We start from the raw sequence: 57,501 nt of genomic DNA, 5'->3' as shown, positions 1-57,501 counted from the left end.
CGCCATCCAGGAGGGCGACGCCCAGCTGATGGTCGCCGGCGGCTACGACTCCCTGACCACCTGGCTCGACCTGCTCGGCTTCAGCCTGCTGGGCGCCCTGACCGACCGCCACAACGACGACCCCGAGCACGCCTCACGGCCCTTCGACGCCGACCGCTCCGGCTTCGTGGTCGGCGAGGGCGCCGTCGCCGTGGTCCTGGAGGACCTGGACGCCGCCCGCGAGCGCGGCGCACCCGTCCTCGGCGAGGTCCTCGGCTACGGCTCCACCCTCAACGCCTGGCGCATCACCGACTCACCGCCCGACGGCTCCGGCGCGATCCAGGCCATGCAGGCCGCACTGGCCGAGTCCGGCGTGGGCACCGGCGGCATCGACTACGTCGTCGCGCACGGCACCAGCACCCACGGCAACGACCAGTCCGAGACCGTCGCCATCAAGAAGGTCTTCGCCGACGACGCCCACCGCCTGGTCGTCAGCGCCCCCAAGTCGATGGCCGGCCACCTCACCTCCGCCAGCCTGGGCCTGGGCGTACTGGCCGCGCTCGGCGCGATCCGCCACCGCCTGGTCCCGCCCACCGTCAACCTCGACCAGCCCGACCGCGGCCTCGACCTCGACTACGTACCGCACACCGCCCGCCCGATGCCGGTGGACGCGGCCCTCATCAACGCGTTCGCGTTCGGCGGCAGCAACACCAGCCTCGTCATCGGCGCCCCGCGGGAGGACACATGACCACCACCGCCCCCCGGACCGGCGCCGCCCCCGCGCGCACGGCCCCCGGGCAGACCACCGCCGACGACGCCGCTGCCGTGCGGGCCGCCGCCCTCACCCGGGCACAGGCGCGGGCCGCCGGCGCCCAGGCGGTGCCGGCCTTCGACCGGCTGCTGGAACTCGTGGAGGGCGAACGGGCCGTGGCCGTCCGCAACGTGCCCGCCACCCTGGCCTGCTTCACCGCCCACTTCCCCCGCCACCCCGTCCTGCCCGGCGTCCTGCTGCTGGAGAGCCTCACCGCACTGGCCCGCGCCGCCGCCGGCCCCGGCTCCTGGCACCTGGCCGCCGTGCGCGGGGTGCGCTTCAAGCACTTCGTCGGCCCCGGCGACCAGGTGCACCTCACCGTCGAGGTGAGCCGGCACAGCCCCCGGCAGACCGAATGCCGGGCCACCGCCCGGGTCGGGGACCGGGTGGTCGCCACCGTCCGCGCCCTGACCCTGGCCGGCGCCACCACGACCCGGGAGGGCACAGCATGAGCGAGCAGCGCCGCCGCGTGATGGTCACCGGCATCGGCCTGATGACCGCGATCGGCCAGAGCGCCGCCGAGACCTGGGACAGCCTGCTGGAGGGCCGCTGCGGCATCGGCCCGCTGCGCGCCTACGACCCGGCCCCGCTGCGCACCGGCATCGGCGCCGAGATCCACGGCTTCGACCCCGCCCAGTGGGCCGGCCGGCGCACCCTGCGCATGCTGTGCCGCGGCGACCAGCTGGCCCTGGCCGGCGCCACCCTCGCCCTGCGCGACGCGGGCCTGGACGGCGAGAGCGACCTGGGACAGCGCACCGGGCTCTTCCTCGGCAGCAACAAGGAAATGCCCCGCATGGACGAACTCATCACCCAGCTCCAGGCCGTCCGCGCCGACGACGGCACCCCCGACCTGCACCTGCTGGGCCGCACCGCCTCCTCGGTGGTCGCCCCGCTGTTCTTCGTCGAGGGACTGCAGCCCGCCGCCGCCTTCCACATCTCCGAGAAGTACGGCATCCGCGGCGCCAACGCCTACTTCGCCGGCACCGCCGACTCCGGCGCGATGGCCATCGGCCGCGCCATGCGCACCGTACGCCGCGGCGAGGCCGACGTCGTCCTCGCCGGCGGCTACGACGACGCCACCGGCTGGTGGGCGATGTCCAAGATGGACGGCCTCGGCGTCCTGAGCACCCGCACCGACCTCGGCCAGGAAGCCTTCCGCCCCTTCGACCGCGACCGCTCCGGCTCCGTGTTCGGCGAGGGCGCCGCCCTCCTCGTCCTGGAGGAACGCGGACACGCCCTGGCCCGCGGCGCCCACTGCTACGCCGAGGTCACCGGATTCGGCGCCGGCAACGACTGCGTCCGCCCGCCCAGCCCCCAGCCCCGCGCCCGCGGCCTGGCCCGCGCGATCGGCCGCGCCCTGCGCGACGCCGAACGCCCCTTCCCCGACGGCGGATACATCGCCGCACACGGCTGCGCCACCCTGCAGGGCGACGCCAGCGAGACCGTCGCCCTGCACGACGCCCTCGGCACCGCCGCCAAGTCCGCCCAGATCAGCAGCGTCAAACCGCAGACCGGCCACCTGGTCGGCGGCGCCGGCGCACTCAACGCGGCCGTCGCCGCGCTCGCCCTGGACAGCGGCACCGTGCCCGCCACCCTCAACCTGCACCGCCCCGCCCCCGAGTGCGACCTCGACTACGTCCCGCTCAGCCCCCGCCACACCCGCCCCGACAGCGCCCTCGCCCTGGCCCGCGGCCTGGAAGGGCAGGCCGTCGCCGTCGCCCTGGGACGGCCCTCGTGACCCGGCAACCCGACACCCCCGCCACACCCCGCACCGCACCGGCACCCGCCACACCCCACACCGCACCGGCACCCGGCACACCCCACACCACACGGACCCCCGCCGCACCCGCCTCACCCGCGGCCCCCGACACCACCGACACAGCCCGCACAGCCGGTGCGGCCGGTCCGTCCGCGACATCCGCCGTGCCTGCCCCGCCCGCCGTGCCTGTCGCACCCGCCGCGCCGGGCATGCCTGGCACGCCCGTGACACCCGCGATACCCGCAACAGCTGGAATGCCCGCACCACACGGCATCCCCGAAAGGAGTGCGGCCATGACCGACGTCTACGACCACGACACCCGGCCGGACGCCGCGGCCCGGCCCCGGACCGTGGTGGTCTGCGGCATCGGCGCCGTGACCGCCCAGGGCGAGGGCGCCACGGCGCTGTGGGAGGGCATCCGGGCCGGGCATTCCGCCATCGGCCCGGTACGCGGCATGCCGATGGACGGCTACGGCACGGCCATCGGCGGCGAGGTGCGCAACCCCTCCCGGCCCGCCTACGACTACCTCGCCTCCTTCGGCGGCCGCGAACGCGAACCGGCGATGGACTTCGCGCTGACCGCCGCCCAGGAGGCGATGGCCGGCGCCGGCCTCGCCTCGCTGCCCGCCGAACGCTGGGGCGTCGCCTTCGGCTCCTGCAACGGAGGCCTGCGCACCGCCGAGAAACTCGCCCGCCGCAGCCGCGAGGGCACCGCGCCCCCCGACGACGGCCGGCACTACCTGCTGGTGCCCCCGCAGGCCATCGCCGAGGCACTCAGCAGCGCCTTTTCCCTCAAGGGCCCCGCACTGAGCGTCAACACCGCCTGCGCCTCCGGCGCCCACGCCATCGCCCACGCCGCCGAGGCGATCTCCGCCGGCCGCGCGGACGCGATGCTCGCCGGCGGCAGCGACGCCTTCACCGAGACCGCCTTCGCCGGCTTCACCAGCCTGCAGTCCCTGTCCACCAAGCCCGCCGCCCCCTACTCCAAGGACCGCGACGGCCTCTCCCTCGGCGAGGGCGCCGGCATGCTGGTCCTCGCCGAGGAGTCCGTGGCACGCGCCGCCGGCGCCCCCATCCTCGCCGAGGTCCTGGGCTACGGCCTGTCCGCCGACGGCTACCACGCCACCGCCCCGCACCCCGAGGGCGAAGGCGCCGCCCGCGCCATCCGCGGCGCCCTGAAGGCCGCCGGCATCACCCCGCAGGACGTCGGCTACATCAACGGCCACGGCACCGGTACCCCCAAGAACGACTCCGCCGAGTCCAACGCCGTGCGCGCCGCGTTCGGCGAGGCCGCCGACAAGACCGCGCTCAGCAGCTCCAAGTCGATGATCGGCCACCTGCTCGGCGCGGCCGGCGCGGTCGAGGCCATCGTCACCGTCCAGGCCCTCGTCGAACAGACCGCCCCGCCGACCGCCAACTTCACCGGCACCGACCCCAAATGCGGACTCGACGCCGTCCCCGACACCGGCCGCGAACTGGCCATGAACGCCGCCCTGTCCAACAACTTCGCCTTCGCCGGCGCCAACGCCTGCGTCGCCTTCGGCTGGCCGTCGGGCCGCCGCTTCTCCGTACCGGCCCCGCCCGCCGCGGAGAAGGTCGTCATCACCGGCGGCGCCGCCATCACCGCCGCCGGCGAAGGCCCGGACGCCCTGTGGGAGGCCTGGCAGCGCGGCACACGGCTGGGCGGCGAAGAGGACGGACTGCACGTCGCCCGCGCCGACTTCGACCCCGCCGCCCACATCGGCGCCCGCGACCGCCGCCGCATGGACCGCCTCTCCCAGCTCGCCGTCGCCTCCTGCCGCGCCGCCCTCGCCCACGCGGGACTGGACGCCGACGAACACACCGGCGTCGTCCTGGGCACCGGGCTCGGCCCGATGCGCAGCATCGAGGACTTCCTGCTGCCCGTCCTGGACGGCTGCCCCGCCGAGGGCAGCCCGGCCGTCTTCCCCAACACCGTCTTCAACGCCGCCGCCGGCCAGGTCGCCATGCACGTCGGCGCCAAGGGCCCCACCTCCACCGTGACCACCGGCCACGCGGCCGGCGCCTCCGCCCTGACCGTCGCCCACGACCTGCTGCTGCAGCACCGCGCCGACGCCGTCCTGTGCCCCGCCGTCGAGGACCTCTCCCCGGGCGTCCTGACCGCCTACCGCGGCCTGCCGCTGTTCACCGACACCGGCTACACCCTCGCCGAGGCCGGCATCACCCTGGTCCTGGAACGCGAGTCCAGCGCCCGTGCCCGCGGCGCCCGCATCCTGGCCGAGTTCGCCGGCCACGGCACCGCCGGCGACGCGGCCGGCGTCGGACGCTGGGACGAGGACGGCGACGGCGTCGAACGCGCCATGCACGCGGCCCTCGGCCACGCCGGGGTCCACCCCCGCGACATCACCGCGATCTGGGCCAACGCCGCCGGCCTCACCCGCGCCGACGCCCCCGAGGCACGGGCCACCGGCCGGCTCGCCGCCGCGTCCGGCTGCCCCGTGCACACCCCCAAGCAGACCCTCGGTGAACCCGTCGGCGCGGGCGCCCAGCTCGCCGCCCTCCTCGCCGTCACCGGCTGGCAGCACCACACCACCGCCGGCCCGGTCCTCATCAACAGCTCCTCCCTCGGCGGCACCCACATCAGCCTCGTCCTGCGTCCCGCAACGGAGAACTGACCATGCCCCACACCCCCGCCCCGCCCCCCGCCGAACGCCACGTGTCCGTCCTGGCCACCGGCGCCCACCTGCCCGGCGAGGCCCTCGACAACGACGCCCTGGCCCGCGTCTGCGGACCGCTGCCCGACGACGTCCTGGACGGCATCCAGGTCCAGCGCCGGCACTGGATGACCGACCCCCGCACCGGCGCCCACACCACCAGCACCTCCGCCATGGCGACCGCCGCCGCCCGCCAGGCCCTCGACCGGGCCGGCGTCGGCGCCGACGAGATCGACCTCATCGTCGTCTCCACCGCCAGCCCCGACTACCTGCTGCCCGTCGCCGCCACCTACGTCCAGGAACAACTCGGCCTGGAACGCTGCGCCGTCATCGAGGTCAGGGCCGGCTGCGTCGGCGCCGTCCAAGCCCTCGACATCGCCCGCCGCCTGCTCGCCGACGGCACCTACGCCACCGCCCTGGTCATCGGCGCCGAAGCCGTCTCCCCGCTGCTGGCCCCCGTCTTCCTGGGCCGCGAACCCGAACGCGTACGGATGCGCGACCGCCTGACCGTCTACACCTTCGGCGACGGCGCCGGCGCCATGGTGCTGCGCGCCGGCGAGGAAGGCTCCGCCGCCGGCCGCCCGCGCCCCGTCTTCGCCACCCGCTCCCTGGGCGGCACCCGCAAACCCGGCATGCACATCATCGGCGGCGGCACCGACGCCCCCCTCGCCGAACAGCAGCGCCGCCCCCGCCTCATGGACATCCGCCTCGACATCCCCGGCACCGCCCGCTTCGGCCCCCGCGTCTTCGTCGAGGGCATCCACGACATGCTCCACCGCTCCCGCCTCACCCTCGACGACATCGACGCCTGCGTCCTGCCCGAGGGAAACGCCGAGTACTTCGCCAGCGAGTACGGCACCGCCGGACTGTCCGACGCCGACCGGACCACCCTGAGCAAGACCATCGTGGAGAACCTCACCGACGTCGGCGCCACCGGCTCCGCCGCCGTCCCGCTGGCCCTGGACGCCGGCTGGAGCCAGGGCCGCATCACCCCCGGCGACACCGTCCTGCTCCTCGCCATCGAGGCCAGCCGCTACGTGTACGCGGGCCTCACCCTCACCTGGGACGCCCCCTTCCCCGGCCGGTGACGGGCCCCGGCCCGCCCCCGCCCGCCCCGACCCGCCCCCCGCGGGCGCCGACACCACAAGGATGGAACGTGTCGATACAAGAGACGGTGCGCACCGCACAGAGCGTGGAGGAGCGCAACAAGAAGACCATCCGCCGGGTCTTCGACGCCTTCGTCAACCAGGGCGACTTCTCGGTCGTGGACGAGATCTACAGCCCCGACATGGTCGACCACCAGCCGCTGCCCGGAGCCCCCGAAGGACTCGAAGGAGTCCGCTACACCATCGCCGGCCTGCGCGAGGGCTTCCCCGACCTGCACGTGACCATCCAGGACATGAGCGCCCACGGCGACCACGTCGTCATCCACAACACCTGGCGCGGCACCCACCTCGGCGACTTCCTCGGCGCCGCCCCCACCGGACAGGTCATCGAGTTCAACGGCGTCGTGGTGTGGCGGCTGCTCGACAACGGCCTGATCGCCGAACGCTGGGGCATCGGCGTGGAGTCCAACATGCTCGCCGTGCTCGGCATGCGCCGGCTGGCCCCCGCCGCCCGCACCGCGGCCCGCGCCGCCGCCCGCCGCGCCGTCACCGGCGCCTGCACCCTGCTCACCCTGACCGGCGGCGCCGCCGAAGGCTGGCGCCGCCTGCAGACCGAGCTCGCCGGACCCCGGCTGCACGCCTACGAGACCTCCCGGCGCCGCGCCGGCATCCTCCAGGAGTCCTTCGACCTGCGCCCGCTCGACGGCCACGACGTCCTCGTCCACCAGATCGAAGCCCGCGACCCGCAGGCCGCCGCCCGCCGCCTGCTCACCTCCACCGACCCCTTCGACCAGTGGCTGCGCGAACAGGCCACCGAGATCCTCGGCACCGACCCCTGGTCCCGCCTCGCCGACAGCACCACCACCGGCACGGCCCACACCTGGACCTCCGTCACCACCGAGCTGACCACCGCCGACTGACCGCCGACGGGCGGCCCCAGCCGACCGACCGGCAACCGGCCGCCCCCCCGGCGGCCCGCCCCCGGCGGACGGGCCGCCGGAGCCCGAACCTCGGGGGCCGGTACGCCCGGACCGGTCCCCGCCCGGGCCGACCGGTGACGCGGTGGACGGGCCCGGGGGCCAGGGGAGTGATGCGGTGAACGGCCTCCGCCCGAGGGACACCTCTCCTCGAACGCCTCCGGACCGGGAGCTGAACCCGGTGAACGGGCCCCGGACCACGGGGGATCGACTCCTGCGCGAGGGCCCGCAGGGGTGAACAGGCCTCGGCTCGGCGGAGTCGGCTCCCTGTCCCGGCCGGGATGCCACGGCCAGGGCGGTCCGGGGCGCGCCCGGCAACCGGCGCGGCACCCGACCCGGTGCACCTGAACGGCCCCTGGCCCGGAGGCAGTCGGCGCCCCCGGCGCATGGAGACCGGCCCCCGGCGGGCGGTTTCCCGGATCGCGGAGCCGACGCCCGCAGGCGCCCCCCCGGGCTCAAGGGAACCGGTGCCGGTCAACGGCCCCCCGCCCGAGGGGAGTCGGCGCCCCGGCGCATAAAGACCGGCCCCCGGCGGGCGGTTTCCCGGATCGCGGAGCCGACGCCCGCAGGCGCCCCCGGGGCTCAAGGAAACCGGTGCCGGTCAACAGCCCCCCTGCCGGGGGCAGTCGGCGCCCCCGGCTCCAGGAGTCCCGGACCTGGTGAGCCGGCCGCAGGCCACCCGGCCCCAGTACTTCTCTAGCAAGGGCATCAATACTGTCACTGCTAATTCCCGGGTGGTGCCGGAACCGGCCGTACCCGGGACGGCACCCGCCCGCACGGCTCAGGAAGGAACCGATGATGCGGCAACGAACACTCGGCAGCCAGGGGCCGGCGGTCTCCGAACAGGGACTCGGCTGCATGGGCATGACCTTCGCCTACGGCCCCGCCGACGAGCAGGAGGCCCTGCGCACCGCGCACCGGGCACTGGAACTGGGCGTCACCCTCCTCGACACCGCCGACTTCTACGGCCCGCACAGCAACGAGGAGTTCGTCGCCCGGGTCATCGCCGGCCGCCGCGACGGCGTCGTCGTCTGTTCCAAGGTCGGCAACGAGGTCACCGAGGACGGCACCATCACCGGCCGCCTCAACAACCGCCCCGACTACATCCGTACCGCCGTCGAGGGCACCCTGCGCCGGCTGGGCACCGACCACCTCGACCTGTACTACCTGCACCGCGTCGACCCCGCCGTGCCCGTCGAGGAGTCCGTCGGCGCGCTGGCCGAACTGGTCCAGGCCGGCAAGGTCCGCCACCTCGGCGTGTGCGAGGCGTCCGCCGCCACCATCCGCCGCGCCCACGCCGTGCACCCGCTGGCCGCCGTACAGACCGAGTACTCCCTGTCCACCCGCGACGTCGAGGCCAACGGAGTCCTGGCCACCGTCCGCGAACTGGGCATCGGCTTCGTCGGCTACAGCCCGCTGGGCCGCGGCCTGCTCACCGGCCGCATCCGCAGCCTCGACGGGCTGGCCGAACACGACTTCCGCCGTATCGCGCCCCGCTTCCAGCAGGGCAACCTCGACCAGAACCTGCACGTCGTCGAACGGCTGCAGCACCTGGCCGCGTCCAAGGGCATCACCGCCGGGCAGCTCGCCCTGGCCTGGGTGCTCGCCCAGGGCGACGACGTCATCGCCATCCCCGGCACCAAGCGCGTCCCGTACCTGCAGGAGAACCTCGCCGCGAGCGACGTGACCCTGAGTGCGGACGACCTCAGGGCGCTCGACGAGATCGCCCCCCACGGCTCCACGGTGGGGGACCGCTATCCCGTCGGCGCCATGGCCACGCTCGACGGCTGAACCCCGACCGGCCGCGGACCTTCGAAGACGAGTGAGAGCGACAACCATGGCGAACATCACGATCATCGGCGGCGGACTGGCCGGCCTGACCGCGGCGATCTCCGCCGCCGAACAGGGCGCCCACGTCACCGTCCACGAGGCCCACTCCCACGCGGGCGGCCGCGCCCGCTCCGCCTCCGGCCCCTACGTCACCAACGACGGGCCGCACACCTTCTTCGACAACGGCGACGCCTGGCACTGGCTGCTGCAGCGCGGACTGGCCGGCCGCTACGTACGGCTGTCCTTCCACGAGTGGACCCGGATGCGCTTCCGCCACCAGGGCCGGCTGCGGATGACCCTGCCCGGCGGCTACATGCGGATGACCTGGATGCACCGCGGCATCGACGTCCCCGTCGACCGCTCCTTCCAGGACTGGGCGAGCGAACGCTTCGCCCAGCAGACCGTCGACGAAGCCCTCGGCTTCCTCGGCCCGATCCTCTTCGACGGCGACCCCGGACGCCTCTCCGCGGCCTTCGTGTGGGAACGCCTGCTGCGCGTGGGCACCCCCCGCTTCCCGCTGCCCAGCCGCTACTTCATGGGCGGCTGGGGCGCGCTGATCGCCCGCATGGAACGCGTCGCCCGCGCCCGCGGCGTCGTCATCGAGACCGGCTCCCGGCTGACCGAACTGCCCACCGGCGGACCGGTCATCGTCGCCACCTCCCTCGCCGCCGCCCGCAGCCTGCTCGGCGACGACTCCCTGCAGTGGCCCAGCGGCACCGCCGCCCTGCTCGACATGGCCGTCACCCACTCCAAGAAGGACGGCAACGTCTCCTTCGACATGGACGAGGGCGGCTTCACCTCCCAGTACTCCGACCACGACCCCTCCCTCGCCCCCGAGGGCCAGGCCCTGTTCCAGGGACAGATGCCGATCAGGCCCGGCGAGTCGAAGGCCGACGCGCTGGCCCGGCTGGAGAAACTCTTCGACCTGACCACCCCCGGCTGGCAGCAGCGCATCCTGTGGCGCCGCGAAGGCGTCTCCCGGGGCCGCACCGGCGCCCTCGACCTGCCCGGCCTCAGCTGGCGCGACCGGCCCGCCGTCGACCGCGGGGACGGGGTGTTCCTGGCCGGCGACAGCGTCGCCGCCCCCGGCATCCTCGCCGAGACCTCCATCAACAGCGCCCTGCGGGCCGCGGAACTCGCCCTCAGCGCCCGGCCGGCCGCGCACCACTCCGCGGTGCTCGGGCGATGAGTGAGCCTCGCGTCCCACCCCACCCCGTTAGGGAGCGCAGCACATGAGAATCACCCTGTCCGAGCGCGGCACCCCGGACTGGCAGACCGCCGCGGACCTGGCCCGGCTGGTCTTCGCCAAGCAGTACCGGGCCAGCATCACCCCCGACCCGGACGGCTTCCTCGCCTTCTTCGAGACCGCCGCCGACGGCCAGGAGGAAGTCCTCGCCTGCGCCGGCCTGTCCTTCCCCGAGGAAGAGACCATCCTGCTGGAGCGCTATCTCGACGCGCCCGTCGAAGACGTCATCACCCAGGCCGTCGGCGCCCCCGTCAAACGCTCCCAGGTCCTGCAGATCGGCTCCATCGCCTCCGTACGGGCCGCCGCCGGCGCCGAGATCATCAAAGCGATCCCGCTGATCATGGCCTGCCTGGGCCGCCCGTACGCCGTCATGACGATGACCGGCCGGCTCGCCGCGCTCATGCAGCGCCTCGGCTGCGTCTTCCACCCCCTCGCCGACGCCTCCCTGGAGCGGCTGCCCGCCGACGAACGCGCCTCCTGGGGCACCTACTACGACACCCGGCCCGTCGTCGGCTACGCCGAGGCCGCCGAACAGTCCACCCTGCTGCTGGCCGCCATCGGCCGCTACTGCTTCACCTCGGTCGACATGCGGCTGCTGAGCAACCGCCCGGCACAGCAGGGGGTGCTGACCCGTGCCGCCTGAGACCGCACCCCTGTCCCTGGCCCGCGGACTGCTGCGGCAGGCCGACAGCGACGCCGTCATGGTGCGCGTCCTGGCCGCCGACGGCGGCGAGGGCACCACCCACAGCTACCGCGACCTCCTGCGCACCGCCCTGGCCCTGGCCGCCGACCTCACCGGCCTGGCCCGCACCCTGGGCCGCCCCGCCCGGGTGGGACTGCTCGCCGAGAACTCCCCGGAATGGGTCGTCGCCGACCTCGCCGCCCTGTTCGCCGGCGCCGTGGAGATCCCCGTACCCACCGCCTTCACCGCCCAGCAGGCCGCCTCCCTCCTGGAGAGCGCCGACCTGTGCCTGACCGACACCGCGGGCAGCGCGGCCCTGGCCCGCTGGAGCACCGACACCCCCGACCCCGTCCTGCCCGCCGGCTGCCCCACCACCGCCCTCGACCTGCCCGCCCTGCTCGCCCGGCCCCCCGTCCCGCACCCGCCCGTCCCCGACCACGACGCGGTCGTCAAGGTCATCCACACCTCCGGCACCACCTCCGCCCCCAAAGGCGTACAGATCCGCCGGCACGGCCTGGACGCACTGCTCACCTCGCTGCGCACCCGCACCCGCCCGGCGATCTTCGAGCGGTACCTGTCCATCGTCCCCCTCAGCCTGCTCATCGAACAGGTCGCCGGCCTCTACATGCCCTTCCTGGCAGGCGGTTCGGTCTCCTTCCTGCCCCCCGGCACCGCCCTGGTCGGCACCGCCGCCGACGCCGCACCGCGCATGCTCACCCTGCTGCGAGCGGCCCGCCCCACCGCCCTGGTCGTCCCGCCCACCGTCGCCGGCCTCTTCCTCGCCGTGTGCGACCAGCAGCCCGCCGAGAGCGTCACCGAACGCCACCGGCGGATCTTCGGCCACGACGGCCCGGTCTTCATCGCCTGCGGCGGCGCCCCCGTCCCGCCCGAGATCCTCCAGCGCCTGCACGCCCACGGACTGACCGTCCACGAGGGCTACGGACTGAGCGAGAACTCCTCCGTGGTGTCCTGGAACTTCCCCGGCGAAGTCCGCTTCGGCACCGTCGGCCGCCCCCTGGACCACGTCCACGCCGAACTCGCCGACGACGGTGAACTCCTCATCCGCAGCACCTCCCTGTTCGCCGGCTACACCCGCGAGGACCCCTCCAGCGTCGTCGTCGACGACCAGGGCCGCCTGCACACCGGCGACCTCGCCGAGATCGACGACGACGGCTACCTGCGCATCACCGGACGCAAGAAGAACCTCGTCATCACCGCGGGCGGCCGCAACGTCGCCCCCGAATGGGTCGAGGCCCGCTACCGCGAACTCGGCTTCGTCCGCGAGGCCGCCGTCATCGCCGACGGCCTCGACGACGTGCACGGCCTGTTCGTCATCGACGCCGCCCTCGACCCCGACACCGCCCGCGGCCGCATCACCGAATTCGGCCGGCGCAGGCTCTCCGGCATCGAACGCGCCGCCGTCGTCCACCTCATGTCCGAGGACGACCCCGCCTACGCCACCTGCTTCACCGTCACCGGACGCCCCCGCCGCGACGTCATCCGCCACCACGTCCTCGGCCCGGCCCCCGCCACGGCCGCGGCGTCCCCGAGCAACCAGAACAAGGAGAAGGCATGAGTACGGCTGTGCAGACCACGCCCTACGGCACCGGCAGCGGCCTGCTGGTCCAGCCCGCGGGCCCCGGCGGCCTCGACGCCATCGACCCCAAGGAACTGCGCGACCTCCTCGCCCAGGCCGGGTTCCTGCTGCTGCGCGGTTTCGGCGCCGACATGGACGCCTTCACCGCCCTGGTCCAGAACACCTCCACCTCCACCACCCTCGACCCCGCCCGCGACTTCTACTCCGAGGTCGCCCAGAAGGTCGACGCGGGCTTCGACGAGGTCGGCCTGCACACCGAGAACGGCAACAGCCCCTTCCGCTCCCACCTCGCCTGGTTCTTCTGCGAGAAGGCCGCCTCCACCGGCTCCCAGACCACCGTCTGCGACGGCTACCGCGTCTGGGACGCCCTCAGCGAGCAGGCCCGCACCGCCTTCGCCGCCCAGGACATCGTCTACAGCCGCTACGTCGGCGAACCCCAGTGGCGGGCCATGGCCCACCACCTGCTGGGCCGCACCAAGCCCGCCGACCGGATCCAGGTGAGCGAACTCCTCGCCCTGGCCGGACAGCTGCCCGGCACCGAGATCACCCCCCAGGACGACGGCGGCGTGCGCTACTCCTTCCGCACCCCCGCCGCCGGCCCCACCGTCTTCGGCCCCCGCCCCTCCTTCGCCAACAGCATCCTGGGCCCCTCCTTCAACTACGAGAAGCCCACCATCACCTTCGCCGACACCACCGAACTGCCCGCCCCCCTGCTCGCCGAGGTCGAAGAGGTCACCGCCCGCCTCACCGAGAACCTCGACTGGCAGGACGGCGACGCCGCCGTCATCGACAACACCCGCGTCATGCACGGCCGGCGCGCCATCACCGACCCCGACCGCACCATCTACAACGCCCTCAGCTACATCGAGGCACCCGCCGCCTGACCGGGCCGCCCCCGCCCCGCACACCAGCCCCCAGGGGCGGCGCCGGGGCGGGGCGGGAGACAGACCCGTCCGAGAGGGAGCCATGACCACCGACCACCCCGCCGCCCGCACCCAGGACCGCACCCCCGACACCGACACCGACGCCGCCGCGGCCGACCCGCGCCGCTGGCGCCTGCTCGTCTTCGTCGCCCTCGCCCAGTTCATGGTCCTGCTGGACACCACCGTGGTGAACCTCGCCCTGCCCGCCGTCCAGAGCGACCTCGGCGCCGGCCCCACCGCCATCGAATGGGTCCTGACCTCCTACATCCTGTGCTTCGGCGGCCTCATGCTGCTCGGCGGCCGCACCGCCGACCGCTGGGGCAGACGCCGCACCTTCCTCCTCGGCGCCCTGCTGTTCACCGCCGCCTCCCTGCTGTGCGGCCTCTCCCGCGACGCCGGCCTGCTCATCGCCGCCCGCGCCCTGCAGGGCTGCGGCGCAGCCTTCCTCTCACCCGCCGCGATGTCCCTGGTCACCACCACCTTCCCGCGCGGCCGCGAACGCACCACCGCACTCGCCGTCTGGGCCGCACTCGCCGGCCTCGGCGGCACCCTCGGCGTCATCGCCGGCGGCCTGATCACCGACAGCCTCAGCTGGCGCTGGATCTTCTACATCAACCTCCCCTTCGGCGCCGTCGCCGTCGCCGGCGTCCTGCTGCTCTCCCGCGGCCGCCCCGACACCGCCGTCCGCGGCTCCCGCCCCGACCTGGCCGGCGCCGCCACCGTCACCGCGGGCCTGGCCGCCCTCGTCTACGCCATCGTCAACATCCAGGACCACGGCGCCGCCTCCCCGCCCTACGTCCTCGCCCCGGCCGCCGCCGCCCTCACCCTGCTCGCCGCGTTCCTCCTCATCGAACGCCGCGCCGCCGACCCCCTGCTGCCCCTGCAACTGTTCGCCACCCGCTCCCTGGCCACCGCCGGCCTCGGCCGCGTCCTGACCAGCGCCGTCCAGGCCTCCGTGCTCTTCCTGTGCAGCTACTACCTGCAACGCACCCTCGGCTACTCCACCCTCGCCTCCGGCTTCGCGTTCCTGCCCCTGGGCATCGTCGCCATCCTGGTCACCGCCCCCGCCACCCGCGTCATGCACCGCGCCGGCCCCCGCCCCGTCTACCTCGCCGGCGCCGCCGGCTCCCTGCTCGGCCTGCTCCTGCTCACCCAGGCCCCCGCCCACGGCAACTACCTCCTGCACCTGCTGCCCGCCCTGCTCATCCTGGGCGCCTCCATGCAGTGCTGCGGCATCCCCGTCAACGTGCACGGCGTCTCCGACATCCCGCCCCACCAGCAGGGCATCGCCTCCGGCGTCCTGGTCGCCGCCTTCCAGGTCGGCGCCTCCCTCGGCGTCGCCACCGTCGCCACCAGCGCCCTGACCCGCACCACCAGCGAACTCACCGCCCACACCACCCCCGCCCTGGCCTGGCTGGACGGCCTCCACCTCGGCTTCTGGATCGCCGCCGGCATCGGCGTCCTCAACCTCCTCACCGCCTGCTTCGGACTGCCCCGCCACCCCACCACCCGCACCGCCTGACCCACCCCGCCACCCCCCTCACCGGACGAGAAGAGGCACCCGATGGCCCGCCCCGGAGACACCCTGCGCCTCGGCAAGGACACCCTCACCTTCCTGACCACCGCCGCCGAGACCGGCGGCGCCTACGTCGAGGTCGCCGTCGAATACGCGCCCGCCGTCATCAAACCGCCCCAGCACTACCACCCCCGCCAGACCGAACACATGCGCCTGGAAAGCGGCCGCCTGAGCCTCCAACTCGACGGCACCCTCCACGAGTACGAGCCCGGCGCCGACTTCCACATCCCCCCGGGCGCCGTCCACTCCATGTGGAACCCCGGACCCGACACCACCCGCGTCATCTGGCGCACCACCCCCGCCTACCAGACCGAAACCGTCTTCGAGACCCTGTGGGGACTGACCAACGAAGGCCGGCTGCGCCCCGACGGCACCCCCCGCCTGCAGATGCCGCTGCTCGCCCTCGCCTTCCGCGACGAGTACCGCGTCGTCACCGGCCGCCCCTTCCCCCTCGACATGGGCCTGTGCCTGCTCCTCGCCCCGCTCGGCCTGGCCTGCGGCTACCGCCCCACCTACCGCCCGCCCCAGGACACCCCCCGCCTCCAGCCCACCGCCTGAACCGGCCCCGCACCAAGAGGCCCCGCACCAAGAGGCCCCGCACCAGGCGGTTCGAGCCGGAAACGAGGCCCGAGCGAGCGCGCCGCCCTAGCGTCGGCGGCAACCGAACAGGCCGATGCGTGGAGGAATGGTCATGGCCACCGAAGCACACGAATTCACCCTGCCCGGCGCGGATCTCCCGCAGCCCGACGCCGAACTGCGCAAGAAGCGCGAGGCGGTCGTCCTGCAGCACACGGTCGCCGAGATCGCCTGGGACATCGACGGCGTGCTGGCCACCTTCCCGCGCGGCGGCGTCTACCGCATCCAGGCCTTCGAAGAAGGACCGCTGATCGGTGAAGAAGCCATCAAGAAGGGCTACTTCGCCGAACTCAAGGCCGCCTTCCCCGACCTGGAGCACGACCTGCACCACGTCCACCACACCCCCACCGCGGTGATCCTGGAGGCCCAGGCACGCGGCAAGCAGCACGCCGACTGGCGCGGCATACCCAACCGGGGCAAGTCCATCGACGCCCCCGTCGCCGTCTTCTTCCACTTCGACGGCGACGTCCTCGTCGACGAGACCCTCTACTTCGACATCGCCACCTTCCAGCGCCAGCTCGCCTGACCGGCCCCCGGCCCGGCCGCCCCCGCCGCGGAGCCCGCGCACCCACACCGGTACGCGGGCCCCGCGGCGCCGCCGTGCCCGCCGCGGGGCCCGCGCCCACCGGCGCTCGAGGAGGAGTCGAGTACGCGTCCGTAGCGTCGTCGGCGCCGGACCGGCCCGGTGGCGCCGGGTGCGCCGGCGCAGGCCGGACAGGTCACGGCGAGGAGCATCTCGCACTGACCAGCCTCCAGAAAGGATGCTCGATGAGCACCGTCAACCCCCCATCCCCGGGCGGTGAAACCAAGAGGGTGGTCTTCTGGGCCATCCTCACCACCAGCCTCGCCTCCTTCATGGCGGGACTGGACAACCTCGTCATCATCACGGCGCTGCCCACCATCCGGGAGAAACTCGGCGGCAGCCTCACCGACCTGGAATGGACGGTCAACGCCTACACCCTGTCCTTCGCGGTCCTGATGATGTTCGGCGCCGCCCTCGGCGACCGCTTCGGCCGCCGCAAGGTCTTCAGCCTGGGCCTGCTGCTGTTCACCGCCGCCTCCGCGGCCGCCGCCCTCGCCCCCGGCATCAACGAACTCGTCGCCGCCCGCGCCGTCCAGGGCGTCGGCGCCGCCATCATCATGCCGCTGTCGGTGACCCTGCTGACCGCCGCCGTGCCCGCCGAGAAACGCGGCGCGGCCCTGGGCATCTGGGGCGCCGTCAACGGACTGTCCATCGCCGCCGGCCCGCTGGTGGGCGGCGCCATCGTCGAACACCTGTCCTGGCAGTGGATCTTCTGGCTGAACGTACCCATCGGCCTCGCCCTGGCCCCGCTGTCCTTCCGCAAACTCGCCGAGAGCCGCATCGCCCACTCCCGCCTCGACGCCGTCGGCACCGCCCTGGCCAGCCTCGGCCTGTTCGGCATCGTGCTGGGCCTCATCAAGGGCCACGGCGACGGCTGGACGTCCCCGCAGGTCCTGGGCGCCCTCATCGGCGGCACCGCCGTGATGGCCGTCTTCGTCGCCTGGGAGAACCACACCGAACACCCCATGGTGCCGATGCGCATGTTCCGCAACCGCGCCTTCACCGCGATCAACCTGGCCGGCGCCCTGATGTCCGTCGGCATGTTCGGCGCGATCTTCCTGATGACCCAGTTCCTGCAGAACATCCAGGGCTACACCGCCATGCAGGCCGGCGTCCGCCTGCTGGCCTGGACCGCCATGCCGATGGTCGTCGCCCCCATCGGCGGCATGGTCTCCGACCGCATCGGCGGCAAACCCGTGGTCACCCTCGGCCTCGCCATGATGACCGCCGGCATGGTCTATTGGGCCTTCGTCCTCGAACCGGACGTCTCCTACGCCGCCCAGCTGCCCTCCCTGATGATCTGCGGCGCCGGCATGGCCCTGTTCTACGCCCCGCTGATGAACCTCACCATGGGCTCGGTCGCCGAACACGAACAGGGCATCGCCTCCGGCGTCACCGCCGCCACCCGCGAGGTCGGCGCAGCCCTCGGCGTCGCCCTGCTCGCCTCCATCTTCAGCGCCAACGGCGGCTACGCCTCCCCGCGCGACTTCGTCGACGGCCTCGTCCCCGCCATGTGGGTGGGCGCCGTCGCGGTGGCCCTGGCGACCTTCTCCATGCTGCTCGCCCCTCCCGCCGGCCGGCCGCCGCGCCCGCCGCCGCCCCGGCCGCGCCGCCCGGCCGGCACCACACCCCGGCCGCCGACCAGCACGCCCCGGCGGGGGAGAACACCCCGGCACCGCTGCACTGACCCGCACACCCACCCGGGGTCCGGGGCCCCACCGGCCGCGGACCCCGTTCCGTCGACCCGAACCGAGGAAGCATGGCCATTGAGGAGATGAAGGTCCGCGACGCCTTCCGGATCACGCCGTCGCAACTCCCGGACAACCGGGGCCGGTTCTTCGAGGCCTGGCGCATGGGCGAACTGACCGGAAGCAGCGGCCAGCCGTTCACCGTCCGCCAGGTCAACTTCTCGGTCTCCCACCGTGACACGCTGCGCGGCATCCACGGCACCACCCTCCCGCCCGGCCAGGCGAAACTGGTGACCTGCGTCCGCGGCGCCGCCCTGGACGTGGTGGTCGACCTGCGCGTCGGCTCCCCGACGTTCGGCATGTTCGACACCACCCTGCAGGAGGCCGGCTCCGGCATCGGCGTCTACCTCGCCGACGGCCTCGGCCACGCCTTCCTCGCCCTGACCGACGACACCTGCATGAACTATCTGTGCTCCGAGGAGTACGTGCCCGGCACCATGGTCGACATCCAGGCCCTCGACCCGGCCATCGGCATCCCCTGGCCCACCACCACGGGCCTGATCCGCTCCGAGAAGGACGCCACCGCCCCGAGCCTGTCCGAGGCCGTCGAACGCGGCCTGCTGCCCACCTACGAAGAGGCCCTCACCTCCTACGGCCCCTCCTGGCAACTCCCGCACCCCCAACACCTCACCCGCTGACCCCGCCCCGGGACGCCCGCAGCCGCCACCCCGCCCCGACACCGGGCGGAACGGCACCCCGCGCCGGCACCGGGCGGAACGGCACCGCGCGCCGGCACCGGGCGGAACGGCACCGCGCGCCGGCACCGGACCGAATGGCACCGCGCCCCGGCCCACGGCGAACGCCGCACCCGCGCACGCGGGACAGCACGCGCCCGAACCCGGCGCCCAGGAGGGCGAGTTCCTTCCCGCGCCCGCACGTCCACGGCCGGCCGGGCCCGTCACCACGGCGCCCGGGAACGCAGGAGGGGCGGGCCCACGTTCCGCCCCGCCCCGGCCACGGCCGAGCCCGTCGCGCCGACCCCCGGCACCCGGGGGAGCGGGCCCCGCGGCCCCGCACGGTGCACCACCGGGCTCGTCACCGGACGCACCGCCCAGGCGCCCGGGATGCCGAGGTGCGCGCTCACCGCGAGTCGCAGCCGTAACGGCTCACCGACAGCGGTCCGTTGGGCCCTGGCGATGGCGGGCCGCCGCCAACGGGGGAGCGGGCCCCGCGCCCCGCGCGGCGCGCCGCCGGGCTCGTCACCGGACGCACGCTCCGGCACTTGGGACGCCGATGCGCGCTCGCCGCGGGCCGCAGCCGGGGCCCCGGTTCGACGGCCCACCGTCCGGGTGCCGTTGGGCCCCGGGCGCGGTGGCCCGTCGCCAGACAACCCTGGTCCCGGCGTCCCGGCAGGCCCTGGCCCGTTCCGGCGGGCTCCTGCCCGGTCCGGCGGACCCCTCACCCGGTCCTGGTGAACCCCTGGTCCGGCCCTGGCTGCCCTCTCTCCCGACCCCGACAGGACCCGCGCCCGTTCCCGGCTGGCCCTCGGGCGGCCCGGTGTTCCGGCTCCGCCCCACGCTCTCTTGGCCCATGGTGCGGCGCGTGCTGTCGCAGGGGTGCCTCACCCGACGGGGGAGGCCGCCGGCGCCACGGCGGCCCGGACCCGGACGGTCCGGACCCGGCCCAGGCCCGGGCCGAACCCGGCTCCTGGTCCGCCGCCGCAGGCATGCCGGTGTCCCGAAGACCCGCAGGGGTTTTCGGGGCACCGGTCGGTGCGCGGCCGCGGGGCCGCCGGGGGCTCACGCGGTCACAGGGCGGCCCTGTGTTTGAGCGGTTCCCACCAGGAACGGTTGTCGCGGTACCAGGCGAAGGTCTCCGCCAGGCCCTGGGTGAAGTCCTTGCGGGGCCGGTAGCCCAGCTCGCGGGAGATCTTGCCGCAGTCCACCGAGTAGCGCAGGTCGTGGCCGAGCCGGTCGGGCACGTGCTCGACGCTGTCCCAGCCCGCTCCGGCCAGATCCAGCAGCAGCGTGGTCAGTTCCTTGTTGCTCAGTTCGGTGCCGCCGCCGATGTTGTAGACCTCGCCGGGCCGGCCGCCGGTGCGGACCAGTTCCAGGCCCTGGACGTGGTCGTCGATGTGCAGCCAGTCCCGTACGTTCAGTCCTTCCCCGTACAGCGGGACGCGGTGTCCGTCGAGGAGGTTGGTGACGAACAGCGGGATGACCTTCTCGGGGAAGTGGTGGTGGCCGTAGTTGTTGGAGCAGCGGGTCACCCGTACGTCGAGGCCGTGGGTGCGGTGGTAGGACAGGGCCACCAGGTCGGAGGAGGCCTTGGAGGCGGCGTAGGGGGAGTTGGGCCGCAGCGGGTCGCTCTCCGGCCAGGATCCCTCGGCCACGGAGCCGTAGACCTCGTCGGTGGACACGTGCAGGAAGCGGGCGCGGCCGCCGGGCCGGCGCAGCGCCGCGTCCAGGAGGGTCTGGGTGCCGAGCACGTTGGTGGTGATGAACTCGGCGGCGCCGAGGATGGAGCGGTCGACGTGGGACTCGGCGGCGAAGTGCACGATCTGCTCGTGTCCGGCGACGAGTTCGGCGACCAGGCGGGTGTCGCAGATGTCGCCCTGGACGAAGCGGAAGCCGGGGTGGCCGCGGACCGGGTCGAGGTTGGCGGGGTTGCCGGCGTAGGTGAGTTTGTCGAGGACGGTGACGTGGACGTCGCCGGGGCCGGCCGGGCCGAGCAGGGTGCGCACGTAGTGCGAGCCGATGAACCCCGCGCCGCCGGTGACGAGGATGCGTGTGGTGGTCATGAGGAAATCTGCACCTTGCTGTGGTCGCCGAGGATGAGGCGGTGGGCGGCGGGGATCCGGGGGGCGGGGGTCACCTCCACGTTGCGGCCGATGATGGAGGCCTCCACGCGGCGGGCGCCGTGCACCGAGGAGCCGTCCAGGACGATGGAGAACTCGATCTCGCTGTCGGTGATGCGGCAGTCGGGGGCGATGGAGGTGAACGGGCCGACGTAGGAGCCGGTGATCACGCTGCCGGTGCCGATGACGGCGGGGCCCACGATGCGGGAGCCGGTGACGCGGGCGCCCTCGTCGATCCGTACCCGGCCGATGATCTCGCTGGTGTCGTCGACGTCGCCCTCGATGCGGGGTTCGGCGTGTTCCAGGACGGACCGGTTGACCTCCAGCATGTCGCCGACGTTCCCGGTGTCCTTCCAGTATCCGGAGATCGTCGTGGAGCGGACGTCGCGGTCGTGGTCGATCAGCCACTGCAGCGCGTGGGTGATCTCCAGTTCGCCGCGCCAGGACGGCTTGATGGCGCGGACGGCCTCGTGCACGGCGTCGGTGAACAGGTAGACGCCGACGAGCGCGAGGTCGCTCCTGGGGTGCTCCGGTTTCTCCTCCAGGCCCACGATCCGTCCGTCGGGGCCGAATTCGGCGACCCCGAACTGCGTCGGGTCGGAGACCTGGGTGAGCAGGATCTGGGCGGCGGGCCGCTGCGCGCGGAAGGCGTCGACCAGGTCGGAGATGCCGCCCACGATGAAGTTGTCGCCGAGGTACATGACGAAGTCGTCGTCGGCGAGGAACTCGCGGGCGATGAGGACGGCGTGGGCCAGCCCGAGGGGCGCGGACTGGGGGATGTAGGTGACGGCGAGGCCGAACTTGGAGCCGTCGCCGACGGCTTGCGTGATCTCGTCGGCGGTGTCCCCGACGATGATCCCGACCTCGGTGATGCCCGCGTCCGCGATCGCTTCCAGGCCGTAGAAGAGCACCGGCTTGTTGGCCACGGGCACCAGCTGCTTGGCGGATGTGTGGGTGAGGGGGCGCAGGCGGGTTCCGGCCCCGCCGGAGAGTACGAGAGCCTTCATGAAGGTGACGCTAGGAGCGGGCACTTGAGCCGGGATCGGGGATGGGCCGGGCCCACAGGCGGCCTCCAGGGCGGCTCGAGACGCGATGGGGATCCTCGGTGGGCGGCGGCCGGCGGCGTGTGCCCGGGGTGACCCGTGGGGGCGTCCTCGCCCGCCCGTCCAGTGACGCGAGCCCAGAGAGGCACAGGCATGGCAGCCAACCACCGTGAACTCGTCCAGCGCTTCGTCGACATGATCAACAGTCATGACGTGAGCACCATGAGCGCGCACACCGCGCCCGGGCACATCGACCACAACCCGGTCGTCGAGGACGGCATCGAGGCCAACACGGCGTTCTGGGAGCAGATCTTCGCCGCGTTCCCCGACGTGAAGGTCGTCACCCACGACCTCGTCGTGGAGGGGGACCGGATCGCGGGCCGCTTCGAGTACTCCGGCACCCACCGGGGCACGTTCTTCGGGGTCGAGGCGACCGGGCGTCCGCTCAGCTTCCAGTCGATCGACTTCTGGCGGGTCGAGGACGGGCTGCTGGCCGAGCACTGGGACCAGCTGGACATGGCCGGTCTCTTCCGCCAGCTCGGCGTCGACATCCACGCCGGCCAGGAGGCGTGAGCGCATCCCTGGCGGGCGTTCCCTGCGGACGCGGGCGGCCCGGCACGCACTCGGTGCGTGCCGGGCCGCTTTCCTGCCCCCGGCCCCGCCGCGCGGTGACGGCCGCCGGTCAGGTGGCGGCCGGCCGGAGGAAGGGACCGCAAGGAGGGTGCCGGGGGAGGGGAGGGGGCGGTCAGGGGGCTGCCGGGCGGGCGGCGGCCTGTTCGACCTCGTCCACGAGCCGGGCGTGGTCCAGGACGGCCTCGGTGTGCGGGGTGAAGTCCTCGCCGTCGAGGACGGCGCGGGCGAAGACGCCCGCGATGTTGGTGAAGTGGGCGTCGGGCGCGAGGCGGATCTCCTCGACGCCGGCGCCGCGTTCGACGTGCAGGACGGGCACATGCTCGTCGGGGGTGCTGAAGGCGCGTTCCAGGCGCAGCCGTCCCCGGCTGCCCCACAGGTCGTATCCGCTGCGGTAGGCGTGCTCGACGCCGTAGGCGAGCTGGGCCGCCGCCCCGGAGGGCGCCGTCAGCAGGGCGCCGCCGGCGGGGGCGGGTCCGTGCGGGCCGGCCGCGCGGACATGGGCGCCGGCCACCCGCAGGCCGGGGCCCAGGAAGAGCCGGGCGGCGCGCAGCGGGTAGGCGGCGACCTCGGGCAGGGTGCTGGCGCGCCGATGGGTGCCGTCGCTCTCGCGGCGCAGCGGGATGCCGAACTCGGAGCCGAACAGCTGCAGTTCGCCGATCAGCCCGTCGTCGAGGAGCCGGCGGACCCGGGCGTGCTGGGAGTGGTGCAGGAACATGAAGCTCTCCATCAGCAGCAGGCCGCGCTCGCGGGCGAGACAGACCGCCTTGTCCGCGTCGGCGTACCGCAGGGCGAACGGCTTCTCGCACAGCACGTGCTTGCCGGCCGCCAGCGCCCGCAGCGTCCACTGCGCGTGCAGCTCGGGCGGCAGCGGCAGGTACACCGCGTCCACGTCCTCGCGTTCCAGCAGCCGTGCGTAGCCGGTCACCGGCGTGCCGCCGAACCGGTCGGTGAACGCGCGCGCCCTGGCGGGGGTGCGGCTGGCCACGGCGGTCACCTCGACGAGCGGCTGGCGGGCCATCGAGGGCAGCATGCGCCGCCCGGCGATGTCCGCGCAGCCCAGCACGCCGATCCGCAGCACCGGGCCCCTCGGTCCTCCCGGCCCGCTCACCGGGCGTACGTCCCGCCGCGCGCCCACGCCGCGCGCAGTCCGGTCAGCAGCGTACGGGCCTCGATGTTGAGGTAGTTGCTGTGCCGCAGCAGCGCCGACATCTGGTCGGCGGTCACCCACAGGAAGTCCTCGGGCACGTCGACGGGGAAGTCGTCGCCGACCTCCATCAGGACGTAGCGGTTGCCGGCGTGGTGGAAGCGGCCGCCCTCCTCGGACTGCACGGTGTCGTAGAGCAGGGAGCCCGGAGCGGCCCGCAGGACCAGGTCCAGGAACTGCGGCCGGCTCGGCGCGGGCAGGGTCAGCGCGCGGCCCGGCTGGCACTGCACGGTGGGGCCGAGCTCCGCGACGTCCAGCACGCCCGCCTCGGAGCGGGCGTGCGCCAGCAGGTGCGGCACACCGCCGATGCGGCGCACCAGGAACGCGGACAGGCCCTGTTCGGCCGGTGCGAGCAGCGGCTGGGTCCAGCGGGTGACCTCGCGGTTGGCGGCGGCCACGGACGCGGCGATGACGGTGAAGTGGTGGCCGCTGTCGTGGGAGATCCCGTCCTCGGTGCGCCGCCAGCGCCGGACGGCCGACAGCGGCATGCTGGTCTGCACCAGCTCCCGGTGCGCCTTGATCTCGGTGAGGCGGTTGAGGAGGTGTTCCATGGAGTGCAGCGGGGGCCCCTCGTCGGCGAAGGACGGGATCAGCGACAGCACGGTCCGGGCGTCCATGTTGACGACGTTCGACTCGTGCAGCAGCTGATGGATCTGACCGAGCGTCAGCCATACGAAGTCCTCGTGCGCGGGCACCGGGCCGAGCGCCTCCACCACCATGTTCCGGTTGCGCTTGCGCAGGAACCAGGAGCCCTGTTCGGACTGCAGGGAGTCGAACAGCACCCGTGAGGCGGTCCGCGGCGGCGCGAAGTACTCGATGTGCGTGACGGGGGCGCCGCGGTGCACACCGGTGTAGTTGCTGCGGGTGGCCTGCACGGTGGGGGACAGCTGGACGGTCTCGATGTTGCCGGGTTCCATCTTGGCCTGCATCAGGCAGTGCAGGACGCCGTCGAACTCCTTGACGACGATGCCCAGGATGCCGATCTCCGGCTGGTTGATGATGGGCTGCGACCAGGACGCGGCGTGCCCGTTCCACTCGGCGCGCACATGCAGGCCCTCGACGGAGAAGAACCGGCCGCTGTCGTGCACCAGGTTCCCGGTGGCGCCCTGGAAGCGCCAGCCGACCAGTTCGCGGAAGGGGATGCGCCGCACCTCGTAGCGGTTGGCGCGGCGCTGCTCGGCGAACCATTCGCGGAAGACCGGATTGGGTGTCACCGGGCTGTCCAGGGTCTGGGCCGACAGTGTGAAGCGCCGCCCGAGGCCGGTGAGGGCGCCCGGGGGCACCGCGTGGGTGATGGTCATCGAACATGACTCCTTCGCCGTGTCCCGTGCGACCGGGGCCGGGCCGCCGCCCCTGACGATCCGCCAGGGGGATCGGCCGTTGCTGGAGGGCGCCTCGAAACGTCCCGCACGGCGGCTGGAGCCGCCCCCGCCGCCGGGGCCGGGGGAGCGGGCCCCGGGCCCGCCCACCAGGGCCGACCTGCCGTCCAAGACTCGGGTGTTGTCAGCGCTAGAATTATTGTCAGTGGTAGACAACGGGGGTGGGCGTCCTTACGCTGAGGCGGTATGAGAATCCTCTTTGCCAGCGCGGGCAACTTCGGGCACGTGTATCCCCTGCTTCCCTTGGCGAAGGCCGCGCGCGCCGCGGGCCACGAGGTGGTGTTCGCCACCGGCGAGCAGCTCCACCCGGCCCTGCGGGCCGCCGGCCTGGAGCCGGTGGCGGCGGGCCGCTCGGTCCCCGAGGCGTTCATGGAAGCAGTGCGCGGTAGTGACTCCCTGGAGCACGAGGGCGCCGACCTGGGCGCCCAGGACGTGCCGCCCGAGGTGCTGGCGGACCTGCATGTGAAGGTGTTCGGTTCGGTGCTGCCCCGCTGGGTGGCCGCCGACCTCGCCCCCGTCCTCACCGGCCTGCGCCCCGACCTCGTCGTCTACGAGGCGATGAACCCGGGCGCCGCCTTCGCCGCCCGGCTGGCGGGCGTGCCCGCCGTCGCGCACGGCGTCGGGGTGATGGCGATGGGCGCCGAAGAGGCCCGCATCCAGGAGGAGTTGCTGGCCACCGCCGCCGACCTGGGCGTGGACGTGCCGTACGGCCGGCTGCTGGCACTGGCCGCCACCTACATCGACATCTGCCCGCCCAGCCTGCAGGACCCCGGCTTCCTGGCCGCCCCGCTGCCCCGCATCGAGCAGCGCCCCGTCGCCTACGGCGAGCCGGGCGAACTGCCGGCCGGCATCCGCGACGCGGACGGCCCGTTCGTCTACCTGACCCTGGGCACCGCGCTGGGCTCGGTCGACGTGCTGCGCACGGTCATCGACGGGCTGCTGCCGCTGCAGGTGCCGGTCCTGGTGGCGACCGGCCCCGTGGTCGCCGTCGCCGACCTGGGCGAACTGCCCGAGCGCGTGGTGGCGGTGGAGTGGGTGGCCCAGCCCGAGGCGCTGCGGCGGGCGGCCCTGGTGGTCCAGCACGGCGGCGCGGGCACCACACTCGCCGCGCTGGCGGCCGCCCTGCCCCAGCTGATCCTGCCGCAGGGCGCCGACGGCCCCGCCAACGGCACCGCCGTACGCGACGCCGGCGCCGGCGAAGTGATCTTCGCCGGTGATCTGACGGCCGACGCGGTCACCGAACAGGCCCGCCGCATCCTGGGCGACGAGAGCTACCGGGACGCGGCCCGCAAGGTCGCCGCCGAGATCGCCGCGATGCCCGACCCCGCCGAGACCGCCGCCCGCCTGCCGCAGTTCACCACCCGGCCCGCCTGACCCGCCTCGATCGCCCGAACGGCCCGAACCCCTGGGCCCGTTGGGCCCGTCCGCCTCCGGGTGCCGATCCGCCGGCCGCCCGGTCCACGGCTCCGGTGCGCGCGTGCACTCCCCCGGTACGCGCGCACCGGATGCCCCCCCGCCCGCCGCGGGGCACGGCGCCGGTGCCCTCCGGCTCCCGGCCGTACGGCGCCGGCCCGCACCGCCCGGCCCCCGGGTGCCCGTACGGCGGCGTCCGCCCGGACGGGGATGCGGGTGTCCGGCGACGTGCACGGCACGCGCCGAGCCGCCGTGCCCCCGAGGCCACCGTCGTCCGCCGTCGTCCGCCGTCGTCCGCCGTACGGCGGGTCCTCCGCCGCGCGCCGCGTCCTTTCGCGGTACGCGCGGGCGGCCGGAGCACCCCGCGGCGCCGGGCCCGCAACCCGGTGACGGGATGGCGGAGTTGGGGGGGCGCTGGGGGTGCGGGTGTCCGGTGACGTGGTACGGCGGGCGCCGGGCCGAGGTGCCGAGGTCGCCGGGAGTCGCCGTAGGGCGCGTCCCCCCGCCGCGTGTGGCGTCCTTTCGCCGTACGGTGCGGGCGGCCGGCGTGCCCGGTGGCCCCGGGCCCCGCAACCCAACTGGCCGGGCGGCGCAGTTGGGGACCGGGGGTGTGGGTCAGGGCAGGGCGAGAGGGCGGGCGGCGGGTGTGCCCGCGCGGGCGGCCGGGCTCTTCGGCAGGTCGTCGGCCGGAGCGAGTGCCAGGTCGTCGACCGGGGTGTGCGGGGGCGAGGTCACCAGTGCCGTCAGTGCGGCGCGCAGCGCGCGGGCGAGCTGTGCGGCCTGTGCCCGGGGGAGTCGCGCGGAGGCGAACTCCAGGCTCAGCAGCGGGTGTTCGTGCCAGCGCAGCACCGTCAGGGCGGCGTCCGCGGTGACGGCGCCGGAGTGTCCGTGATGGAAGCGCGCGGTCAGGGCGCCCGTCCGCAGGCTCGCGGGCAGCAACTCGTCGCGGGCCGCGAACGTCACCCGCGCCGGGGCGGGAGGGAGAGGGCCCGAGGGTGCTGCCGCACCGCGCACCGCCGCGCCGTCGTCCGGATCCGCGTACTGCAGCGCCTCGCTGAACGCGCAGGCGACACCGCGCAGGAAGTAGTCGACGCCGCCCTCCAGTTCACAGACCACCGGGGCGGTCGCCGCGCACGGCACGACGGTGCCGAGGAGTTCCGCGGTGGGCCGGCCCGGCATCTCGGCATCCACCAGCAGCCGTTCACGGCCCGTGCGCCGGCCCACGGCCAGCGCCCAGGCCGCCAGCAGCACCGTGCTGTGCGGCACGCCGGCCCGCCGGGCCGTCGCGTCGGCCGCGTCCCGCAGCCTCGTGCCGAGTCCCAGCAGCAGCCGCTCGCCACGGACGTCGCGGGCGGCCGCCGGTGCTGACCCGGGCATTCCGGCGCGGGCGGCGGCCACAGCGCGCCGCAGCCCGGCAGACTCGGTGTGGTCGGTGCGGTCGGCAGACTCGGCGTGTCGGGGGTGTTCGGGGTGCGGGGCGCGCTGGGGGTGTTCGGGGTGCGGGGCGGCTCCGGGCGGCAGCATCCGTACGGGGCCGCCCGGAGCCGCCCCGCCGCGGCCGGGTGTGTCCGGGCCGGGCCGCGGCGCACGGTCCAGCGGGCGGCGGCGCACGGCGCGGTCGTAGTCGGCGAGCAGTTCCTGCCACACCAGGGCGGCCGAGCGGCTGTCGGCCACGGCGTCGTGGTGGACGAACGACAGCAGATGGCGACCGGTGGCCAGCGGGGTCAGCGCGAAGGCCAGCGGCGGCAGGCCGGGCCGGGTGACCAGCCGCCCGGCCCGCACGGCCAGCCGCGCGTGCGCCGCCGCCACCAGGTCCTCGCCCGGGCCCCCGGCCACCGCCTCCAGCGTGACCAGCGACGGGGGGCAGACGGCGAGCACCCGCCGCACGGGCCCGCGCGTGGTGGCGGCGAACGCGGTCCGCAGGCCCTCGTGCCGAGCGCTGAGGGCGGCCAGCGCGCGGCGCAGCGCGTCCGTGTCCAGCGGGCCGGACAGTTCGGCGCTCAGGATCCGGGTCACCGCCCCGGCCCCGGCCTCCCGTTCGGCGGCCAGCGCCGCCGACTGCCCCGGCAGCAGCGCCCGTACGGCCGCTCCCCGCTCCACGCCGCCCGCGGCCCGCACCGGGGCGGGCCGCGCCCGGGCCAGTACGTCAGCGAGGGGGGCGGGACCCAGCAGCTGCGCCAGGTCCACGGCCAGGCCCAACTGCCGCTCGGCGCGCGCCTGCAGCCGTACGGCCTGTCCGAGGCCGCCGCCCAGCGTGATGAAGGGGGACCCCGCCGCCCCGGCCGGCAGGACGCGCCGGTCGCCGCCGATGACGTCCGCGGCCAGATCGAGCAGCTCCTCCAGGGGAGTCGGCGTCAGCATGGGTGGCCCTCTCTGTGGGCAGTCGTGCCCCGATGCTGGCGCCCCTGCCTCGAAGGCCGCTCGAACGCGGCCGCACGCGGGCACTCCGCCCCGCCGCACGGAGCGCCCCCGACCCCGCCGATTTCAAAGGCAGAAACCCTATCACTGACAGCTCGATTATCGCTGAAAGTGCTAAAGTCGGGCCATGACGCTCCGAGAACGACGCCTGCGCGAGCAGGCCCAGCGCCACCGCCTGATCCTCACCACGGCCCGCGAGATGGCCGAGGCCGAAGGCTGGGACTACGTCACCACGCGGCGTCTCGCGGACCGTATCGAATACAGCCAGCCCGTGCTGTACCAGCACTTCAAGAACAAGGACGCCATCGTCCACGCGGTCGCGCTGGAGGGTCTCGCCGAACTCGCGGCCGAGCTGCGCGCCGCCCGCCTGGGCACGCCGGACCCGCGCGGCGCCCTGGACGCGGTGGCCCGCGCCTACGTCGACTTCGCCGCGCGCGGACCCGTCCTCTACCAGGCCATGCTCACCCTCGACCCGGGAGACGACGGCACCCCCGAGGAGACCCCCGGCACCGGGGACGCACCGGCGCCGCTCGCGGACGTCCTCGCCGAGATCGGCCTCGCCGTCGCACCCGTCGCCGCCGGCCGCGACGGCGATCTGCTGGCCGAGGTCCTGTGGAGCGCCTGGCACGGTCTGGCCGTCCTGACCGGGGGAGGCCGGCTGCGCCCGGGCCTCACCGGCCGGCGGCTGGCCGCGCTCACCGAGGTTCTCCTCGGCCCCGCCGCCCAGCCCGCCTGACGGACGGACAGGACGGGCGGGCGGGACGGACACGCCTGACCCGACGGACGCGACCGGCACACGCCCACGGGCCCCGACCGCGGGCGCGCCCCGGCCCCGCGCGCCCCGGTCCCGCATGCCTGGTGGGCCCGGAGCCGGGCAGGCTCGCCGTCAGCCCCGCCCGGCCGTACGCCGGTCGAGGAGCGCGCCCGTTCGGGGCCTGCCGGTTCGGGGGCATTCCCGGGCCGGGGCGTGGTGGTTCAGACCGGGGTCCTGGCCGTCTCGGCCTGCTGCTCCGGCTCGGCGGGTCCGGCTCCGGCGGGCTCGTTCAGCCGCTTGCCGAGCAGTACGAACAGCAGGATGAGGCCGACCGTGAGCAGGGTGTGCCCCAGGCCCGCGGTGAGCGGGACCGCCTCGGGCACGTGGTCGCCGAGCACGGTCTCGGTGCCGTGCACGAACATCATGGCGACGGTGATCGCGATGCCCGCGTTGTAGAACCAGAAGAAGTACGTGAACAGTTTCGTCCCGGACAGCCCGAACTGCTTGTCCAGGGCGAGGACGATGAGGAACCCCATCATGCCCAGCGCGAGGAGGTGGGTGTGCATGAGCGCCAGCTGGGTGTCACCGTCGAAGTCTTTGGCTTTGGTGAACTCCCGGTAGTACAGACCGGAGATCACTCCCAGGATCATGTAGACGTGTGCCGCGTAATACGACTTCCGCATCCCCGTGCTCGCTCCCTGCTGGTCATTGCCGGTCAATTCAGGCCTTCACGGGGGCCATTGAAGCACTCCGGCGTGAGCCCTTCGCCCGTTTTCGGAGATCGTTCGAGCCCGCCTCCAGCGGGTCTCGAGGGCCTCTGCGAAGTCCCGGGCCACGCTGGGGCGTCGAGGTTCGTCCCCCGCAGAACGAGAGGCATCCGCATGAGGCACTCCCGTACGGTCGCGGCCGTCGCCGCGGTCACCGGACTGGTCCTGGCCGCCGCGGGCGCGGCGAGCGCCCAGGTCACGCCCGGGCCCGTCACCCCGCCGTCGCCGCGCGACCCGGAGGAGGCGGTATGAAGCACCCCCGCGGCGCCACGGGCGTCGCCGCCGCCGTCGCGGCCACCGGGCTCGTCCTGGCCGCCGCGGGCGCGGCACCCGCGCAGCCGCGCACCGGCCCGGAGCGCATCACCTCACGCGCACAGCTGGCCCGCGACATCGCCGGCGCGGTGGCCCGGGAACAGGCCGCCGCGAGCTCGCCGTTGTCCCCGGCGGCGCGGGGACTGAGCGTCGACGTCCCGGCCGTGCTGCCGTGCTGACGCGGGGCCCCGCCCGCCCGGACGCGGCCGCCGCCGGGCGGCAGCCCGCGCTCCCGGCCCCCGCCGGGACGGACCCCCGCGTCAGCTGGTGTCCCAGCGGTGCGGCGCACGCGCCGGAGTCGCTGGTCCTGGGCGTGCGTTCCGGCCTCGACGGAGAGGTGACCTACCTCGCCGAGGCGGTCCCGGCCGCCGCGGTGCTCGACCAGATCCCCGAGGACATCGAACCGCGCCGGATCCTGCGGTTCGCCTCGCACTGCGTCGCCGGCTGCGCCAACCGCCGGGGCGGCGACTGCACCCTGGTGGAACGGGTGGTGGCGGCCTACCCGGCGCCGGCGGGCGGTGCGGTGCCGCGCTGCCATCTGCGGGCCGGCTGCCAGTGGTGGGCGCAGGCCGGTGTCGACGGCTGCCGCCGCTGCCCGGCACTGGCCACCCGCCACCACACCGACGACGAACTGGCCTCCCTGGTCGCCGACCCGGACGTCACCCCCGAACAACTCGCCGCCTGGACCGCCGCCCGCCCGGCCTGACACCCGCCCCGGCCCGCCCACGGCCGCGGGGACACCGCGGGCGGCGGGCGGTACGACGGACACCGCCGCCCGGGACCGCGACGGGCGCCCGCGTCGGAGCCGGACCGGTGCCCGGCTCCGCCCGACCGGGACACAACACGGCCTCGCAGGAAGCGCGTTGACGACACGTGGCGGACCGGTCCGGTGCGGTCCGTACGGTGGTCGGCCCCGGCGCCGCCGCGTGGCCCCGCCACGGCCCGGGAGACCGACCAGCTTCCACGGACCACGACGCGGCTTCGCGGGCCCTGCGGGCGACACCCGCGCGCGGCGCAGGCGCGACGCGCGGCGCGGCCGGACAGTCGGACGGCCGTCCGGCGGACGTCGGGTGTGCACGCCGTCGGTCTCCCGCCCGGTCCGGTGTCTCGCCACTCTGCCCCAACACCGCTTCCTGGAAAGGGCGTTGGTGTCCGTGTCGCACCGGCGCGGCACACGGGGCGGTCGGCCGCGGTCGCGGCCTCCTCACGGTACGGGTCGGGGGACGGTGTCGCGGGAGACGAGCGCGGTGAAGGCGGGGCGGCGCAGTGCCTCGGCGAGCGACGTGCGCCAGTGGGGGAGCCCGGGCAGGCCGGCCGCGGCCCGGCGGGCGTGGCCCAGAACGCTGGACGCGGGGCGGCGCGCCGGACGGGCGAAGGCCGCCGACGTGGTCGGGCGCACCCGGTCGGGATCCAGCCCGCTGAGTTCGTACGCGGCCCGGGCCAGGCCGTACCAGGTCGTGCGGCCGGCGGCGGTGGCGTGGTAGACGCCCGGCTCGGCCCCGCCCGCGCGGCCGAGCGCGACCAGCAGCCCGGCCAGGTCGTGGGTCCAGGTGGGCTGCCCGTACTGGTCGTCGACGACGTCGACGGTGTCCCTGCGGGCGGCGAGAGCAAGGACGGTGGAGACGAAGTTCGGTCCGTGTTCGCCGTACAGCCAGGCGGTGCGCACGATGTAGCCGGTGTCCGGAAGGAGTTCGGCGACCGCGCGTTCGCCCGCCAGTTTGCTGCGGCCGTAGGCGTTGACCGGGCCGGTCGGGGCCGACTCGGGACAGGGTTCGGTGCCGGTTCCGGGCAGCACGTAGTCGCTGGAGACGTGCAGCAGCCGGGCGCCGGTGCGGCGGCAGGCGAGGGCCAGGTGACGTACGCCCGTGCCGTTGACGGCGGTCGCGGCGGCCTCGGCCCGCTCGGCGCCGTCGACGTCCGTCCAGGCGGCGCAGTTGACCACCACGTCGTGGCCGGTGACCGCGGCACGGACGGCCCGCGGATCGGTGATGTCGAGGCGGGCCCGGTCGAGCGCGGTGACCCGGCCGCCGGCCAGCCGCGCCCGCACCTCGCGGCCCAGCGCCCCGCCGCCCCCGGTGACCAGCCACCGCGTCATCCACCCCTCCTCGCGTCCACACCACCCTCCACCGGACCACACCGCACCGCACCGCACCGCCCGGCGGCACACCGCACCGCACCGCCCGGTGGCACGCTGCTGGGCGCCGGCGTGGTTCAGGTGGCGGGGAGGGGCTGGGCCGGCCGGGCGGCGGAGGGCCGGTGCGGGGCGGCGGTCAGCGAGCGCACCTGGGTGCTGCACAGCGCCGCCGCGGTCGCGCACACCACCAGCGCGGCCCCGCCCAGCAGCGCGCCGCCGGTCCCGGCGTGCGCGGCGACGGGACCCGCGGCCATCTCGCCCACCGGCAGGGCCACGAACGAGCCCAGCGCGTCGTAGGAGTACACGCGGGCCAGCCGGTCGGCGGGGATGTTCTCCTGCAGGGACACGTCCCAGGCCACCCCGAACTGTTCCAGCGCGACGCCGTTGGCGAACATCGCCGCGCCCAGCAGCAGCGCCCCGCCGCCCTGGGCCAGTACCACCAGCGGCAGCGCCTCCACCGCCACCGCCGCCACCCCCACCAGCAGCATCCGCCGGGCCCGGGACCGCGCCGCGAACACCCCGCCCAGCAGGGCCCCGGCCATCTGCGCGGCCAGCACCGCGCCCCACGCACCGCGCCCGAACGTGGCGTCGGCGACGGCCGGTCCCAGCACCTGCACACCGCCCGCGACCACGGCGTTGACGACCATGAACTGTGCCACCACGATCCACACCCAGCGGCGCGCGGTGAACTCCCGCCAGCCCGCCCGCAGTTCCCGCAGCGGGCGGGTGCGGCCCGGCGCGGGCGTGCCGGGGTCCGCGGTGCGTACGCCCAGGAAGCACCAGGCCGCCGCGCCGAACGCGGCCGCGCTGCAGGCCAGTCCCCAGCCGGCTCCCCACCCGGCGGCGACCGCGCCGCCCAGCGACACTCCCGCGATCATGCCGAGGTTGGTGCCCATCCGCATCAGCGCACCCGCCGGGCGGATCAGGCCGGCCGGCACGGTCTGCGGGGTCAGCGCGGCGGAGGCGGGCAGCGACAGTGCCGCCAGCGCGCCGTTGAGGACGCTGAGCACGGTCAGCAGCGGAAGGGAGGTGAGGCCCAGCAGCACGCTCACCGCGACCGCCGTCTGCGTCCCGCACGCGGCCAGCGCGGAGCCCCGTACGACCAGGGTGCGCCGGATGCGGTCGGCGACGACCCCGCCGGCCGGCAGCAGTGCCACGTTGGCCACCGAGCGGGCTCCGACGACCAGGCCCAGCGCGGTGGCCGAGCCGGAGGTGTCCAGGACGGCGAAGGCCAGGACGACGGGGGCCATCGCGTTGGCGCAGTACACCAGTGCCCGTCCGGCGGCCAGCCGGCGGAAGGGGCGGTGGCCGAGCGGACCGCGCGGACGCGGGGCGTGGCCGGGCGCGGCGGTGGCGGGTTCCATGGCGGGTTCTCCCTAGCGGCGGGGCAGGACGGTGAAGTGCACCCGGGAGACGCTCATGCCCAGGTCCTGTACGGCGAAGGGGCAGAAGTAGTAGGCCTGCGGGGTGGCCTGGGGGGCGAGGTCGAGGGTGAACTCGGCGTGGGCGCGGCGTCCGGCGACGGCGTCGACGCGGCGCAGTACGGGGCCCACCCGGGCGTCGAGGTAGAGCGGCAGCACGATGCCCAGGTTGAGGGTGCCGTCGCGGGGGGCCACCGCCTCCACGACCACGTGCAAGGTGCTGCCGGCGGCCGCCTCGGCGGGTGCCTTCACGTGCAGTTCGACGGCGCCGGTGTGGGCGTTGGCGACGTCGCCGCAGCGCGCGCACACCGTCTGGACGGTGTCGGCGATCGCCGGGACCCGGCCCTGGCGGCGGTAGGAGCGCAGCGGCCGGCCGCAGGCGCACGGGGTGTCGAGCGCGCGGGGGGTCCCGGCGGTGCTGCGTTCGCCGAAGTAGGTGGGGAAGGCGAGGGCGGGGTCGTCGTGGTGCTTGGCGAAGCGGTGGGCCAGCGCGAGGTCGAGGGACTTGGTCTCGGCGGCGATCGCGGCCAGGGCCGGGCCGGCGTCGGGCGCGGAGCGGGCCACGGTGCGCACCGCGTCGCGCAGCACGGTGTCCGCCAGGGCCCGCAGCCGGGGGCGCAGCGGGTAGTCGGGGCCCAGCAGTCCGCTGTCGAGCAGGCCCGAGAGGCGGGCGCCGAGCCGGTGCAGTGGCGGGTGGGGGGCGGCCGTGCCGGGCTCGGTGCCGGTTCCGGCGGTGTCCGCGGGCGCCTCCGGGGTTGCCTCCCGGGCACGGTCGGCGGCGGTGGCTGTGCGGGTGCCGGCCGCGGTGCCGGTGCCGGCGGGGGAGTGGGGGCGGGCGGGGTCGAGGGCGGAGGACTGCAGGCCGGTCTGGACGAACGCCGGGTAGGGGTTGATGTCGTGCAGGCGGTGGTTCATGGCGAGCGCGGCGCTGCCGGCGGCCTCGGCGGCGGTGAGCCAGGCCAGGTTCTCGGGGCGTTGTCCGTCGCAGGCGGTGAGGGTGGCGATGACGGTCTGCGCGGGCCCGTCGAGCGCGTCGAGGAGGATGAGGTACTTCGGGTCGTACATCGCGTGGCCGGCGAGGGCGCCGCTGAAGCAGTTGGCCAGGACCAGTTCGGCGGTGCGGATGCCGCGGGCGGGGATGAGTTTGTCCTGCGGTTTGGTGCAGCCCAGGCCGTAGGCGCAGCGGGGGCCGGGCATGCCGGGCGCGGGCGCGGCGGGGCTGGCTCCGCACAGGGTGAACCGGCCGAGGTTGAGCTGGTCGTCCTTGCCGTTGCCGTGGAAGAGGACCCGCCGCCACACGCGGCCGAGCGCGATCTGCTGGACGTCGAGGCGGTGGACGTCGTCGGCGCCGAGCCACACGTCGGCCTGCGGTGCGGGGGCGGCGGTGTCGAGTTCGGACAGGACACCGACGGGGGCGTGCGGGACGACGCGGGCGTACTGCTTGGCCGCCGTCCAGCTGAGGCTGTGCAGGTCGCGTCCGGTCAGCAGGGACAGAGGGCGGCCGGTGGCGTGGGCGGCGTCGAGGACGTGCTGCACGGCGTCGGCGCGCAGGTGGGCGTACTCGCCGACCAGCAGCACCGATCCGGTGCCGGGCAGGTCGTCCGGGCTGTTCACCCAGTGCCGGGCCAGCGGGCGGATCAGCGCGTTCAGCGCGGCGGGCAGCGGGCCGCCGGTCATGACGCCGGTGTCGCGGGGCTCGGGGGTGCGCAGGCCGCTGTAGACGTCCTCGGCCAGGGCGATGCCGTCCAGCAGGTCGGTGCGGGGGCCGGTGAACACCGGCAGGGGGCCCCGGCCGCGGGCCACGGCCCGGGTGTAGTCGTCGAGCGAGGTGTACGCCGCGAACAGCGGGCCCTGCCCGGTCCCGGCCGCGGGCCCGGCGTGCGCGGCGGCCGGGGTGTTCACGGCGTCCGAAGTGCCGCCGGGGGCGGCCGAGCGGGCGGGTCCGGGGGCGGCGGGGGCGTTGGCGGGGGCCCGACCGCCGCTGAGGGTACGGGTGTTCGCGGGGCCGGAGCCGGGGCCGGCGGGGGCGTCGGCGGGGGCCGAAGTGCCGGGGCGGGCCGGTGCGGTGAGGGCGGGGGCGGTGTTCACGGGTGGTCCACCTTCAGCTCGAAGTGGTCGAGGACGGCCCGCATGCGCTGTTCGACCTGCTCGGCGGTGGCGCCCTCGACATGGACGTAGCCGGTGGAGGCGTGGGAGGCGCGGGGCGGGTCGAGGACGTCGCCGGGAGCGGCGTCCAGGTGGGCGCCGATGACACCGGGCAGCCGCAGCAGTTCCTCCTCGGAGCTGATGTGGACCACGCGGCCGGGCCGGGTGGGCAGGAGCAGGTCGCCGACCGCCCGGTCGCGGGTGTAGACGGGTTGCGGGACGCGGTCGAGGTAGGTGTCGAGGATGACGTGCAGGAAGTCGAACCCGTAGGCGAGGGAGTGGTTCACGGGGACTTCGCAGCCGCTGAGGCGGGCGGCGACCTCGCTCATGCGGAAGGAGCCGTCGTCGGTGAGGAAGAACTCGCCGTGCAGATAGCCGAAGGGCAGTTCCAGGCCGTCGGTGAGCCGCTGGGCCAGGGCCCGCGCGTCGACGGGGAGCGGTTCGCCGGGCGCGTAGGTGATGTTGGCGTTGATCGCGCCGTCGAGGACCTCCAGGATGGGGCGGGGGTTCTTCGACAGGTAGGCGTCCACGACCCGGCCGCGGGCGACGACGGCGCACAGCTGGAACTCGCGGCCGTGGACGAACTCCTCGGCCATCCAGTCGAGTCGGGGGTCGAGCGGCGGGATCGCGGCGAGCGCGGCGCGGGAGTCCACCCGGTAGGTGTGCAGGCAGGAGTCGGAGTCGACGGGCTTGAGGACGACCGGCCAGCCGTGTGTGTCGCCGAACGCGGCGACGTCGTCGAGGCTCTCCACGGCGCGGTAGGCGGCGTGCGGGATGCCGAGCTCGGCATAGCGGTCCTTCATGGTCTTCTTGTTGCGCACCCACGCTACTTGACGGGGCGTCAGGTGTGGCAGGTCGACGAGGGCGGCGAACCGCTGGGCGCGGTCCTGCAGGGCCTCGTTGGGGTTGCAGAAGAACCGCGGCCGGGGCAGGCCCCGGGTGCCCTTCATCCAGCGCAGGTAGCGGGCGGCCTCCTCGTGCGGGGGAGCGGCGGTGCGCAGGGTGAAGGTGGGCAGGTGCGCGGTGCGCCGCAGGTGGTCCTCGTCCAGCGGCACGGAGTCGAAGCGCAGCAGGACGACGTCCACGTCGTCGCGGGCGAGGACGCTGTCGGTGAAGGTGGCCCGGCGGCTCTCGACGAGCAGGACGGCGGGGCGGGCGGGTGTGCTGGGCATGGCGGTCTCCTGGGTTGGGGCGGACGGTCGCGGGCCGGCGGGGCGGTGCGGGCGGGGGCGTCAGCCGATGACCCGGGTGGCGCCGTCGAGGCGGCCGGGGCGGGTGCGCCGCAGGTCGCGGACGAGGTTGACGCGCTTGAGCCAGCGGTCGGACCCGTCGAAGCCGGCGCTGAAGGGGCGCCGCCCGTGCACCACGTTGCGGTTGTCGAGGAAGCAGACGGCGCCGGTGGGCACCAGCACGTCGGTGAGGTTGGCGTCCAGGTGCGCCACCAGCCAGGCCAGGGCCCGTCCGGCCTCCTCGTCGCCGGGCAGCGCGGTGAAGAAGTCCCGGTCGATGCGGAGCACCGGCCGGTCGCGGTGGCCCGACAGGACGGCGACCGGCTCGGCCGCGGGAGTGTCGGCGCTGAACTCGTGGGAGGTGTCGGGCCGGGCGGCGAACCTCGGCTGGGCCAGCACCGCGCGCACCGCGGCGGGCACCCGGCGCGCGTCGATGTGCGCGACGGTGGTGGGCACCCGGCCCGGGTTGCGCAGCGCGAACAGGCCGACCCAGTCCGCCCGGTGGGGGGAGAAGGCGTCCTCGGTGTGCCAGGCCAGTTCCCGTGCGCTGGAGGCGGAGACGAGGCTGTGCTCGTAGCCCCGGCTGGGCAGGATGTCGGTCACCAGCCGGCCGGCCTGCTGGGTGGCCCAGCCGGTGATGTCGCCGAGCAGCGCCGCGTACAGCACCAGCAGGCAGCCGTGGACCTGGCTCGCCCCGGTGTCGGCCGTGCTCCAGTGGTGGGGGGTGGGGCCCAGGGCCGCCTGGTCGACGAGGTGGCCGCGGACCAGGGTGGCGTGGGTGTTCTCGTCGCGGCGCGCGGAGTTGAGGTGGCGGCGCACCGCGAGCGGCAGCTCGTGGGCGATCACCGGGGCCTCGTCGAGGAACCGGGGGTCGTCGGCGGCCTTGAACGTCTCGGCGCAGGCCGCGGCCAGCACGTGGGCCGCGCGGGCCTCGCGGGCGGTCAGGTCGAGCACGTGGTGGCGGGGGTCGCCGGCCTGCTCCGGGACGGGCAGGGGCCCCGGGCGGGCGGCGGCCGGGCGGGCGGAGGAGACGGAACGGACGGAACGGGCGGGGGCGTTGACGGTCATGGCGGGTCCCTTACGGCTACGGGCGCGGGTGGGGTGGGCGCTTGCGGGGCGGGGCCGGTTCAGCGGGTGGTCTGCAGATGGTCCAGGCACAGTTCGTACAGGTCCTCGGCGTGGGTCTCGTGCCAGCCCTCGGGAGCGGGCACGCAGGCCGGCCACAGGGCGTGCCGGTCGCGGTCGTCGGACAGGACGACGAAGGTGGCGTACTCGTCGGCGAAGGGATCGTCGGCGGGCGGCCCGCCGAGGACGGTCAGCCGGCCGTCGGCGTCGATGCGGGCGGCACGGCCGGTGCGCCACATCAGGGCGGTCCCCGCGCCGGGGCCGGCCAGCGGGTCGGGCAGGAAACGCTCACCGGTGGCCGCGGGGTCCCCGGTGTAGCCGCGGGCGACCCCGACGCCCGCGATGTACAGGCTCCCGGTGCGGCCGTCCCCGGCGGGCCGCAGGTGCGCGTCCAGGACGTAGGCGCGGTGGCCGGGGGCGGGCCGGGGTCCGGCGGGGGTGTGCTCGACGCGCAGCCGGCCCTCCGGCCAGCCGCCGGGCACGCTCAGCGCGAGGTCCCCGGCGTCGGCAGCGGCAGCGGCAGCGGCAGTGGCGGCGTCACCGCCGAGCAGCACGCTCGCTCCGCAGCCGCGCAGCCGCTCCAGGACGGCGTCGGGCGCGGCGCCGTCCGGCGGGGCGGCGGGCAGGTGGACACGGGCGCCGCCGACCAGGGCCGCGAGCAGGCCGAGCGCGGTGTCCGCGTCCGGGTAACCGGCCGTCAGCCAGGCCGCGTCGGCGGCCGGGGCGAGAGTGGCGGCGACGACGCTCTCGGGACCGATCTCCACCAGCGCGCCCGCCGGACCGCCCGCCCCCGCCGTGCCGGTGGCGTCGCGGGTGGCGGGGGCCAGCACCACCGGGTGCGCGGGGTGCGCGGTGTGCGGGGGGCGCACGGGCCGGGCCGGGGTGGCGGGCAGCAGGTCCGCGGCCGGGTCGCGGACCAGCCGGGCGGCGCCGGGCACGGGCGGCAGGGCCCGGTCGGCGGCCTCGTCGAGGAGCAGGACGGCCGGCCGGGCGAGGGCGGGCAGGGCGCGGGCCGGGTCGAGGGGCAGGCAGGCGGCGCCGGTCTTGGCGATGGCGAGGACGGCGACCGCGAAGCCGGTCGGGGAGGCGACCGCGGTCGCCACCGCGGTGCCGGGGCCGGCCCGGTGCGCGAGCAGCGCGTGGGCGAGCAGGTCGGAACGGGCGTCCAGTTCGGCGTAGTCCATGCCCGCCAGGGCCGGCGCGCCGGGGGTACGGGCGGCCTGGGCGGCGAACAGGTCGGCGACGCCGGCCTCCGGCAGGTCCAGGGCCGGCCCCGCCCACCGCCGCACACCGTCGGACGGTGAACCGGGCGCGGTGCGCAGCCTGCTCAGCACGGTGGCGGGAGCGTCCGCGGCGGCTTCGAGCAACGCGGTCAGCAGACCGGTCAGACGGGCGGCGGCCGCCTCCCCGACACTGCCGTGGTCGAAGGCGGCGCTGACGGTGATGCCGGCCGGCGCACCGGCCGGGGTCTGCCGCTCGGTCAGGGTCAGATCGAGACCGGCGTCCTGCGCGGGGAGTTGCGGCGGCACCGCCTGCACGGTCAGCCCGGCCGCCTCGTACTCGGCGCAGCTCTCCGCCAGGACACTCAGCGCGATCCCGCCGGGCCGGGCCAGCGCCGCACCGCCGTCGCGGTAGGCGGCGAGGTCGGCGGCGCGCACCCGCCGCAGCAGTTCGGTGAAGGCCGGGTCGCCCGAGGTGTCCACCGACAGGGCCAGCACCCGCCCGTAGGGGCCCACCGCGCGGCGCAGAGCGGCGCTGTCGCGGGCCGGTACCGGCGCGGCCAGGGTGACGACGTCCCCCGCGCCGAGCCGGGCGAGCAGGGCCGCGAGCGCGGCGTGCACCACCATGAACAGGGTGACGCCCTGCTCGGCGGCCAGCCGGACCAGCCGCTCGTGCAGGCCCGCGTCCCAGTCCAGGCCGAGACGGCCGCCGTCCCGCCCGCCGGCCGGAGTGGGCCCGCTGCCCGGAACCACGGTGGGCGCGAGATCACCGGCCAGCGCCCGCGGAGCCGCCTCCGGCGCGCCGCCGTCCCGGTGCGGGGCGCCGCCGGTGGCCCGCGCCCCGTAGGCCAGGGCCAGTTCGGCGGCCAGCGGGGTGTGCGACCACAGGTCGACCAGACCGGCCGGCAGCGTGAGCTCCAGCAGATGGTCGTCGGCGGCCGGCGTGCGCAGCCGGGTGCCCGCCGACCCCAGCCGGCTGTTGCGCAGCGCCTCGTGACGGCGCCCCAGATCGCCCAGCGCCTCCTCCAGCGCCCGAACGCTCAAAGCGCCGCGCAGCCGCAGCGGCAGCACCGCGCAGCCCTCCCCGGCACCGGCCCGGCCGGGCCCGGTGGCGTCGGCCGGCCCGTCACCCACGAGAGCGGCGAACAGCGCGGGCGTGGGTGCCTCGTACAGGGCACGGCTGCCCGGGTCGGCACCCAGCACCGCCCGCGCCCGGGCCAGCAGCCGGGCCGCGGCCAGCGAATGCCCGCCGATCCGGAAGAAGTCGGAGTCGGCGTGGACCGTGCGCCGCGGCACCCCGATCACCTCGGCGAACAGATCCCGCACGATCTCCTGCAGCGGGGTGCCCGGCGGCGTACCGGGCCGGTCGGCACTGAACGCGGGCGCCGGCAGCGCGGCCCGGTCCACCTTGCTGTTGGCGTTCAGCGGCAGCGCCGCCAGCGTCATCAGCGCCGACGGGATCATGTAGTCCGGCAACCGCTCCTGCAGATGGGCACGCAGGACGACCTCGGTGTCGACGGTGCCGCGGAAGGCGGTCGGAGTGTTCGCACAGTCCCCGGCCGCCACCACGGGCGCCGCGTACACACCGGTCAGCGGACCGGCCGGCACCTGGCCCGGGTCGACGAAGACGACGTCCAGGAGCCGGCCCTCCTCGGCCGACCAGGTCGGCAGGGCCCGGTAGCCGGCCCGCTCCCCGGCCGCGCACAGCTCCTCCGGGTCGGGCGCGCCGCCGCCGTCGGCCAGCAGCGCCGCCGCACCGGCCGCCCCCGCCGCACCCTCGCGCAGCGCGCGCATCGCCGCCCACTCGCCGTGCACCCGCCGGTTGGGCACCCCGGCCAGCCGCACGGCGGCCGGCCGCCGCGCCCGCAGACACGCCTCCACATCCGCCGCCGAGACGGCCTCACGCCCCCACACCAGACGGGGAGCACCGGAGAGGTCCGCCACCGGGGCGGCGGTCGACAGGACCGCCTCGTAGCGGTAGCGGGTCAGCTCGTTGTGCGCACCGCCGCGCTTGACCCGTACGTCCACCGCGCGCACCGCGGGCAGTTCACGCGCCCACGCCGCGAACAGGGCCGGGGAGAGCAGCAGTTCGGTCTCCAGCGCCACCCGCTGCTCCACCGCACGCCACACGTCCGCGCCGTCGGCCGGCTCCGGCCGCCCGGCCCGCGTGGCGAGTTCGACCCCGGTCTGCAGACAGGACGCCAGGTCGAGGTTGCGCACATCGCCCAGGAGCACCGAACCGCCGGGCGCGAGCAGCGGCAGCACCCCCTCCACGACGGTGCGCAGATACGCCAGCCGGGGGAAGTACTGCAGGACCGAGTTGACGACGACGGTGTCGAAGTACCCGACGGGCAGCCCCTCCAGGTCGTCGGCGCCGCGGCAGCTCAGCCGCACCTTGCCGCGCAGCCGCTCGTCCGCCCCGGTCTGCGCCCGCAGTGCCTCGATGACCGAGGCGGAGAAGTCGGTCGCCCAGTACTCCTCGCACTCCGGCTCACCGGCCAGCCGCGCCATCAGCAGACCGGTGCCGACACCGATCTCCAGGACGCGCCGCCCGCCGAGCTCACGGACCCGCTCCACCGTCGCCGCCCGCCACTGCCGCATCTCCTCCAGCGCAATGGGACGGGCGTCGTAACTGCTGTTCCAGCCCGCGAAGTTCTCCCCGTACGCGGCCTCGCCGGCGTCGTCGTAGAGCGTCTCGTAGATCTCCTTCCACTCGGTGAGCTGCTCGCTCTCGCGTGCCGCCACCCGCCGCACGGCCGGCACCACATGCGCCACCAGACGCCGCTCCCCGCCCCCGCCGCCCCCGGCACTCCCGTCGTACCCGCCGCCCCTGCCGCGCCCGGTGTCCTCGCCGGGCTCGGCGGTGGTGTGCACCGACACGACCGCCTCGGACACTGCCGGGTGCGCGGTCAGCACGGACTCGATCTCACCCAGCTCGATACGGAAACCGCGCAGCTTGACCTGGTTGTCGACCCGGCCGGTGAACTCCATCGCCCCGTCCTCGCGCAGCCGCACCAGATCGCCCGTGCGGTACAGCAGTCCGCCGCCGGGGGTGAAACGGTCCTCGACGAACCGCTGCGCGGTCAGCTCGGGCCGGTCCAGGTAGCCGGTGGCCAGGCCCGGCCCGCCCAGCAGGAGTTCACCGACACCGCCCGGCGCGGCCGGGCTGCCGTCCGCGCTCACCACGACGGCGACGGTGGCACCCAGCGGCCGCCCGATCGGCACGGTCCGCGCGTCCGGCGCGACGCCGGTCACCTCGTGCCAGGTGGCGAACGTGGTGGTCTCGGTCGGCCCGTACACGTGCAGCAGCCGCCCCGGCCCGCCGGCCGCCAGGACCTGCCGCACCCGGCGCGGGTCGCAGGCCTCGCCGCCGAACAGGACGGTGCGCAGCGGGGCGAAGGCGCCGGGCCGCTCGCGGGCGATCTGGTGGAACAGCGCGGTGGTCAGGAAGACGGTGCTCACCTCGTGCTCGCGGACCGCGGCGGCGAAACGGGCCGGGTCGACGACGGTGGCCTTGGCCAGCCCGACCAGCCGGGCACCGGCGGCGAGAGTGGACCAGATCTCGAAGGTGACCGCGTCGAAGGCGGGGTTGGCGGCCTGGGCGACCACGTCGTCCGGCGTCAGACGCACGTAGTCGGTGGAGGCCACCAGGTCGAGGACGGCGCGGTGCGGGACGACGACGCCCTTGGGGGTGCCGGTGGTCCCGGAGGTGTAGCAGACGTAGGCCGCGTCCCCGGGCGCCGGCCGCACGGCCGGCAGGTCCGCGGGCCGGGCCGCGATCGGGCCCGCGTCCGCGTCCAGGTCGACGGCGACCGCGTCCAGCCCCGCGTACCCACCGGCCCCGCCGCCCTCGGTCAGCACGGCGCGGGCCGCGCTGTCCCGCACGATCAGCCGGCGGCGCAGCTCCGGATGGTCCGGGTCCACCGGCACGTACGCCGCGCCCGCCCGCACCACGGCGAGGAACGCGGTCACCAGGTGCGGGCCCGGCCCGAGCGCGGTCACCACCCGGTCCCCGGGAGCGACCCCCAGCGCCCCCAGATGAGCGGCGAGACGGTTGGCCGCCGCGCTCAGCTCCCGGTAGGTGAGCGAGACGCCGCGGCCGTCGGCCGAGGGGTAGGTGACGGCGGTCGCCTCGGGCCGCGTACGGACGTGCTGCTCGATCAGGCCGGAGAGTGACATACGGGCTCGCTCCTTCGACAGCGGCTCGGAAGGACGGACGGCTCCGCCTTGGCAAAACCTTGCCAAGAGGTTGGCAACAAGATCTTGAGAGCGTGTCTCGCACTGCTGGAGCACCGCTGGAGCCCCTGCCGGGGGCCGTCAGGGACGGCCGCCGGGGCCGCCGGCCGCCGGGACGCGCGGGAATGCCGGGGCGGGAGGGACGTCCGGGCGGGCGGGTCCGGCGGGCCCGAGCCGGCATCCCCCGCTAGACGTCCCGCCAGCCGGGTTCGAGGCGGTCGAGGAGGGCGTGGAAGGCCGCGCCGGCCCGGTCCCAGTCGCCGGTGGTCAGGGGGGCCATGAGCAAGCCGAAGGTCGCGTCGAGCAGGAGGGTGGCCTCCGTGCGGGCCCGGGCCTCGGTCATGCCCAGATCGCGGAAGGCGGCGGTGAGCAGGCGCATCCACTCGCTCATCGCGTTGCGCATGACCGGCCCGTACCGGTCGGGGTGGAGCAGGCTGACGGCCATGATCTCGAGATAGAGGGGGAGCGTGGCGCGCAGCTCGGGAGAGCTGAACTGCCGCCAGGTCTCCTCCATGAAGCGGCGCATCCCCGCCGCGTCCCGGGGCGAGGTGGCGGAGCGGAGCAGCCGGTGGGCGCGCAGCAGCGGCCGCCTCTCGTACACGGCGAGTGCCTCGGCGACCATGCGTTCCTTGCTGCCGAAGTAGTACAGCAGCATGCGGTCGCTGGTCCCCAGGTCCCGGGCGAGCGGGCGCAGGGACAGGTCGGCCAGGCCGTTGCGGACGATGTAGGCGCGGACCCGGTCCAGGAGGTCGCGTCGTTTGGCCGGGTCGGGCGGCCGTGACATGAGGGGCTCCCACCTGCGGTCGTGCGGGGTCCGGACACACCCCGCTCGTCCGTTTGATCAACTTATGTCCAGGTATTTACCGTAGCGCACGCTACATGTATATTTATGGATGTAGCGTGCGCTACGTGAATGTGGGATCTGGCAGCTGCCCACCCCGGTCGTCGACAGGCCTCGGCCGCCCGGCAGCGATCACCGCCAGCCGTACGGAAGGGACTGATTCCCATGGCCGCCTGGGCCGTCGACCTCGCCTCGATCTCGTACCTGGGGTTCTTCGCCCGGTTCTCCCGGAATCGGACCGAGGGGCCCGCGCGGAAAGCCGCCACGGACCGCGCCCAGGACGTCGATCCGGCGCCGGAGGCCGCGCCCACCTCATGGCTCGCCCGGAGCCAGGCCCTGTGGTCGCGCTCCCTGGAGCCCCTGCGGCCGCTCGACGCGCCGCGCGCCCGGGCCACCGCCCGGGACGCCTCCTGGCCCCTGTCGCGGGAGCTGACCTCGGTCCGCCGGGCCCGGCGGATGGCGACCGCCCAGCTGAGCGAGTGGGACCTGGAGGAGCTGGCCGACACCACCGAGCTCCTGGTCAGCGAACTGGTCACCAACGCCCTGCGCCACACCCGCGGCCCGCTGCGGCTCAACCTGTACGCGCGCGGCTCCCACCTGCGGTGCGAGGTCGAGGACACCGAGTCCACCGGCCCCGTACGCCGCTTCGTCGACGCCGACGCGGAGAGCGGGCGCGGCACGGAACTGCTCGACCTGCTCACCGAGACCTGGGGCAGCACCCGCACGGCCACCGGCAAGACCATGTGGTTCGAGATACCCGCACCGACGTCCTGACCGACCCGGGGGCCGAGGAGCGGGCCAGGGGAGGGGGCAGGGGCAAGGGGAGAGGGAGCGCCGGGGTGCTCCCGGCCCGGGTGCGGCGGGTGCTCCCCGGGGGCGGGCCTCGGCGGCGCCCCCGGGTCCGGGCCCCGTCTCCAGCCGTTCTCGTGCGATTCTGCGGCGGGCCCCGGCACGGTGCCTCCAGCGGGCCGGGGCGCCACGACCCGCTCCCGCGGTCCTGTGGTCCCGGGGCCCTGTAGTCCCGCGGCGTGTCCGACGTGCCCGACCCGCCGTCTCCCGGCCTTCGCCGGCACCCCGGCCCACGCGCCCTCACCGCTTCGCCCTGCCTCGCTCCACCCGCCTCGCCCGCGCCGGCGGGCCGCAAGGTCCGGCCCGTCCGCCCCGGCGGGGCTCGACCGTCGCACCCGAGTGTGGTCGAGGACCGCGCGAGGCCCCGCTGGCATGCTCCAGGGCAGCTCACCGCACCACCGCGGTGAGAACCCCGCCGCCTGTGGAGGCTGACATGGGTATCCGCGACACGAAGAACGCGATCGACAACTCCGACAACCCGGAGGAGCTGGCGCAGACGAACATCAGCGTCGAGGAGGAGGACGCCTTCGACTCCCCGAAGACGATCATGAACCAGATTTCCAACGCCTGACACGCCAGACGGCTCCGCCCGGCCGGAACGCCCGCACTCAGCCGAGCGCTCCGGCCGGCGCCCGGACACCGAAGAAACCAGAGCCCTGGGGGTCGGGTTGAACACGTCGCTCGTGGACACTCTGCGCGGCGAGGGAATCTTCGCCGACGCATGGAACAAGGAATTCAGGATCCTCCGCGGCGCGGTCGATCCCGCCGGCCACCTCTCCTCCGCCTTCATCGAACAGAAGCTGGACGCCAGCCTGCTGCGCTGGCCCTACTTCTCGGTGCTGCGCCACGGAGCCGTACCGCCGGAAAGCGCCTACACCCGCTCCCGGGACGTCATCGGGCACCAGCGCCCCGGCTTCCCCGACGCCGCGGCGGTCCGCCGGCTGATGTCGGCCGGCGGCACCCTCAAGCTCAACCAGCTCTCCGACTGGCACCGCCCCACCCGCACCGTCGTCGAACAGCTGCAGGCCGCCGCCGCGGTCGCGGTGGCCTCCTACGTCTTCTGGACCCCGCCCGAGAGCCGCGGCATGCTCCCGCACCGAGACGCCTCCCACGTCGTGGCCCTCCAGCTCGAAGGCCGCAAGGAATGGCAGCTGTACGCGGGTTCGCAGCAGGTCCGCGCGGACGCCGGCCTCGACGTCGACACCGCCCACCCCACCCACACCTTCGTCCTGGAACCCGGTGACGTGCTCTACCTCCCGCACGGCTGGCCCCACGACGCCGTCGCCCGCGACGGCGACTCCCTCCACCTCACCTTCACCCTCACCGAACCCACCCCCGACGACCTCCTCGAGGCGCTCGGCCGCCACCTCCTGGACGCGGACCCCGACCTCGCCCACCGCTTCCACACCACCACCCTCGAACAGCGCACCGAGCGTGTCCGCACCGCCCTGCTCGCCCACACCCGCCGCCTCGGCGACGACACCTGGGCGCAGGCCGCCCTCACCGCCATGCGGGAGGTGACGGGATGACCACCGCCCAGGAGCGCCGGCCCACCCCGGACACCGCAGGAACCGTCAACGCCCGCTCCGCACAGCCCACTTCGGCCGCGCAGACCACCGGGGCCGCATCGGACGACGCCGTCCCGGCCCCCCGGATCACCCTGAAGGACCTGGTCGGCGACACCGACGCGTTCTTCCGCGACCACTGGGCCGCCCAGCCCGCCGTCTTCCGCGCCTCGGCCGACCTGACCGGCCTGATCACCGAGCAGGAGATGTGGGAGGAGGTGGACTGCGGGCTGCTGATCCGCCCCTACTTCACCGCCTTCGACGAAGGCGTGCGCACCGCCGTCTCCGAGATGACCCGCTCGCGCACCGTCGTCGGCCACCACGTCCCCGGCTACATCAACCCCGCCCAGATCAAGGCGGACTTCGCGGCCGGCGGCACCTTCAAGTTCAGCCAGCCCGAACACTGGCACCCCCGCCTGCGCGCCCTCGTACAGGCCCTGGCACCCGAATTCCGCGCCGAACTCGAGTCGTTCGTCTTCCTCAGCCCGCCCGGCAAGACCGCCATCGCCGCCCACATGGACGGCTCCCACGTCCTCGTCCTTCAGATCGCCGGCGTCAAGGACTGGGTGGTGGGCAGACTCGACGAGACCTCCACCAGCGACTCCGACCGCTACACCGGCGGCGTCATCCCCTACGACCGGCGCATGGAGGTCACCCTGCGCCCCGGCGACGTGCTCTACATGCCGCACGGCACCCCGCACTCCGCCACCGCCCGCATCGGCACCTCACTCCACATCGCCGTCACCATCGAGGAACCCACCCCCCGGGACCTCGCCGACGTCTTCCTCGCCGAACTCCTCGGCCTGCCCGAGTTCGAGGCCCTCACCCGCGGCCACCACGAACTGTCCCTGGCCGAACGCCTCACCCGGCTGCGCGCCCTGCTCACCCGCACCCTCGGCGCGGCGGACGAGACCCAGGTGCTCGAACAGGCCGTACGGCTCAAGGCCAGGCACCTCGGATGAGACCGGTGCTGCGCCCGGCGACCGTCCTGCGCCCGGTGACCTCCGCGGACCTCGACCGGTTCGACACGGAGTTCGCCGGGCCCGACGGACCGGGCCCCTACCAGTGGTTCGGGCACACGCCCACCCTGCGGCTGCGGGGACTGCTCGACGAGCGAGGCCTGCTCGGCGGTGACGAGAACATGCTGTCCGTCACCGTCGACGACACCCTCGCCGGACGCGTCGAGTGGTTCCGCCGCGCGTGGGGACGCGTGGAGACCTCCGCCTGCTGGGAGATCGCTATCGGCCTGTTCGCCGCCCACCGCGGCCAGGGCATCGGAACCCAGGCGCAGCGCCTGCTCGTCGACTACCTCTTCACCCACACCCGGGCCGAACGCGTCCAGGTGTGCACCGACGCCGACAACCTCGCCGAGCAACGCGCCGCGGAGAAGGCCGGCTTCGTGCGGGAGGGCCGGATCCGCCGCGCCCAGTGGCGCGCCGGCGCCTGGCACGACCAACTCCTCTACTCCGCCCTGCGCCCCGGCCCGCCCGCCCCCTGACCCGGACACCGACCCGGTGACAACCCCAAGCACCAAGCACCAAGCACCAAGCCCCAGGCCCCAGGCCCCAAGCCCCAAGGCCCGAGCCCGAGTTCACAGCCGTAGTCATGCCGTACGACCGAACGGAGAGCGCGCATGCCCCTGTTCCCGGCCAGCCTGAAGGGCCCCGCACGGCAGCTCGCCGTCCTGCACGGCATCGACGGCATCGGCGTGGGCCTGTACATGTCCGGCTCCGCGGTCTACCTCACCCAGGTCACGGGCCTGAGCCCGGCCCAGATCGGGCTGGCGCTGTCCGCCGCCGGACTGACCGGCCTGCTCGCCTCGGTGCTGTTCGGCATGGTCGCCGACCGCACCGGGGCCCGCCCGCTGCTGACCTGGCTGCTGATCGGGCTGGGCTGCGGCTACCTCGCGCTGCCCGCCGTGCACACCGCCTGGCAGTTCGTCGTCCTGGCGGTGGCGGTGGGCGCCCTGCAGTTCGGCACCGGCCCCTCCTTCATGTCCCTGATCGCCGAACTCGTCCCCGGCCAGGACCGGGTGAACGCGCGCGCCGCGATCCGCTCCGTCGGCAACGCCAGCATGGGCCTGGGCACGCTCGCCGCCGCGGTCCTGCTCGCCGTCGGCACCCGCGGCGCCCTCCAGGTCATCCCGCTCGCCAACGGCGTCACGTTCCTGGTGGCGGGCCTGCTGGTGCACCGGCTGCCCGCGGCCGCCGCCCGCCCGGCCCCGCCCGCCTCGGGCCGCTTCACCGCGCTGCGCGACAAGCCGTTCCTGCGGGTCGTCGCGGTCAACGCGGCGCTGTCGCTGCACGACTCCGTGCTGGCGGTGGCCATCCCGCTGTGGATCGTCGTCGGCACCGGTCTGCCCACCGTGCTCACCCCCCTGCTCATCGGGCTCAACACCGTGCTGTGCGTGCTGCTCCAGGTCCGGGCGGCCAGGGGCAGCGACGACCTGCCCGGCGCCGCCCGCCTCGCCCGCCGTGCGGGCCTGGCCGGCGCGGCGTCCTGCCTGCTCCTGATCCCCACCGGTCAACTGGACGCCCTCACGGCCGGGTTCCTGGTGTGCGCCGCGTTCGTGGTGATGACCGGCGCCGAACTGTGGCACGCGGCCGGGTCCTTCGGCATCGGCATCGGCCTGGCCCCCGAGGACCGGCGCGGCGAGTACCTCGGCGCCTTCCAGCTCCACCACGGCCTGCAGTCGATCATCGGCCCGCTGGTCCTGACCGCGTTCATCGGGCACGGCTCCGGCCTCGGCTGGGCGGCGGCCGCGGTCCTGTTCGCCGCCGCGGCCCTCCTCGTCCAGCCGGCGGTACGCGCGGCCGCCGCGGCCTCCACCGCGGAGGTGCCGTCACCCCGGCCCGCCGCGGACCAGCCCGCCCTGGACCGGCCCCAAGACACACGGACACACAACTGACCCCAAGACACACGGACACACAGCGGCACGGACACATAGAGACATACAGACATAGAGCCATAGAGACGCAGGGACACGGACCCCAGCCGTCACGGGCACCGCGGACACGGCGGACCGCGGACACGGCAGAGACCGGAGGCACGGATGCTGCACCCCGCCGCGGACGCCCGCACCCCCGGCCCCTACAGCGGCCGCGAACTGGCCCGGGACCTGCGGGCCCTGGGCGTCGGACGCGGCGACGTCGTCATGGTCCACACCTCCCTGAGCGCCCTGGGCTGGACGGTGGGCGGTCCCGTCGCCCTGCTGTCGGCGCTGCGGGAGGCCGTCGGGGCGCCGGGAACCCTCGTCGTACCCGCCTTCACCACCTACCTGACCGACCCGGCGACCTGGGTCCAGCGGCCCGTGCCGCCCACGTGGTGGCCCCGCGTCAGGGCGTCCCTGCCCCCGTTCGACCCGGACGTGCACCCCGTCCAGCCCCGGCTGGGCCGCTTCCCCGAGTTCGTACGGACCCTGCCCGGCGCCCGCCGCTCCCCGCACCCGCTCTACTCGCTGGCCGCCTCCGGCCCGGCCGCCCCCGCCCTGCTCGCCGCCCACCCGCTGCCCTACGGCCTGGGTGCGCGCAGCCCGCTGACCGCGCTGGGCGGTGCGGCCGCGAAGGTCCTGATGATCGGGGTGGGCTGGGACAAGTGCACCGTCCTGCACCTGGCCGAACACCTCACCCCCTACCCGGGGCGCCGCGTCCACCGCATGCGGGTGCCCCGCGCGGGCGACGACGGGACCACCGTCTGGCAGGACAGCGACCAACTCGTCATGTACGAGGGTGACTACGCGCGCATCGGCGACCGCGCCGTCCGCGCCGGTCTGGTCCGGGAGGGTCCTCTCGGTGCGGCCCGTGCCCTGCTGTGCCCGGTCGCCGGACTCGTGGACCTGGCCTGCGGCTGGCTGGAGCGGCACCGGGACCTGAGCGCCTGGGGTGTGGCACCGAACATGACCGGCGTACGGGAGGCCCCCGTCACGGCGCTGTGACCGGCGGGGGCCTTTGCCGGCGGTGGTTCAGGGGCGGCCGCCCCCGCGGCGGCGCCGGGCGCCGGAGGTTTCGCGGAGGTGGTGTCCCGGGCGCTGCCGGGAGCGTCGTCGTACGTCGGCGGGGAGTGCGCGGGGGAGGAGCGCGGTGGTCGACGCCGCGGTGTCCGGCAGCGGTCAGGCGACGGCCCAGGGGCCCAGGTCGCGTGTGCGCCGGCCGGCTGCCGAGGGGCGGCTCTCGTCCCAGGCCGGCTGCAGCGCGGCCGAGAGGATGCCCCACAGCTGACCGGCGGTCAGCGTGTGGACGGGGATGACGACCTGGCCGGCCAGGCTGACCCGGAACGCCGACTCCAGTGCGCCGACGATGCCGATGAGTGCCATCGAGTCCAGCCCGTAGGCCTCCATCGGGACGTCGGCCGCGGGCGCCTTGTCCTTGCCGAGCCCCGTCAGGCCCTGGCGCAGTACGTCCTCGAATTTCGCGTTCCACGGTACGTGGGCCATCGGGCGACTTCCTTCCGGACACGGGAGAGGTGAAGCGGTGCTCCGAGCAGCACCGTGCCGGACGCCGCTCGAGCCGCCGTGGACGCGTGCTCAGGCCGGTCGCCGCGCGGGCCCCGCACACGACCGAAGCCCCCGCCACGGCACTGCCGGCGGGGGCCTCAAGATTCGGTGGATCCGGTGGTGGGCCGGGTGAACCCGGCGGGCGCGGCGGCCCGGTGGTCCGCTGCGGCGCCCGTGCCCGTCAGACAGCCGCGCTGCCGGCCGCCTTGGGCCAGCCGATGTTGGTGTCGTCGATCTGGGTGGTGGCCTTGGGCCAGCCGATGTTGGTGTTGTCGGCCGCGACGGTGGCCGCCTTGGGCCAGCCGATGTCGCCGGTGGCGTCGGCGTAGGTCGCCTTGGGCCAGCCGATGTTGGTGTCGTCGGCCGCGACGGTGGCCGCCTTGGGCCAGCCGATGTCGCCGGTGACACCGGCGTAAGTGGCCTTCGGCCAGCCGATGTTGCTCTCGTCGGAGGAGGAGTCGGCCGCGGCCGGCCATCCGATGGCGGAGGAGGCCGTGGTGGCCGCCGACTGCTGCGGGCGGACGACGTTCTGCGCGGCGACGCTGACACCGCCGACGGTGAGGACGGCGGAGGCGACGGCGGCGGTGGTGACGGCGATGCGGGCGATGTTCCTCATGACGGCTCCTCCGTGGCAATGAAGCGAATCTGTGTTGGTAACTTCTTGCCAAGAAGCTTGGCAACGCGAACTAGGGATCTGCTCGGCATCCGCTGGAGATGGACTGGAGACCCGCGAGAGACACCCCACCATCTGCGCGAACGCCTGGCAAAGTTTGTCAACAGGGCCTCTTCGAAGCCCGATCCGCGCTGTTCCGAAGGGGGTGGGCGGCGCCTCCGCGGCCCGTTCGCTAGAGCGTCGCCGGAGCCGGTGTTGCCACCGCACCCTCGCGCTAGGCAACATATTGCCAAGCACGTTGGCAATGCTTGGTCGTGACGGGTCGTGCACAGCGGCCCCCGCGCCCTGGCGGCCGATGGCCCCGACAGCGGGGGGAGGCCCCGGAAATGAACGCGACGCCGTCATCGACGGATCAGGATGAGAAGGACCGACAGGACGACCGGAGCGGCCCGGGCGGCCCGGGCGGCGCGGGTGGCCCGGGCGGCGCGGGTGGCCCGGGCGGCGCGGGTGGCCGGACGGTCCACCTGGACACCGCGGGCTGGGGCCGTATGCCGGCCGCCGTGCGCGAGCTCGTCGTCGACTGCGCGGCCCGTGAGGACCGTCATGGACCGCACGAACTCGAGGAACACCTCGAACACGTCCTGCGTACCGCGGTCCACGACCGTCTCGGCGCCCTGCTCGGTGTCCCGGCGGCCGACACCGCCGTGGTCACGGACGCGGCCACCGCCTTCGACGCGCTGGTCCGCGGCCTGGGTCCCGGCCGTGGCGACCGGATCTGGACGACCCCCTACGAGGGGGTGGCCAACCTGACGGCCCTGTACGCCCTGCGCGACCGCACGCGCTGCCGGCTGGAGGTCGTACCGCTGCGCGAGGACGGCGACCTGGACCTGGACTGGATGGCCCGCAACATCGACGACGACGTCGCCCTCGTCTCGGTCGTCCACGTCCCCTCCGGCCGCGGCATCGTCAACCCGGTCGAAGCCGTGGGGCGGATCCTCGCCCCGTACCGGTGCCTGTACGCCGTCGACGCCTCCTACTCGGCCGGCCAGCTCCCCGTGGACGCCGCCCGTATCGGATGCCATCTGCTGACCGGCGACGGCTGGAGGTTCCTGCGCGGCCCCCACGACGTCGGATTCGCCTACCTGGCAGCCTCGTTGAGGGAGACGTTCGAGGAGAGCCTCGCCCACCGTCCGCCGCCGCAGAACGCGGCCGTCGCGGGCCTCGAAGCCGCCCTGGCCCACCACGCGGCCGCCCTCACCGGGCCCCCGGGACCCGGCGGGCTGCGCCTGCTGCCCGCGCTGCGCGCCGCGGTCGAGGAGACCCCCGGCACCGAACTGATCACACCCGGCCGGGTCCAGTCCGGCATCCTCGCCTTCCGCCACCGGGAACTGCCCGCCGCACTGGTCCGCAGACAACTCGCGGCCCGCGGCGTCCTCCTGTGGAAGACCGTCGCCCAGGAGATCCCGCTCCTGGACCACCCCGCGGGCACCTCCCTGCGCGCGTCCCTGCACCGCGGCACCACCCCCGACGACATCACCCGCTTCGGCCACGCCCTGCGGGCCGTCGTCCGCGAGGAACGCCCGCACCCCGCTGCTCCCCGCCCGGCCGCCCGCACCGGCACCCCCGCCGGGAAGGCCGCTCCCCGCCCCGCCGCCCGCCGCCATCTGACCCTGTGCCCCGCGCCCTGACCCCGCGACGCCCGTGCGGGGACCGGGGCGGCCCGCGCCGCGGGACCGTCGCGTGAGGGTCCGGGCCCGGTTGGTGAGAATGGGGGCGTGCGTCATGACATCAACCCCAGACTGCTGCGTGCCTTCGTGGCCGTCGCCGAGGAGCTGCACTTCACCCGCGCCGCCGCCCGGCTGTTCGTCGCGCAGCAGGCGCTCAGCCGGGACATCCGGCAGCTGGAACGGGTGTGGGGCAGGGCCCTGTTCGAGCGGGACACCCGGCATGTGGCCCTGACCCGTGAGGGGCACCGGCTGCTGCCCGTCGTGCGGCACGTGCTGGCCGCCCAGGAACAGCTGGGCCGGGAACTGGAACATGCCCCGCCCGAGGAGGACGTCCGCCCGCTGATCGTCGACGTCGCGCTGCACGGCGCCACCGGCCCGCGCGTGCTGGCGGCGGCCCGGGAGGCCGCCCCCGGCGTGGAGTTCGTCCCCCGGTTCCACAGCGGCCTGACGCGGGCGGCGGCCGAGATGGCGGCCGGCCGGCTCGACGTCTCCTTCGGCCGTGTCGCCGGGCTGCCGAGGGCGGTCCGGGCCGGCCTGGAACACCGGCTGATCCGCTACGACCGGCTGGCGGTGCACCTGCCCCCCGGCCACCGGCTGGCCGCCCTGCCCCGGGTGCCGCTGGCCGCGCTCGCCGGGGAGACCGTGTACGCGGCCGCGGGCAACGAGGACACCACCGAGTGGACGGACTACGCGCGCGCCCTGTTCGCGGGCCGCGGCATCGACCTGGCACCGCCCTTCCCGAAGATCGAGGGCGAGGCCGAGTTCCGGCGGGTCATGCGCAAGCGGGGCTGGTCGGTCCTGGCCAACGTCGACTTCTCGGACGTGCCGGAGATGGCCCTGCGTCCGCTGACCGACCCGGTGCCTCTTTCGCCCGTCTCCCTGGTCTGGCGCCGCGGTCTTCGTCACCCGGGGGTGCGGGCGCTGGCCGAGGCCGCGCGGATACTCGGCGCGGCCGAGGACTGGCTCGAACAGCCGCCGGGCTCCTGGCTCCCCGACGCCGACCGCACCCTCGCCGCACCACCCGCGCGGGCACCCGCACCCGGCGTACGGACCTGAGCCCCGCCCCGCGGCCGGCCCCCACCAGGGCTTGCCCGGAGCGTCGGATCAGTCTCCGAGCCCGTCCTCGAAACCTTTCCCCGCCCGGTCCGCGGCTCCTCCCTGACCCGGTCCGCGGCCCGCGCCGTCGATGCCACCGCCCGACAGGCGACGGCATCCCGCCCCTCCTATCCTTGAGGAGGACGGGGCCCAGGGTCCCGTGTCCCGCGCGAGCGCCGCGGACCCCGCGGCCCGGCGCGCGGCCTCGCGCCCGGCCCCCCCCCGGCACGGGCGACGGGGGCGGACACGTGACACGCCCCGTACACGGCGTCCGCCCGACCCGGACGCCCCGCGGCCGTGCCCGCGACGCCCGCGGGCCCGGTCCTCACGCGCCTGGAGCCGGCCCATGACCCACTCGTGCACCCGACTGCGCAGAGGAGCCGTCACCGCCACGGCGGTGGGAGCGCTCATGACCGCGGCCGCGGGCGGCGCCCCCGCCGCCACCGCGCACGCGGCCGGCCCCGCCGTCACGACCGCTGCCGCCGCGAAGGTCCCCGGGTCCCCGTCACCGTCCGGCCCGGCGACGGGCGACGTACGCACGCTCACCCCCGCCGTGACCCGTCAACTCGACGCGACCGTACGGAAGGTCATGGACGACGCCGGTATACCCGGGGTGACCGTGGGGCTGTGGACGCACGGTCAGGGCACCTACGTACGGTCGTTCGGTGTCGCCGACCGCAGCGACGGGCGCGGGATGGCGCCGGACCTGTACATGCGGATCGGCAGCGAGACCAAGACCTTCACCGTGACGGCACTGCTCAAACTGGTCGACGAGGGCAAGGTGGGGCTGGACGACCCGATCGGCAGATACGTCGACGGCGTGCCCGGCGGGAACAGGATCACCCTGCGGGAGCTCGCCGGGATGCGCAGCGGCCTGTTCAACTACACCGAGGACCCGGACTTCTTCAGGACCTTCCTGTCCCACCCCCAACGATCCTTCACCCCACGGGAGTTGCTCGGCTACGCCTTCAGGCACCCGCCGCTGGCGCCGCCCGGCGGGGAGTTCTCCTACTGCAACACCAACCTCATCCTGCTCGGACTGGTCCTGGAGAAGGCGACCGGCGTGCCCGCCGGGGACTACATCCGCGAGAACGTCCTCGCCCCGGCGGGCATGGACCACACGTTCTTCCCGTCCGACGCGGCCTTCCCCGCCCCGCACGCCCAGGGCTACACCGACCAGACCGCGAGCGGCGAGATCGAGGAGACCGCCGGCTGGAACCCCTCCTGGGCCTGGACGGCCGGCGCGATGATCTCGAACCTGGACGACCTGCACATCTGGGCCCGTACCGTCGCCACGGGCGTCCTGCCCGACGGTACGGAGCTGATCAGCCCCGCCCTCCAGAAGCAGCGGCTGACCACACCCCCCACCACGATCCCGGGCGCCGGCTACGGCCTGGGCATCTTCGACGTGCAGGGCTGGATCGGCCACAACGGCTCCCTGCCGGGCTACGAGTCGCTGACCGTCTACCTGCCCTCGGCCCAGGCCACCCTGGTCGTGCTCGTGAACACCGACATCAGCCACGACGGCACCGAGCCCAGCACCCTCCTCGGCGAAGTGGTCACGAAGATCGTCTCACCCGGACACGTCTTCGACCTCCCCGCGCAGCCCGCCGCCCGCTGACGGCGCCCCACGGGTCCGACACCCCGGGCCGGGCCGGTCGGGGGGCGGGCGCCGGGGCCGCGCGGGAGCATGGGCATGAACCGGCCCACGCGCCGGGACCCGGGTACGGGAGACGAGGAGGGACAGGCCGGTGGGCATGGTGGTCTCCGTCGTCTTCGCCCTGCTGGCCGCCGCCAGCAACGCGACCGCCACCGTCCTCCAGCGCCGTGCCGCACAGGACGTCCCCCTCTCCGAAGGCTTCCGCGCCCGGCTCTTCGTCGACCTGCTGCGCCGGCCGGCCTGGCTCGGCGGCATGGCCGCGGTCATGGCGGCGGCCTGCTTC

Annotated in this window: 48 protein-coding genes (2 of these 48 only partly in view); 33 read left to right on the top strand and 15 right to left on the bottom strand. The window is 75.0% G+C overall.

All coding sequences use genetic code 11. The annotated features are described in order from the left end of the window. The 16 genes from OG776_RS00820 to OG776_RS00745 all read left to right on the top strand — a co-directional run. On the top strand, positions 1-727 hold the 3' portion of the coding sequence (locus tag OG776_RS00820; RefSeq protein WP_148015009.1) for a beta-ketoacyl-[acyl-carrier-protein] synthase family protein. Its footprint begins 551 nt before the window's first position; 727 of the gene's 1,278 nt are visible here — the last part of the coding sequence; its start codon lies beyond the left edge, outside the window; its stop codon occupies positions 725-727. Beyond that, entirely contained in the window at positions 724-1,242 is a 519-nt protein-coding gene (locus OG776_RS00815; RefSeq protein WP_329318158.1) for a hydroxymyristoyl-ACP dehydratase, read from the top strand. The genes OG776_RS00820 and OG776_RS00815 overlap by 4 nt, the downstream gene beginning before the upstream one ends. Next, entirely contained in the window at positions 1,239-2,528 is a 1,290-nt protein-coding gene (locus tag OG776_RS00810) for a beta-ketoacyl-[acyl-carrier-protein] synthase family protein (protein WP_329318156.1), read from the top strand. Before OG776_RS00815 ends, OG776_RS00810 begins: the two co-directional genes overlap by 4 nt. Positions 2,529-2,842: 314 nt before the next feature. Next, a complete protein-coding gene (locus OG776_RS00805; RefSeq protein WP_148014764.1) occupies positions 2,843-5,203 on the top strand; it encodes a beta-ketoacyl-[acyl-carrier-protein] synthase family protein in 2,361 nt (786 codons plus the stop codon). A gap of 2 nt (positions 5,204-5,205) precedes the next feature. Further along, a complete protein-coding gene (locus OG776_RS00800) occupies positions 5,206-6,330 on the top strand; it encodes a 3-oxoacyl-ACP synthase III family protein (protein ID WP_329318153.1) in 1,125 nt (374 codons plus the stop codon). A gap of 68 nt (positions 6,331-6,398) precedes the next feature. Continuing rightward, the gene (locus OG776_RS00795) at positions 6,399-7,268 is read left to right on the top strand and encodes an ester cyclase (RefSeq protein ID WP_329318151.1); all 870 of its coding nucleotides are present in this window, start codon (positions 6,399-6,401) and stop codon (positions 7,266-7,268) included. A gap of 855 nt (positions 7,269-8,123) precedes the next feature. Then, on the top strand, positions 8,124-9,116 hold the full coding sequence (locus OG776_RS00790) for an aldo/keto reductase (protein WP_148014876.1): 993 nt from the start codon (positions 8,124-8,126) through the stop codon (positions 9,114-9,116). Between the two features lie 31 nt (positions 9,117-9,147). Then, positions 9,148-10,344, top strand: coding sequence for a phytoene desaturase family protein (locus OG776_RS00785; RefSeq protein WP_329318148.1), 1,197 nt, complete (start codon positions 9,148-9,150; stop codon positions 10,342-10,344). A gap of 43 nt (positions 10,345-10,387) precedes the next feature. After that, positions 10,388-11,044 (top strand): thermostable hemolysin, encoded by a 657-nt coding sequence (locus OG776_RS00780; RefSeq protein WP_148014878.1) that lies wholly within the window; start codon positions 10,388-10,390, stop codon positions 11,042-11,044. Beyond that, positions 11,034-12,659, top strand: a complete 1,626-nt coding sequence (locus tag OG776_RS00775; protein WP_329318145.1) for an AMP-binding protein — start codon at positions 11,034-11,036, stop codon at positions 12,657-12,659. Before OG776_RS00780 ends, OG776_RS00775 begins: the two co-directional genes overlap by 11 nt. Further along, complete coding sequence (locus OG776_RS00770) at positions 12,656-13,564, top strand: TauD/TfdA family dioxygenase (protein ID WP_329318143.1); 909 nt, start codon at positions 12,656-12,658, stop codon at positions 13,562-13,564. Before OG776_RS00775 ends, OG776_RS00770 begins: the two co-directional genes overlap by 4 nt. Positions 13,565-13,646: 82 nt before the next feature. Further along, positions 13,647-15,125, top strand: a complete 1,479-nt coding sequence (locus tag OG776_RS00765; protein ID WP_329318141.1) for an MFS transporter — start codon at positions 13,647-13,649, stop codon at positions 15,123-15,125. 42 nt (positions 15,126-15,167) lie between these two features. Further along, a complete protein-coding gene (locus OG776_RS00760; RefSeq protein ID WP_329318139.1) occupies positions 15,168-15,737 on the top strand; it encodes a cupin domain-containing protein in 570 nt (189 codons plus the stop codon). Positions 15,738-15,870: 133 nt separating this feature from the next. Further along, entirely contained in the window at positions 15,871-16,341 is a 471-nt protein-coding gene (locus tag OG776_RS00755; protein ID WP_148014789.1) for an ester cyclase, read from the top strand. Positions 16,342-16,583: 242 nt separating this feature from the next. Further along, positions 16,584-18,176 (top strand): DHA2 family efflux MFS transporter permease subunit, encoded by a 1,593-nt coding sequence (locus tag OG776_RS00750; protein ID WP_329326299.1) that lies wholly within the window; start codon positions 16,584-16,586, stop codon positions 18,174-18,176. Then, positions 18,158-18,784 (top strand): dTDP-4-dehydrorhamnose 3,5-epimerase family protein, encoded by a 627-nt coding sequence (locus OG776_RS00745; protein ID WP_329318135.1) that lies wholly within the window; start codon positions 18,158-18,160, stop codon positions 18,782-18,784. Before OG776_RS00750 ends, OG776_RS00745 begins: the two co-directional genes overlap by 19 nt. A 1,109-nt stretch (positions 18,785-19,893) precedes the next feature. Here the strand turns inward: OG776_RS00745 and rfbB are convergent. Together rfbB and OG776_RS00735 are read right to left on the bottom strand one after the other, a co-directional pair. Continuing rightward, on the bottom strand, positions 19,894-20,886 hold the full coding sequence (rfbB, locus tag OG776_RS00740) for a dTDP-glucose 4,6-dehydratase (RefSeq protein WP_148009549.1): 993 nt from the start codon (positions 20,884-20,886) through the stop codon (positions 19,894-19,896). Beyond that, positions 20,883-21,950, bottom strand: coding sequence for a glucose-1-phosphate thymidylyltransferase (locus tag OG776_RS00735; protein ID WP_329323603.1), 1,068 nt, complete (start codon positions 21,948-21,950; stop codon positions 20,883-20,885). The genes rfbB and OG776_RS00735 overlap by 4 nt, the downstream gene beginning before the upstream one ends. Before the next feature lie 189 nt (positions 21,951-22,139). On the opposite strand from OG776_RS00735, the gene OG776_RS00730 reads away from it, so the two are divergent. After that, entirely contained in the window at positions 22,140-22,559 is a 420-nt protein-coding gene (locus OG776_RS00730; protein WP_148009551.1) for an ester cyclase, read from the top strand. Positions 22,560-22,731: 172 nt separating this feature from the next. Here the strand turns inward: OG776_RS00730 and OG776_RS00725 are convergent, their stop codons facing one another. Then, on the bottom strand, positions 22,732-23,697 hold the full coding sequence (locus OG776_RS00725) for a Gfo/Idh/MocA family protein (protein ID WP_329318132.1): 966 nt from the start codon (positions 23,695-23,697) through the stop codon (positions 22,732-22,734). Between the two features lie 26 nt (positions 23,698-23,723). Next, entirely contained in the window at positions 23,724-25,124 is a 1,401-nt protein-coding gene (locus OG776_RS00720; protein ID WP_148014956.1) for an NDP-hexose 2,3-dehydratase family protein, read from the bottom strand. A gap of 264 nt (positions 25,125-25,388) precedes the next feature. On the opposite strand from OG776_RS00720, the gene OG776_RS00715 reads away from it, so the two are divergent. Further along, complete coding sequence (locus OG776_RS00715; RefSeq protein WP_148014957.1) at positions 25,389-26,576, top strand: glycosyltransferase; 1,188 nt, start codon at positions 25,389-25,391, stop codon at positions 26,574-26,576. Between the two features lie 654 nt (positions 26,577-27,230). On the opposite strand, the gene OG776_RS00710 is transcribed toward OG776_RS00715, so the two are convergent. After that, positions 27,231-28,976 (bottom strand): hypothetical protein, encoded by a 1,746-nt coding sequence (locus tag OG776_RS00710; RefSeq protein ID WP_329318129.1) that lies wholly within the window; start codon positions 28,974-28,976, stop codon positions 27,231-27,233. Between the two features lie 184 nt (positions 28,977-29,160). Between OG776_RS00710 and OG776_RS00705 the strand changes: the two genes are divergently transcribed. Then, entirely contained in the window at positions 29,161-29,769 is a 609-nt protein-coding gene (locus OG776_RS00705; RefSeq protein WP_148014848.1) for a TetR/AcrR family transcriptional regulator, read from the top strand. A 239-nt stretch (positions 29,770-30,008) separates the two neighbouring features. On the opposite strand, the gene OG776_RS00700 is transcribed toward OG776_RS00705, so the two are convergent. After that, the gene (locus OG776_RS00700; protein WP_148014847.1) at positions 30,009-30,470 is read right to left on the bottom strand and encodes a DUF2871 domain-containing protein; all 462 of its coding nucleotides are present in this window, start codon (positions 30,468-30,470) and stop codon (positions 30,009-30,011) included. A 198-nt stretch (positions 30,471-30,668) separates the two neighbouring features. Between OG776_RS00700 and OG776_RS00695 the strand changes: the two genes are divergently transcribed. Genes OG776_RS00695 through OG776_RS00685 form a run of 3 tightly spaced genes read left to right on the top strand, consistent with a single transcriptional unit; the run spans position 30,669 to position 31,572 of the window. Further along, a complete protein-coding gene (locus OG776_RS00695; protein WP_187286124.1) occupies positions 30,669-30,806 on the top strand; it encodes a hypothetical protein in 138 nt (45 codons plus the stop codon). Next, entirely contained in the window at positions 30,803-31,045 is a 243-nt protein-coding gene (locus OG776_RS00690; RefSeq protein WP_148014846.1) for a hypothetical protein, read from the top strand. The genes OG776_RS00695 and OG776_RS00690 overlap by 4 nt, the downstream gene beginning before the upstream one ends. Beyond that, on the top strand, positions 31,039-31,572 hold the full coding sequence (locus OG776_RS00685) for a hypothetical protein (RefSeq protein WP_261995108.1): 534 nt from the start codon (positions 31,039-31,041) through the stop codon (positions 31,570-31,572). The genes OG776_RS00690 and OG776_RS00685 overlap by 7 nt, the downstream gene beginning before the upstream one ends. Positions 31,573-32,070: 498 nt before the next feature. Here the strand turns inward: OG776_RS00685 and rfbD are convergent, their stop codons facing one another. The 7 genes from rfbD to OG776_RS00650 form a co-directional block, all read right to left on the bottom strand. Beyond that, entirely contained in the window at positions 32,071-32,961 is an 891-nt protein-coding gene (rfbD, locus tag OG776_RS00680) for a dTDP-4-dehydrorhamnose reductase (RefSeq protein ID WP_329318125.1), read from the bottom strand. A gap of 116 nt (positions 32,962-33,077) precedes the next feature. Beyond that, a complete protein-coding gene (locus tag OG776_RS00675; protein ID WP_148014850.1) occupies positions 33,078-34,364 on the bottom strand; it encodes an MFS transporter in 1,287 nt (428 codons plus the stop codon). A 12-nt stretch (positions 34,365-34,376) separates the two neighbouring features. Next, complete coding sequence (locus tag OG776_RS00670; RefSeq protein ID WP_329318122.1) at positions 34,377-36,509, bottom strand: hypothetical protein; 2,133 nt, start codon at positions 36,507-36,509, stop codon at positions 34,377-34,379. Continuing rightward, positions 36,506-37,738 carry an ATP-grasp domain-containing protein gene (locus OG776_RS00665; protein WP_329318120.1) on the bottom strand — a complete coding sequence of 411 codons (1,233 nt, stop codon included), beginning with the start codon at positions 37,736-37,738 and terminating at the stop codon, positions 36,506-36,508. The genes OG776_RS00670 and OG776_RS00665 overlap by 4 nt, the downstream gene beginning before the upstream one ends. Positions 37,739-37,798: 60 nt before the next feature. After that, on the bottom strand, positions 37,799-38,863 hold the full coding sequence (gntD, locus tag OG776_RS00660) for a guanitoxin biosynthesis L-enduracididine beta-hydroxylase GntD (RefSeq protein ID WP_329318118.1): 1,065 nt from the start codon (positions 38,861-38,863) through the stop codon (positions 37,799-37,801). A 59-nt stretch (positions 38,864-38,922) separates the two neighbouring features. Next, positions 38,923-44,319, bottom strand: a complete 5,397-nt coding sequence (locus OG776_RS00655) for a non-ribosomal peptide synthetase (RefSeq protein ID WP_329318116.1) — start codon at positions 44,317-44,319, stop codon at positions 38,923-38,925. Between the two features lie 244 nt (positions 44,320-44,563). Next, entirely contained in the window at positions 44,564-45,160 is a 597-nt protein-coding gene (locus OG776_RS00650) for a TetR/AcrR family transcriptional regulator (protein WP_329318114.1), read from the bottom strand. A gap of 222 nt (positions 45,161-45,382) precedes the next feature. Here OG776_RS00650 and OG776_RS00645 point away from each other — a divergent pair, with 222 nt between their 5' ends. The 7 genes from OG776_RS00645 (at position 45,383) to OG776_RS00615 (ending at position 51,565) form a co-directional block, all read left to right on the top strand. Further along, complete coding sequence (locus OG776_RS00645) at positions 45,383-45,991, top strand: ATP-binding protein (protein WP_329318112.1); 609 nt, start codon at positions 45,383-45,385, stop codon at positions 45,989-45,991. A gap of 508 nt (positions 45,992-46,499) precedes the next feature. Then, on the top strand, positions 46,500-46,637 hold the full coding sequence (locus OG776_RS00640) for a hypothetical protein (RefSeq protein ID WP_187286077.1): 138 nt from the start codon (positions 46,500-46,502) through the stop codon (positions 46,635-46,637). A 112-nt stretch (positions 46,638-46,749) separates the two neighbouring features. After that, entirely contained in the window at positions 46,750-47,595 is an 846-nt protein-coding gene (locus tag OG776_RS00635; protein WP_329318109.1) for a JmjC domain-containing protein, read from the top strand. After that, positions 47,592-48,593 (top strand): JmjC domain-containing protein, encoded by a 1,002-nt coding sequence (locus OG776_RS00630; RefSeq protein WP_329318107.1) that lies wholly within the window; start codon positions 47,592-47,594, stop codon positions 48,591-48,593. The genes OG776_RS00635 and OG776_RS00630 overlap by 4 nt, the downstream gene beginning before the upstream one ends. Then, the gene (locus OG776_RS00625; RefSeq protein ID WP_329318105.1) at positions 48,590-49,129 is read left to right on the top strand and encodes a GNAT family N-acetyltransferase; all 540 of its coding nucleotides are present in this window, start codon (positions 48,590-48,592) and stop codon (positions 49,127-49,129) included. The genes OG776_RS00630 and OG776_RS00625 overlap by 4 nt, the downstream gene beginning before the upstream one ends. Before the next feature lie 135 nt (positions 49,130-49,264). Next, a complete protein-coding gene (locus OG776_RS00620) occupies positions 49,265-50,539 on the top strand; it encodes an MFS transporter (RefSeq protein ID WP_148014769.1) in 1,275 nt (424 codons plus the stop codon). Positions 50,540-50,683: 144 nt separating this feature from the next. Next, positions 50,684-51,565: an aminoglycoside N(3)-acetyltransferase gene (locus tag OG776_RS00615; RefSeq protein ID WP_329318101.1), complete on the top strand. Its 882-nt coding sequence runs from the start codon at positions 50,684-50,686 to the stop codon at positions 51,563-51,565. A gap of 174 nt (positions 51,566-51,739) precedes the next feature. On the opposite strand, the gene OG776_RS00610 is transcribed toward OG776_RS00615, so the two are convergent. Next, positions 51,740-52,063, bottom strand: a complete 324-nt coding sequence (locus tag OG776_RS00610; RefSeq protein ID WP_329318099.1) for an acyl carrier protein — start codon at positions 52,061-52,063, stop codon at positions 51,740-51,742. Between the two features lie 241 nt (positions 52,064-52,304). After that, positions 52,305-52,739 (bottom strand): hypothetical protein, encoded by a 435-nt coding sequence (locus tag OG776_RS00605; protein WP_329318097.1) that lies wholly within the window; start codon positions 52,737-52,739, stop codon positions 52,305-52,307. Between the two features lie 557 nt (positions 52,740-53,296). Between OG776_RS00605 and OG776_RS00600 the strand changes: the two genes are divergently transcribed. The 4 genes from OG776_RS00600 to OG776_RS00585 all read left to right on the top strand — a co-directional run. Continuing rightward, the gene (locus OG776_RS00600; protein ID WP_329318094.1) at positions 53,297-54,424 is read left to right on the top strand and encodes an aminotransferase class V-fold PLP-dependent enzyme; all 1,128 of its coding nucleotides are present in this window, start codon (positions 53,297-53,299) and stop codon (positions 54,422-54,424) included. Positions 54,425-54,511: 87 nt separating this feature from the next. Then, positions 54,512-55,519 (top strand): LysR family transcriptional regulator, encoded by a 1,008-nt coding sequence (locus OG776_RS00595; protein ID WP_148014629.1) that lies wholly within the window; start codon positions 54,512-54,514, stop codon positions 55,517-55,519. Between the two features lie 385 nt (positions 55,520-55,904). Further along, positions 55,905-57,179, top strand: a complete 1,275-nt coding sequence (locus OG776_RS00590; RefSeq protein ID WP_329318090.1) for a serine hydrolase domain-containing protein — start codon at positions 55,905-55,907, stop codon at positions 57,177-57,179. Positions 57,180-57,315: 136 nt separating this feature from the next. After that, positions 57,316-57,501, top strand: partial view of a DMT family transporter gene (locus OG776_RS00585; protein WP_329323619.1) — the start only. Its footprint extends 702 nt past the window's final position; only the first 186 of its 888 coding nucleotides appear in the window; its start codon is at positions 57,316-57,318; its stop codon lies off the right edge, out of view.

Source organism: Streptomyces sp. NBC_01689, from assembly GCF_036250675.1.
Classification (GTDB): domain Bacteria; phylum Actinomycetota; class Actinomycetes; order Streptomycetales; family Streptomycetaceae; genus Streptomyces.
Note: the sequence above shows the minus strand (reverse complement) of the source record. Positions and strands in the feature narration are given on the sequence as shown.

Bases quoted from the DNA above. Each gene is read 5' to 3' on its own strand.
- OG776_RS00655 (WP_329318116.1), bottom strand. From the start codon at position 44,319: ATGTCACTCTCCGGCCTGATCGAGCAGCACGTCCGTACGCGGCCCGAG.
- OG776_RS00720 (WP_148014956.1), bottom strand. From the start codon at position 25,124: ATGACCATCACCCACGCGGTGCCCCCGGGCGCCCTCACCGGCCTCGGG.
- OG776_RS00625 (WP_329318105.1), top strand. From the start codon at position 48,590: ATGAGACCGGTGCTGCGCCCGGCGACCGTCCTGCGCCCGGTGACCTCC.
- OG776_RS00815 (WP_329318158.1), top strand. From the start codon at position 724: ATGACCACCACCGCCCCCCGGACCGGCGCCGCCCCCGCGCGCACGGCC.
- OG776_RS00650 (WP_329318114.1), bottom strand. From the start codon at position 45,160: ATGTCACGGCCGCCCGACCCGGCCAAACGACGCGACCTCCTGGACCGG.
- OG776_RS00705 (WP_148014848.1), top strand. From the start codon at position 29,161: ATGACGCTCCGAGAACGACGCCTGCGCGAGCAGGCCCAGCGCCACCGC.
- OG776_RS00745 (WP_329318135.1), top strand. From the start codon at position 18,158: ATGGCCATTGAGGAGATGAAGGTCCGCGACGCCTTCCGGATCACGCCG.
- OG776_RS00640 (WP_187286077.1), top strand. From the start codon at position 46,500: ATGGGTATCCGCGACACGAAGAACGCGATCGACAACTCCGACAACCCG.
- OG776_RS00715 (WP_148014957.1), top strand. From the start codon at position 25,389: ATGAGAATCCTCTTTGCCAGCGCGGGCAACTTCGGGCACGTGTATCCC.
- OG776_RS00770 (WP_329318143.1), top strand. From the start codon at position 12,656: ATGAGTACGGCTGTGCAGACCACGCCCTACGGCACCGGCAGCGGCCTG.
- OG776_RS00675 (WP_148014850.1), bottom strand. From the start codon at position 34,364: ATGGAACCCGCCACCGCCGCGCCCGGCCACGCCCCGCGTCCGCGCGGT.
- rfbD (WP_329318125.1), bottom strand. From the start codon at position 32,961: ATGACGCGGTGGCTGGTCACCGGGGGCGGCGGGGCGCTGGGCCGCGAG.
- OG776_RS00620 (WP_148014769.1), top strand. From the start codon at position 49,265: ATGCCCCTGTTCCCGGCCAGCCTGAAGGGCCCCGCACGGCAGCTCGCC.
- OG776_RS00605 (WP_329318097.1), bottom strand. From the start codon at position 52,739: ATGAGGAACATCGCCCGCATCGCCGTCACCACCGCCGCCGTCGCCTCC.
- OG776_RS00750 (WP_329326299.1), top strand. From the start codon at position 16,584: ATGAGCACCGTCAACCCCCCATCCCCGGGCGGTGAAACCAAGAGGGTG.
- OG776_RS00610 (WP_329318099.1), bottom strand. From the start codon at position 52,063: ATGGCCCACGTACCGTGGAACGCGAAATTCGAGGACGTACTGCGCCAG.
- OG776_RS00780 (WP_148014878.1), top strand. From the start codon at position 10,388: ATGAGAATCACCCTGTCCGAGCGCGGCACCCCGGACTGGCAGACCGCC.
- gntD (WP_329318118.1), bottom strand. From the start codon at position 38,863: ATGACCGTCAACGCCCCCGCCCGTTCCGTCCGTTCCGTCTCCTCCGCC.
- OG776_RS00765 (WP_329318141.1), top strand. From the start codon at position 13,647: ATGACCACCGACCACCCCGCCGCCCGCACCCAGGACCGCACCCCCGAC.
- OG776_RS00690 (WP_148014846.1), top strand. From the start codon at position 30,803: ATGAAGCACCCCCGCGGCGCCACGGGCGTCGCCGCCGCCGTCGCGGCC.
- OG776_RS00590 (WP_329318090.1), top strand. From the start codon at position 55,905: ATGACCCACTCGTGCACCCGACTGCGCAGAGGAGCCGTCACCGCCACG.
- OG776_RS00700 (WP_148014847.1), bottom strand. From the start codon at position 30,470: ATGCGGAAGTCGTATTACGCGGCACACGTCTACATGATCCTGGGAGTG.
- OG776_RS00730 (WP_148009551.1), top strand. From the start codon at position 22,140: ATGGCAGCCAACCACCGTGAACTCGTCCAGCGCTTCGTCGACATGATC.
- OG776_RS00800 (WP_329318153.1), top strand. From the start codon at position 5,206: ATGCCCCACACCCCCGCCCCGCCCCCCGCCGAACGCCACGTGTCCGTC.
- rfbB (WP_148009549.1), bottom strand. From the start codon at position 20,886: ATGACCACCACACGCATCCTCGTCACCGGCGGCGCGGGGTTCATCGGC.
- OG776_RS00645 (WP_329318112.1), top strand. From the start codon at position 45,383: ATGGCCGCCTGGGCCGTCGACCTCGCCTCGATCTCGTACCTGGGGTTC.
- OG776_RS00695 (WP_187286124.1), top strand. From the start codon at position 30,669: ATGAGGCACTCCCGTACGGTCGCGGCCGTCGCCGCGGTCACCGGACTG.
- OG776_RS00615 (WP_329318101.1), top strand. From the start codon at position 50,684: ATGCTGCACCCCGCCGCGGACGCCCGCACCCCCGGCCCCTACAGCGGC.
- OG776_RS00755 (WP_148014789.1), top strand. From the start codon at position 15,871: ATGGCCACCGAAGCACACGAATTCACCCTGCCCGGCGCGGATCTCCCG.
- OG776_RS00710 (WP_329318129.1), bottom strand. From the start codon at position 28,976: ATGCTGACGCCGACTCCCCTGGAGGAGCTGCTCGATCTGGCCGCGGAC.
- OG776_RS00805 (WP_148014764.1), top strand. From the start codon at position 2,843: ATGACCGACGTCTACGACCACGACACCCGGCCGGACGCCGCGGCCCGG.
- OG776_RS00735 (WP_329323603.1), bottom strand. From the start codon at position 21,950: ATGAAGGCTCTCGTACTCTCCGGCGGGGCCGGAACCCGCCTGCGCCCC.
- OG776_RS00760 (WP_329318139.1), top strand. From the start codon at position 15,168: ATGGCCCGCCCCGGAGACACCCTGCGCCTCGGCAAGGACACCCTCACC.
- OG776_RS00665 (WP_329318120.1), bottom strand. From the start codon at position 37,738: ATGCCCAGCACACCCGCCCGCCCCGCCGTCCTGCTCGTCGAGAGCCGC.
- OG776_RS00790 (WP_148014876.1), top strand. From the start codon at position 8,124: ATGCGGCAACGAACACTCGGCAGCCAGGGGCCGGCGGTCTCCGAACAG.
- OG776_RS00630 (WP_329318107.1), top strand. From the start codon at position 47,592: ATGACCACCGCCCAGGAGCGCCGGCCCACCCCGGACACCGCAGGAACC.
- OG776_RS00810 (WP_329318156.1), top strand. From the start codon at position 1,239: ATGAGCGAGCAGCGCCGCCGCGTGATGGTCACCGGCATCGGCCTGATG.